Genomic DNA, 57,671 nt, shown 5'->3' on the forward strand with positions numbered 1-57,671 from the left:
ACCAACCCAATGCCATTATTTTCAGTGTAGATAACGTCACTCAGCTAGAACAAGGCAGCGCACAACACATTATTGACAGTATTCAGACCGAGCTAAAAAGCCATCAACAACAATTGCATCAGCAACATGCGCAGCAACTGGATGAACTCTATGCCAGTGACCGTGTTGTGACCGATCTGCAGCAAATTTATCAGGCAGTGTTGCAAAATAATGTCGATACTTTATATGTTCAACAAGGCTACATGCAGACGGGTTGGGTCGATACCGACCAGCAACGAATTTATCTAGATCAAGCGCACGCACCTGACAGCGCACAAGCCACAGACGATGTGATCAACCATATTATTGATGCAGCACAGCAACACGCTGCCAATATCGTATTTATTCCTGCCGATTATTTACAGTCCAAAGCACCACTGACTTTAATGAGTCGCTATGCGGTCTAAAACTCAGTCCATTTGACTGTGATCTAAAAAACAGCCATGCAGATTTATCTACATGGCTGTTTCAATCAAGATTCAAACTTCTCATTCATACGCAAATCTACGCTTTTTCATGACTTTCTCATGAATAAAACGATCAATTAGAATCGAGTCGTTACCGCCAACTGTACCCGATGACTGTCGCTATGTGATCGCCCGCTATATTCATAATTCAAATTGATAAAACTATGTTGTCCAAAGTGAAGTTGTGAACCTAAGGCAGCATGATATTGACCTTGATCGGCATGCCATGCATCAAACTTCAGTTTCTCCGCTGTGCCTACATAATGGGTATCTAAATATGCTTTTTCCTGAATCGGTTGGCTGTAATACAAGCTGCCTTGCAATTGCCATGCTGGATTCAACTGGTAATTGGCTTGCAAACCTGCACCAAAATTCCAGCGCTGCATCACCAAATCATCTAAGCTGTTGACACCATCCTGCTGAGTTTGTTCGGCATGAACATAATGTTGGAACGAAGCGTCTAAATACGGTTGAATCTGCATTTTTTGACTGAGTGGATAGCTATAATCTAGACGCAAACCTGCGGCATACATTTGTCCATCAAACTGTATTTTTTGTGCTTGAGCATGACCACGCTGCGCGTCAACATCCACCTGCATGCCTTTTAACCATGCCGCGACACTTAAATCACGATTAAGCTGCTGTGCTGTCCCCATAGTTAGTGCATAGGCTTTGCTCTGACTGCTATTTTTTGAGCCTGTTTGTACGGCATCATCTAAGTTCAGTTGACTGAAATCGGCCTGCGCTGCCAAGGTCATCCCTGCCAGTTTTGTTGCCACACCAACACCTTGATGATGACTACGGCGCTCACTATTTAAGCCGACATAATCCATATCATAACTTTGGTAATCACCCGAAAACCAAAGCTGTTTGGGTTGTGCGGTTGCCAAACGCTGTGCAAACTGACGTTCTTGCTTGCTGCTTTCTTCTGCGACATTTAAAACGGTATTGGCATAAAAACTTGGATCAAGTTGATGAAACAGTTGATTCAATGCCTGCGTAGAAACTGTACTTTCAGCAGCATTGCTATAACGTATAGTTTGAGCAAAATTGTTAAATAAGCGATTGGCAAAAACTTTTTCAGCATCTTCCAGCGTTTCTAACTGTTGTTTCTGATCAAGACTTGCTAAAACTACATCTAAATTACGGGCAACCTGAGTACGTCCTTCAAGTTCAGCAGCAAGAGCCGCCACCGTTTCAGTCGATTTACGCTTTGCCGTAATCACCACATCGGTATTGATTGTATCTGCCGCACGTACAGGCTCGCCCGTTGCATTCAGTTCAGGACGATAACTAACTTGTGTCAACTCAAATAATGGATTGCTTGAGCGATAAGCATCGAACTCACGCTGTACGCCTTGTTGCGCACGTAATACGGTAGTTTGTGAACCTTGTGCAGTAATAAGTGGCTGATCAAGTGGCACTTCATCAAACAGGTTCAAAGTCCCTGCCAAATTGGCGGTTCCCGTTACCGTCAGCAAATTGCCAAAACGTGCTTTAAAACCCGCATGTTGCTGCTGATCTGCAGCAATCTGCATCGAATAGTTGCCTGTGATGGTTAAATTGCCTTCGTTTCAAGAAATGCACTGTCTGTTTCGACTTCTAAAATGTTTTGTGAAGGTTCAGGTTCTTGAATCGCACTGCCCATCTCGATGTCAGAGGTATCTTGTGGTGCTTCAATATCTTGAATTGCACTATCGACCAAAACGGTGTCGGTTAAAGCAGGCTCTACTGCAGGTGGAGCTACCACATCGACAGGTTGCTCTGCTTCTGACGGAGGTGATTCAAGTGTAGGTATCGTATTAGGCTGATTGACATCATTATTTTCTAAAACGGTAGCATCATTGCTGTCTAAAAGTGAATCTTCAGTTGGTGATGTATTGCCATGATCTGTACTGCCACCACTCAAACCACCGCCATTGGATGATGCATCGCCATGATCTAGCTCTAAATTCACAGGAGGTTGATCGGTAATGGGTGCAGATGGTGCGACAGGTTGCTCTACTCCGCTGCCAATGCCTTCATTTGTAGTCGGTTGATCTTCTTGGCTGACATTTTCTGCCCCCAACACATCAGTGACTTGAACCGTGCTTGACTGAGAGCCTGAACCCGATGAACAGCCTGAGATACTCATGGTCAATAAACACGCCACACTCAGTGGCTTTAAAGAAAAGTTTTGCTTTTTATCTAAAATCATACCGTACTCAATCAAAATGATGATAACGCAAGATTTATTGATGATTGATCACGTAAAAAATTAAGCAGATTTTGCTCAGTCTAAATGGCATATTTTTTTAAGATAAAGACAATCAGTTAAGTCCCCCAAAATTATTTTTCTTAACTTGACTACTTTAATGCGACAGCTTAATCAGCTTTTTCAGCCTTATAAAACATAAACACTGCCATATAACATTCAAACCAAGCAAAACCCCAAATCTGCTTAATTTTATCCCCAAATGTTCTGCAATCGAACTCAATAAACTGATCGCATTATAGGCTAATTTTTCCATATATTAAAAAATATTTAAAATAATTTTGTTAAAAATCAATAACTAAACAATAGACTAAACTCACACTCTAAAAATTATTTCTTATACAACACACAGAGCTTTGTTAGATTTTGCACAAGCACACAACTTGCCCTATAAATGCAGAAAAGTTGAAAAGTCCCTTAAAAAATGTGTAGCAGATAACGCAACTCGTGGATCGTTTCGCCATTTTTTAACTCAAACTGTGAAGCAGGTTGGATTGATGCAAAATTGATGAAAAATTAAAAATAAAGTTGAACGTCATGGCTAAAAACACAAAAGGCATATTTCAACTTGCATGAATTGCAAATGAAATATGCCTATATGGATCACATGACTATTTTATCGTGTTTAAATTATAGTGTTCTAAAAGTGCTGAGGCTAATTTTTGCCTATTAGCCTTTTTTCACCAAATAATGAAATTCTTTATTGCCCTGCTCATCTAAGCGTTCTTCTTGCAATAACAACTCATGCCCCAAATGCATGCAAAATTTTGGAATATCCCAAGACGTCGAATTGTCAGTTGCAAACACTTCAACCACATCGCCAGACTTAGATTTGCGAATGGCTTGATGCAGCATCATCACAGGTTCAGGGCAACGCAAACCGCGGGTATTCAGTTGAATACTAGGTGTGACAGGAAGTTCAGACATGCACAGACTCGATATTAAAACATCGGGCTAGTTTAGCATAAAGCGCAGCCTTGTTTTATGTGTTCCCGCTACGCACAGCAACACATCTCGTGACGTAATTGCCGTCATTTTCTCCCAAGATTAGCAATAGACAACTGTATTTTCTAAGGTATGATTAAGCTAAGTTTTTTAGATATAAAGAGTCTTTAGGAAAGATCATGCACGAGGAATCAGGCCCATCGTGGGGTATGCGTGGCCTAAGAAAATGGTTAGGCACTGCACCAGAAACCCGCGATGAATTGCTAAAATTAGTACAAGATTCACGTCGTTTTTTAGAACCCGATACGGTGGCAATGCTCGAAGGTGTTCTGGATTTACCTGCCACCAAAATCCGTGAAGTCATGACCCCACGTACCGCCATGATTAGCTTACAAGAAGATGATGAGCTACTCGACATTTTGCATGTACTGGTCGAATCGGCACATTCACGTTTTCCTGTGTTCTCATCTGACCAACCCGACAACGTGGTGGGGATTTTATTGGCAAAAGATTTATTGCCTTTACTGACCGAACAAAGAACCAAAGTCGATATTCGCGCCTTAATGCGTCAGCCGTTATTTGTGCCTGAAAGTGCTCGTTCAGACCAAGTATTGCGTATGCTCAAAAACACCCAAACCCATATTGCAGTGGTGATTGATGAGTATGGCACCACTTCGGGCTTGGTTACTTTAGAAGATATTTTAGAAGAAATTGTCGGTGAAATTGAAGATGAACACGACAATATTGACGAAGAAGCAGAATACATCATCCCCGATCACGACCCAAAAACGGCAAATACTTGGTTAGTACAAGCACTTACACCAATCGAACATTTTAATAATGTTTTAGATGCAGATTTTTCTGACGATGAAGTAGAAACTGTGGGCGGTTTATTGCTTCAGGAAATTGGTTTGGTGAGTGATTTGCAAGGACAAGTGATTGTGATTGGCAACTGGGAGTTTACCATTCTTGAAGCAGATGCCCGCACTATTCATCTGATTCGAGCCGTACGTCAATGAGGACTTTTTTTTCCAAGCTGTCTAATCCTGCAGAACATCAACAACTGCCCTTAATTTATCCATTAATCATTGCCCTATTGGCAGGTGCAGTGTTTAGTTTGGCACTTGCTCCCTATCATTACTGGTGGATTGCCTTACTTTCACCTGCTTTGCTGTATGCGACTTTAAGCAAACGCACCCCGAAACAGGCCTTTTTGATTGGTTGGTCTTACGGGATTGGGTTGTGGTTTGTCGGAGCATTTTGGCTCTATACATCCATTCACGTCTATGGCGACACCAATGCCTTTTTAAGCGTGCTGATGATTGTCATTATGGCGCTGTTGATGGGTTTGTTTACTGCCGTACAAACGTGGTTATATCGTCGGTTTTTCCCTGAAACACCACTGACTTTTGCACCGCTATGGGTATTTTTTGAATGGGCGAAAACTTGGGTCTTTACAGGTTTTCCATGGCTGTTTGCAGGTTATGCCTTCACCGAACGCTTTTTGGATAGCTATGCACCGTTGTTTGGTATTTTCGGGGTGTCTTTTGTGGTCATCTTGCTGGCCTGTGCGTTGGTTGAAGTCCTTAAAAAGCGTATCTTCTGGCTGATTCCATCGGCAATTTTACTTTTGGGTGCATGGGGTGCAGCACAACTCAGTTTTGTAACTGCAAAATCTGAAAAGCCACTCTCGGTTTCTCTGATTCAAGGCAACATTCCTCAAGACTTAAAGTGGCTCACCGAATACCAAATTAAGACCTTGGAAATTTATACCCGCTTGACCCGAACTGAATGGGGACGCGACATTATTGTTTGGCCTGAATCATCCATTCCAATGTTCCAGACCGATATTGAACCGTTTTTGGATGCCATGAAAACACAGGCTGAAAAAACGGGCAGTTCGTGGGTGACAGGTATTCCGTATTGGGACTTGCCTGAATCACAAGTGCAGCAACATCCAATGTATTACAACAGCATTATGGCAACGGGAGATGCGGCTGAAGGCTTGTATAAAAAGCAGCGTCTGGTGCCTTTTGGTGAATATATTCCGCTTTCAGGCTTACTGAGTTGGGTACTACCTGCGATGCAAAATGACCCATCCATGAGTGGTTTTTCACGTGGAGCGTCTGAGCAAAAACCGCTTGCAATTAAACAGCATCATTTGGGGGCAGCCATTTGTTATGAGGTGGCTTATCCGAACCTGACCCGCCGCAATGCTAGCCAAAGTGACTTTTTGGTAACAGTATCCAATGATGCTTGGTTTACGGGTACTGCAGGGCCATTGCAACATTTACAAATGGTACAAATGCGCGCCAAAGAAAATGGACGCTGGTTTGTTCGTGCCACCAATACAGGTGTGACCGCATTTATTGACCATCATGGGCATATTGTCAAACAAGCGCCAATGGATCAGGAATTTGTGCTGCGTGGTGATCTGCCTGCCATGCAAGGTCAAACACTGTATACCCAACTCAGCGATTGGCCTGTGCTGATTTTCTCATTGCTGTTGTTAATTATGGGGTGGATTTATCGACCACGTCAGGTGGATGTGTCGTTTAAATCACGTCGTTAATAGTACTGTTCAATAGTGCTTAGAAATGACCACTCTTAAAAAAACCGAGCATTAACTGCTCGGTTTTTTATGGAAATTGACTGAGTTAATCACTAAATCACGATATACAGACTCAGCCCATCTTCCATTTCCATTAAGGCTGATAATAAATATCGGCATCAGTGCCTTCACCGCCCTGCTGACCATCTGCACCAAAAGAATACAAGTCAAACGGACGACCTTCTGAACCCGGAATCACATATTGAATGTCATTATCCCAACTGTCTTTCGGATAGCCCCCTTTCACATAACCGCCTGGTAACCAGTTTTTAGCCGAAGCAGGCTGATTCACCAAGGCATCTAAACCACCATCTTGCATAGAGGGATATTTTTGATTATCAAGTTTGTATTGATCGAGTGCACCTGCCACACCTTTTAAGGTAATTACCGTGGTATCGACTTTGGCTTTTTCACCACGTCCCATTACATTCGGTACGATTAAAGCCGCCAACACACCTAAAATTACAATCACCACCATGACTTCAATCAGGGTAAAACCTGACTGTTTGCTCGATTGCTTCTGTTTCATTCAATCTCTCTCATTTATTGATATCAATTCGACATTTATTTTCGGTTCAGTCTGAAGAACCATGCTTTAAATTGATTTAAATCATATTGTTCATATTCACAATTGGCAGCATGACCGCAATCACAATCACCAATACAATACTCGCCATCAGTACCAACATCAACGGTTCTAATAGTGCCAAAAGAGTGGAAATAAGCGTAGTCACTTCACGGTCTTGCATGTCTGAAGCACGTGACAGCATACGGTCTAACTCGCCCGAAGCTTCACCACTTTTGATCATTTGTACCATCATCGGTGGGAAATAACCACTACGCTCCAATTGCGTCGCCAAGTTGCCACCTTCGGTGACTTTTTCTGCCGCCAAATTGACCGCATCTCGAATGACCCAGTTGTTACTGACCGCAGCACCAATTTTTAGCGCATCTACCAAAGGCACACCCGACTGAGTCAAAATAGACAAGGTACTGGCAAAACGCGCAGCATTAATCCCACGTGATAATTTTGCAAATAACGGCAACTTTAAGGTTAAACGGTCAAAGGCATAATGCCCTGCGGTGGTGCGTAAAAAACGCGCCAACAACAATACTCCGACCACAGAAACCACCAGTAAAAACGGCCATGCAACACGAATAAAGTCACTGGCTTTCATTAATGCCACGGTGATCCACGGCAAGGCATCTTTGCTCTGATCAAAGGTTTTAACAATATCGGGTACGACATAAGTCATTAAACCCATCACAATCGCAAAAGACATCAGCATTAAAATGATGGGATAAATCATCGCCCCTTGAATTTTTTTCTGCATGGCAAAGCGGTTTTCGGTGTAATCTGCCAATTGTTCCAGAATTAAATCCAAATGCCCCGAACGCTCGCCTGCGGCAATGGTGGCAATATATAAGTCTGGAAAACGCCCCGATTGTTGTAAAGCATTGGCCAGTGAATAACCTTCCAAAACTTTGGAACGCACCGACATCAGCAAATTTTGCACATGGGCTTTTTCACTTTGTTTACCCACAGCGCGAACGGCTTCTTCCAAAGGAATCGCAGCAGCCACCAAAACCGATAACTGACGGGTCAGCAAAGCCAAATCATAGGCGGTGATTTTTTTCTGAAACCATTGTTTGCCACTGTGTTTATCTTTTTGTTCAACGGTATCGACACTGACAGGAATCCATTCTTTGTCACGTAATTGCTGACGGATTTGTCGTGCAGAATCACCCTCTAAAACACCTTTTTGCTGCTTCCCTGAAGCGTCAATGGCAGTAAATTGATATGCTGGCATTGTAATGCTCTAATTTTCCAAAATTTCTTGCAACGCAGTTGCGTCTGACCACTAAAATCATTCATATTCTTAGATATAAATTCTGTGCTCACTCTAACACATGCCAAAGTCGAGCACGAAGCCATTTTTCACAGGACGATACGACTTTTTCTATGCCAGATTCCACTTTAGACCCACAGCCTGTTTATCGTATTCGAGTGGCTGTACCCGTATATCTTTACGACTGCTTCGATTATATGCTCAGTGCAGCACAATATCAGCAAGCAGAAGTGGGCGCGCGGGTCTTGGTTTCTTTTGGTCGGCAAAACTTGGTCGGAATTATTGTCGAAAAACTGGCACTCGACACCCCAATTGATCCACGTTTTAAACTCAAAGCCATTAGCGAACTGTTAGATGAGCAAGCGATTTTAGACCCTAAAGTTTTAACTTTGTTGACATGGTCGGCACAATATTATCAATTCCCGATTGGTGAAGTGATGCAAAGTGCCTTACCTAGCTTATTGCGCCAAGCCAAACCCTATAATTTATTGGCACGTACTTGGAAATTGTTGGATGCACATGCCGAAGCTAAAATTACACGCTCAGAAAAACAACAAGAAGCCTATAAAATTTTAAAGCTGCATCCTTCGGGAACTTCTGAAAATATTTTAAATTTGGCAGGCATTGAAACAGCAACCCTAAAAGCCTTGGCGAATAAAGAAATTTGCGCATGTGTTTTGGAAGCCCAAGATTTTAGCCCAATGCCAGTGACTTTGGCGCAAATGCCTTTAACCCCTAATCCAGATCAGAAAAAAGCCATCGACAGCGTACTTAAAGTACGGCAGCAATATAAGGCATTTTTACTGGATGGTTTAACGGGTAGCGGTAAAACTGAAGTGTACTTACACATCATGCATGAGGTACTAAAACAGGGCAAACAAGTGTTGGTGTTAGTACCTGAAATTGGTCTAACGCCACAAACCATTAGCCGTTTCCAATCGCGTTTTCACTGCCACATCGCCCTCTTACATTCAGGTTTAAATGATTCCAAGCGTTTGCAGGCGTGGCAAGCCGCACAAACGGGCAAAGCCTCGATTATTTTAGGTACACGTTCTGCGATTTATACCCCATTGCCAAATTTAGGCTTGATTATTTTAGATGAAGAACACGACCTGTCTTTTAAACAGCAGGAAGGTTTTCGCTACCATGCCCGTGATGTTGCGCTCTATCGTGCCCATCTGGAAAATTGCCCTGTTATTTTAGGTTCGGCAACTCCAAGCATTGACAGCTATGCACTAGTCGATCAAGGCAAAATGCAATGTCTGGAATTAAATCAACGCGCGGGCACGGCACTCATGCCCAAAATCCACCTAATTGATTTAAAAATTGCCAAAAAACAGCACGGTATTAGCCAACAATTGATTGATGAAATCAAAAAACGCTTGGCTAAAAAAGAACAAGTTTTGGTGTTTTTAAACCGACGCGGCTATGCACCCGTATTGATTTGTGAGAGCTGTGCATGGCAAGCCAAATGCCCGAATTGTGATGCCAACTTTACCTTGCATCATCAACCTTATACACATTTGCATTGCCACCACTGCGGTACGATTCATCGTAAACCTGAGCAATGCCCTGCCTGCAACCATGCAGAACTCAAACCAATTGGCATGGGCACTGCCAAAGTCGAAGACAGTTTAAACGAGCTGTTTCCCAATGTAGATGTGATTCGGGTAGATCGTGACTCAACCAGTCGTGTTGGCAGTTGGCAAAAAATTTATGACCGTATTCAACGCAGCGAACCACTGATTTTATTGGGCACGCAAATGCTGGCCAAAGGGCATCATTTTCCGTATGTGACATTGGTGGCAATTTTAGATATTGATTCAGGCTTACTTAGTGTGGATATTCGCGCACCTGAACGCACGGCTCAACTGATTGTGCAAGTGGCGGGACGTGCAGGGCGTGGTGAGCATAAAGGTGATGTTTATTTGCAAAGTGTGCGTCCTGATCATCCACTTCTCACCACATTGGTCGAGGGAGATTACCGCAAGTTCGCCAAACAAAGTTTAAAAGAACGCAAAGCTGCACAATTACCGCCTTATCGTTACAGTGCTTTGATTCGCTGTGAATCTAAAAGTCAGGAATTAAACCAGCAATTTTTACAACAACATGCACAATGGCTTAGAGAACATTCAGAACAATTAATTGAAATTTGGGGGCCGATTCCTGCGCCAATGGAACGTAAAGCAGGACGTTTCCATGCACACATGGTGTTGTTGTCTAAAGATCGGGCACGCTTACATTTTTATATCAGGAACTGGTGGCAAAATATGTTGCATGAAAAGCCATCCAGCATGAAACTAAGTTTAGATATAGATCCGCAAGAATTTAGCTAATACTGTAAATTGAAACTTAGCTGTATCAGCACTTATTTCAATAATCCACCGCTTTAAACTTTGGATGACCACATGTCCTTATTGTTACAAATAACCATTTTTCTAGGCGCTTCATTGGTTTTGGTTCCCTTACTAAAACGCTTTGGTATTGCGACCGTATTGGGCTATTTGTTTACAGGCATTTTGCTAGGGCCTAGCGTATTCAATATTGCCAGCGACCCCGATGATATTCAGGAACTGGCAGAATATGGTGTGGTGTTCCTGATGTTTATTATTGGCTTAGAACTGCGTCCACAACGGCTGTGGGAAATGCGCAAGCCCATTTTTGTTTTGGGTAGTTTACAGGTCGGCATCACGGGTATTCTACTTGCAATCTTGGCTTTTTTTGCCTTACAGCAAGGCATTGCCTCAAGTGTGGTGATAGGTTTTGCACTGGCACTTTCCTCTACAGCCTTTGTGCTACAAATGTTGCAAGAAAAGCAGCAACTCAACAGCAGTTATGGACAACAATCCTTTTCCATTCTGCTGTTTCAAGATATTGCCGCCATTCCTTTAATTGCCATCATTCCCATGTTAGCAGGTGCAGAATCGACTCATCATGGCATTGCTTATTTTGCTGCAATCATGGCGACCTTTAGCGGTTTGTTCTTATTTAGCCGTTATCTCATGCGTCCATTTTTTCGTTTTGTGGCTAAAAGTGGCGCACATGAACTGATCACTGCTGTCGGTTTATTCATTGTACTTGGCGTGGTCAGCATTATGGATGTGCTGGGCATTAGCACCACCTTAGGTGCATTTTTAACAGGCGTATTGTTGGCAGATTCCGAATTTAGACATGAGTTAGAAGCCAGTATTGCCCCATTCAAAGGCTTATTGCTAGGCTTATTTTTTATGACCGTCGGGATGAGCACCGAACTGGCAATCTTAATGAATACCCCTTGGCTGATTGTAGGCGGTGCATTGCTGCTCCTGCTCATCAAACTGATTAGCCTCACGGCCATTGCCCGTTATTTCCAATATTCTTGGCGCAATAGTTTGTTATTGGCGACTTGCTTGGCACAAGGCGGTGAGTTTGCCTTTGTGGTGCTCAGTGTCGCACAAAGTGAAAGTGTGCTCAGCCAGGCCATGCTGCAACCACTGACCTTAATTGTGACTTTGTCGATGGTGTTGACCCCAATTTTATATTGGTTGATGAGCAGTCAAATTATTCCTCGCTTAGAACGTGAAAAATCGCCTGAATATGACGAAATTCCCGATACACATCACCCCATGATTATTGCGGGTTTTGGTCGTTTTGGACAAATTATTGCCCGTGTGGCGTACTTGCAGCATCTGCACTTTACTGCCATCGACAGCAATATGGATAAAATTGATTTTGTGCGGAATTACGGCGGTAAAGTCTATTATGGCGATGCCACTCAACCTGAAATTTTACGTGCCGCAGGCATCGAGCATGCCAAAATCTTTATTCTAGCCATTGATGATATTGAAGACTCAATGAACGTGGCACGGCATATTCGCCTGAATTATCCAGCGCTAAAATTACTGGTACGCGCTCGTGATCGTCATCATGTGCACTTATTGCGCGATTTAGGCGTTACCTATATTTGGCGTGAAACGTATTTATCCTCTTTAGGCATGGCCTATCAGGCTTTGCGCGATTTGGGCATTAATGAAAAAGATGCCTATAAAAGCATTGAGTTGTTCCGTGATTATGATGAACAACTCTTGGCACAACAGCAGCACATTTATACCGATGAACAAAAAGTATATGAAACCCATCGTAACGCTTTGGCAGAACTGGAACACCTGTTTGAAAGTGATGCACAAAACCGTGAAATGCCCTTGGGTGTCGATTTAAAACGCGGCTTGCATAGCAGTCATATTGATGTAACACGTGATGCAGCAAACTGACTTGTGTTTTACAATATTGCCACCATTAAAACAGGGTTATGGAGAATTTTATGTCTGATTTACGCCAACGCTTTTTTATTGAAGATAGCCCTGTTCGTGGTGAAGTAGTTCATCTCGAAGAAGCTTTGCAAACCATTTTGAAACAACGTGATTATGTGCCTGCGGTACAAGTGTTGTTGGGAGAAATGCTTTGCGCCACTGCCCTACTGGCCAGTACCCTAAAAATTAAAGGGCGTATTAGCTTACAAATTCAGGCATCTGGCACATTTAAATGGGCCATGGCGGAATGTAACCACTTGGGTGAAGTGCGTGCGTTGGCAGACTACGAACAAGACCCGCGCTTTTTAAGCGCTGAAGACAGCAGTACCGTCCTGAAAAGTTTGGTCAGTCCTGTACTGTTTATTAATATCGAGCCTGAATTTGGTGAGCGTTATCAAGGTATTGTGCCTTTGGACAAAGCCAATTTAGCTGAATGTTTAATGCAGTATTACGACTTATCGGCACAAATTCCAACTCGTATTGTGTTGGCAAGCAATGCCGAACGTGCGGGCGGTTTGCTGATTCAATTGTTGCCGCGTAACAGTGAAGAAGAACAACAACGGGTCGATGAAGATTTATGGCCGCGTGTGACCATGCTGACTGAAACCTTAAAAGCGGAAGAATTGACTGATTTAGACGTCAATGAAATTTTGTACCGTTTATACAATGAAGAACAAGTGCGTTTGCCTGAAGTGGAAGCCTTACGTTTTGGTTGCACTTGCTCCAAAGAACGCTGTGCCAATGCCTTAATGCAAATTGGTGTTGCTGCGGTACGTGAAACTTTGGAACATCAGAACCCTATTACTATGGATTGTCAATTCTGCAGCACACAATATAGCTTTAGTGCCGAAGAAGCCTTAGGTTTATTTGGAGAACATCTCAGTTAAATGGCATGGTGAATACCATGATTAATATGTGATGCAATGCTGAAAATTCATAAAAAATGAGCAGTACATTCTGCTCATTTTTTATTTACGTGATGACCATCGTCAAAACCTATTATTTTATTACTTTTCATGTGATTAATTTCACAAAACTTTCATGCAATTACTAGAAAATACCGCGTAAATTGGGTATAAATAATCCCATATTTTTTTTATGCCTTTATATATTTTAGGCTGCTTCTTCTCTGGGATATTGATTTTATGAACACCCTGTTCTTTTCTCGTTTAGCATTCATCAGCGCGATTTGCTGTTCAAGTTTAGCTTATGCAGCCAATGCAGACCCACTTTTGGGCAAATGGAAAACATTAGACTACCGCACAGGTTTTTCATTGTCTGACGTAGTCATGAGTAAAGATAAACAAGGTGCGTATGCCGCTACGATTATAGAACTACGTGCGGTTCCTGGCGCACCGCGTTTGGAAAATTGCACACTCTGTACGGGTAAAAATAAAGATAAGCCACTGTTAGGTTTTGTGCCATTAAGTCACTTAAAAGCTACGCCAAGCAATCAAATTGAATTTTATGAAGGTGACTATTTAGACCCGCGCACAGGTAAACAATATAAAACTCGTGCACGTTTAAGCAGCAATGGCAAACATTTAACCCTTTATAATGTAGACCTTGCCACCAATGCCAGCCGCAAAATGACGTGGGTGAAATACTGATTTTATTCCTCACCAATGCGATAAAAGCTGTGTTCTGCACACTTTTATCGGAATGATTAGATTTAAATTACCAACTCCATAACACTTATATCTTTTCCTGCCTGACATCTCACACTGCTCAATTTGCTTGTTTATTACATTCTTGCTATAAAACCCGAAATAGAATTTTTACTCTATTTTTTAAAATAACAATTTTGGGGATGCTGTTCATGAAAATAAATTTCAGAGGGATTTTTGCGGGTTTCGTTTTAACAACCCTCTCAAGTGTTGGCTTTGCAGAAAGCGATCTACTGGTCGGTAAATGGAAAACCATTGATGATCGCACAGGTTATTCACGTGCCGATGTCGAAATTCGCAAAAAGCCAGATGGCACTTATGAAGGCATTATCGTGGAAACCCGTAATATTCCGGGTGCAGAAAAAATGGTGATTTGTAGCAATTGTCCAGGTAACTTAAAGAACAAGCCTTTTATTGGCTTGCCATTTATTTGGGGCTTTAAACAAGATACCAAAAACCCACGTGAATTTAACCAAGGCCATGTTTTAGACCCTATTGGCGGTAAAGTTTATAAAGGCAAAGCACGTTTAAGCGCTAACGGTAAGCGCCTTACCTTACGTGGCTATGTGGGTGTTTCGGTGATTGGTCGCAGCGTGACTTGGGTAAAATACTAATTTTAAAAGCTAAAACATTGATTTACAGGGTTCTTTTTAAGAACCCTTTTTATTGCCAAATTTTGAAACAATCGTTTTAAACACTGTGTTACCGTTCAATCCAAAATATTAAAATAAAGAATGAAATTGAACAAAAAATAGACTAATATCTATAGAACATCTATACACACAAGCCAAATTGGCACATCAATATAACAGGCGTGAGCACAGCAAAGGATTGGCTGAATTTCACCAAAGGAATACAAATAAAAGATTCTATTACAGAGTACACAGGCTAAATTCAAGAGAATCGCTTATTGGATATCCACCAATTATTGATGTAAAGCAATCCCTCATTTCAGACGAGCCAACTCGTTTGAATTCGATCAGAAGGAGTATGCCATGACCACCATTTTATATCGTGAAATCACTTCAGACGGACAGCACACAGAAATTATTGAAGAATTTACCCAGTTAGATTTAAAAAAATTTGCCGAAGCGTGTGGGCAAAGCCCTGAATGGGTCTTACAACTTTTAGAATATGACATCCTGCCTTCCCGCCCTGCCGAACGTATCCACCAATTTTTTGGTGAAGATGTCAGCCGTGCACGCCAAGCCTATCGGTTGCAACGTGATTTTGATGCCAGTTTTTCAGCTGTCGCCATGATGCTTGACCTGATTGATGAAGTACAAAAATTACGTAAAGAAGTTAAACATCTGAATTTTCAACATAGTTAATCCTCACGCTCTAGCTGTGTGATTCATCACCTTGCTAGAGCGTTTTTCTTTCTATGCCCGTAAATTTTTTTGATGAGAATGATCTACACAATGAAAACTAAAGACTGCAACAAGAAGATTAAAAATATGTTTCCTGAGTTTCGTGATTTAATTCAGGGATTACGCGACAGCAATCCACATTTTTCAAAAATTTTTGAAGATCACGAACAGCTAGACCGTGAAATCAGCCAGTTAGAGCTTGATCCTGTGCATCAAATTAATGATGACATTGAAGCGCTGAAACGCAAAAAATTAAGACTAAAAGATGAAATGTATCACTTGCTGCGTAATGCACAAAATGATCAATTGGCTTAAAAATACATACAAGTCTGAACTGCAAATCCTCATACGATCAAATGCAGGACACAGCAAGAAAAGACAAAAAGCAAAACAAGATGGCGTATTCAAGTCTGAAAACAGCATTCAAAAAACTGCCATCTTGAGCTAAGTGTCTGCCTATCTGGTTCAATCTGTGGATAAGCTTATCAGTCCTATGGATAACTTTTGAGGTCTGTGGACAACTTTTAAATCAATACATTATCTTGTGAATCCGCATTGGATGCAGGACTCAATCCATCACCACATCCGTAAGTTTATCTTCTAGATCATTTAAGTTTAGTCAGTTTTTCAACTTCTTTAATGGTGCCTTTCACGGTTTGCTTAATGGGTTCATAGTCTAAAAACCAAAATAAATTCATGGGTTGGTCATTATGTTGCTGTGCCAACATATCAATCACACTTTTTTCACCCAGACCGACAAGGTGCCTACGATAAAAATAATACAGCAACAACAAAGTAGTCATCACCATTACCCCAAGCATGATCCAAAAGGCCTGTGCGTGTTTCAGCCCCGGCATAAACTCAAAGTTCATACCATACACCCCTGTAAATAAAGTCAAAGGTGCAAAAACTGCGGTAATGATGGCTAAAATCCGCATGTTTTCATTGGTCTGGTTGGCAATAGCAGAAAAATGCAGATCAATTGCGGTTTGCACTGCAGAGCGTAAGCGAATGGTATGCTTTTGAATTCGTTCAATGTGACTGGTCAAATCATCCAAACGTACCAAAATAATATCCTGCCGTTCACTACGTTTTTTGCCACGTAAATGTGGGTAGTTATCGACAATTTCATCACGCAATTCCTGCAAGGCTTCTATTTGCTCTTCACATAAATTTTCAACTTGCTGAAACGCCATATTTTCTTGCAGCAATTGATGCCAACGGGTAAAACGACGATGTCCCTGCAACAACTCTTGTTGCCAATATTCCACACGGCGGGTTAGCGGCATGCGAATATCCAAGTAATCATCCGCTACCAAATTCAGTAAACGCAACGTTAAATCTAATGGTGTTGCTGCCAGTTTGCGTGCTTTATTCTGTTCTTCAATCGGGCGTTGTACCGCTGCTTCCACACGTGACAAATAGCTTTCCATGACTTTATTGCCCTGTTCCCGCACACTAATCAAAATCTGCGGTGTCATAATAAAGCTCATCGGCGTAGTGGCCAGTCCAAAAATCCGTTCATGTTTCTCCCCGACTTGTTGCCCTGTTGCAATACGGTCTTCGGGTGTGATCAGTTTACGGAAAATCAATAAGTCATAATCATCTAAAGTATCAAACGCACATGGATGCTCTATATTTAAAATATCGCGCACATGATATTCATTGAGCGATAATTGACTGTACTGAAAAATCTCTTGTTGCCACTGTTCTGCACGGTTAAGCACATCATCACGGGTGCAATCAATCCAGATAAATTCAGGCTCAAGCCCTTCAATTGGCTGTTTTTGCACATAAATATTGGTTTTATGATTGGTATGCAGATAAAAATAATAACTTTGCATAGAACGGGCACTCTATTTCAGTTTTCTTGTACGGTTTTTTGAGATTTTAAGATGTACTCAGTTTAAGCATGGATCAGGCTTCTTTTCAAATACATGCTGTAATTTATGCCGCTTTTCATACAACAAAGATGGTTTGTACGATGCAACAAAATTTTTAGCATAAAAAAACCCGCATTCAGATTGAATACGGGTTTTTTGACCATTTCAGATCATCAACACAGCATTACGCTTGTTCGATATCTTTCATAGTTAATTTGATACGACCACGGTTGTCTACATCAGCAACCTGTACTTTCACTTCCTGACCTTCTTTCAACACGTCTGCAACGTTGGCAATACGCTCATTTGAAATTTGAGAAATGTGAAGTAAACCGTCAGTACCCGGAAGGATATTTACGAACGCACCGAATTCAACAATACGGATTACTTTACCTGTGTAAATTGTACCCGGCTCGATTTCAGCAGTTAAAGCCTGAATTTTTGCAACAGCAGCTTGTGCAGCAGCTTTGGTTTCACCAAATACGCGCACTGTACCGTTGTCTTCAATATCAATTGCCGCTTTAGTTTCTTCAGTAATTTGGCGGATGGTAGCACCACCTTTACCAATCACGTCACGAATCTTGTCTGGGTTGATGTTAATCACTTGGAAAGTTGGTGCATGCATTGAAATTTCTGGACGCGCACGTGAAATCACTTGGTTCATTGCATTTAAGATATGCATACGACCTGCATAAGCTTGGTTTAATGCAACTTCCATGATTTCTTCAGTGATGCCTTCAATCTTGATGTCCATTTGCAATGCAGTAATACCGTTGGCAGAACCCGCAACTTTAAAGTCCATGTCGCCAAGGTGGTCTTCATCACCCAAAATGTCAGAAAGTACAGCGAAACGCTCGCCTTCTTTCACTAAGCCCATTGCGATACCCGCAACTGGTGCTTTCAATGGAACACCTGCATCCATAAGTGATAACGATGCACCACAAACAGACGCCATAGAAGATGAACCGTTCGATTCAGTGATGTCCGATACGATACGAATCACATACGGGAAGCGATCTGCTGCAGGAAGAACTGCTTGCACACCACGACGTGCCAAACGACCATGACCAATTTCACGACGTTTAGGGCCAGATTCACGACCTGTTTCACCTACTGAATATGCAGGGAAGTTGTAGTGCAACATGAAGTTGTCAGTTTTAGTACCCGATAAGGTATCAACCATTAAGGCATCACGTGTATTACCTAAAGTGGTGGTAACCAAAGCCTGAGTTTCACCACGGGTAAACAATGCAGAACCGTGCGCACGGTCTAGAACGCCAACCTGTACGTCAAGCGCACGAACGGTTTTGGTGTCACGACCATCAATACGTGGTTTACCAGACAAGATGTTGTCACGTACGGTACGGTATTTAAGATCTTCAAAGAGTTCGTTCAAGTCATCTGCAATGCCAGTTTCGTCATTTTCAGGAACGAATTGCGCAACTGCTTCTGCTTGAAGTGCATCTAATGCAGCATAACGGTCTTGTTTGATCGCAATGGTGTACGCTTCAGAAATTTTTGCTTCAAACGCTTCTTTTAGTTTTGCACGAAGGTCTTCGTTTTTCTCTGGAGCAGTCCAAGTTGACTCAGTTGCACCTGCAGCCGCAGCAAATTCTTTGATCGCTTGAATCGCGATTTGCATTTCGTCATGACCGTAAAGCACTGCGCCTAACATTTGGTCTTCTGAAAGTTCTTTTGCTTCAGATTCAACCATCAATACAGCAGATTCTGTACCTGCAACCACAAGGTCAAGGTCAGATTGCGCCATTTGTTCAAAGTTCGGGTTAAGCACGTATTCGCCGTTGATTAAACCCACACGCGCCGCACCAATTGGGCCACGGAACGGTGTACCTGCAATTGCAAGTGCAGCAGACGTACCTAACATTGCAGCAATGTCAGCTTCCATGGTTTTGTCAGAAGATACAACAGTCGCAGTAACTTGAATTTCGTTGTAGTAACCTTCTGGGAACAACGGACGAATTGGACGGTCAATTAAACGTGAAATTAAAGTTTCTGCTTCAGAAGCACGGCCTTCACGCTTACCATAACCACCTGGGATACGACCTGCAGCATATTGTTTTTCTTGATAGTTAACAGTCAGTGGGAAGAAATCTTGACCCGCTTTTGCTGTTGGTTGAGCAACCACTGCAACCAATACAGTCACGCCACCCATAGTAATCATTACCGTGTTGGCTTGACGCGCTACACGACCAGTTTCAAGTACAACTTGGTGCTGACCAAATTGGAATTCTTTACGAATAATATTAAACATCGACATGTTTTATTTTTTCCTAGTTCTTGTGAACAATTATTCTCGTGGAGACCCCTAAGGTTTGGCATTCACAATACAATTGTTTAGGTAAATGACAAAGCTTAGAAGCCGACCTCACTCGAATGAAACACGATTTTTAAACACAAAGAAGGAGCGAATCATTCGCCCCTTCCACTGATCTAGCCAAGGCTAGATATACTTTAGTTTTCAGTAATACAGCATTCAACATGCAATAGTCCGAAAATAAAAGCTTAAATCGAATTAACGACGTAAACCTAAAGCAGCAATCAATGCGCTGTAACGAGTCACATCTTTGCCTTTAAGGTAGTCAAGTAACTTACGACGTTGGTTAACCATACGGATTAGACCGCGACGGCTATGGTGGTCGTGTTTGTGCTCTTTGAAGTGACCTTGTAAGTCATTGATTTGAGCAGTTAAAAGTGCTACTTGAACTTCTGGTGAACCAGTGTCGTTTTCAGCACGAGCAAATTTAGCAATGATCTCTGCGCGATCTGCGTTTGTTAAAGCCATTCGATTTCTCCGAGATGCTTAATAAAAAGATTTGATACCGATCAATTGATTACTCAATTGACTGCCGTGCATCACTACAGCAAGGGCATTATTTTAAGGCAAAAACGTGCCGATTGCAAAACAGAACGACAAACAAGCGCTTTTAATTTTGAGATGTCCCAATAAAAGTATGATTTATGCTGAGGGTGTACACATCATGTTAGGTATAAAGTACCTACGGAAAATAAATATACAATTGTATATGATTGATAATATGTAATATTTTGCCAACCACTTTTCATCTACTGGAATATTTTGCCGTTAAAATAAAACAGCCCGAGCATAGCTCGGGCTGTTTTTGCGCTGTAGTTTCTTGTCTTATTATTCTTATTGTTTTGTTTATTGTGGTTATTTGCGCGTTTTCGCGTCTTATTCTCTGAACATTCCTGTTCTTGCTTTCACGTCCTTGTGTGGTAGATTTTGCCACAATAGTAAAGTGAAAGAAGTCGTATTTCTCGTATCTATTTGTAAGCTTTTTCTTACAACAGGTAAGCATTGTCAGCATTTTGCAAATCACCCAAACTTACAGGCATAAAAAAGCCCTGTAGTCTCTCCCAAAACTACAAGGCTTAGCGGCTGTAAGTTTCCTCTTCTCACTCACGTCCTGTCAGTTCGCTGTCATTCGACATTTATCGTTATTATTCTGCGATTATGCTCAACTATCCCTATTGAGCTTTTTATGTGAAGTCATCTTCTCAAAAAGATCTTGAAATCTCTATGCGCAAATTTCTCGAATCAATGTAAGCCATTTCGTACAAAGCCGCCACTTATTCAGTTTTTCTTAACAATCTAAAACGTCATTAATTCTGGCTAATAAACCACTGCTGCGACGGGTACGAATCATCAAAGCTTGCTGCAAAGCTTGCGCATCAACCAACAAACTTACGACTTTTTTAGCACGGGTAATGGCAGTGTAGATCAGCTCCTTACTCAGCAAGTTTTTTGCCGCAGCATCCAACACCACAGCTGTATGAGTAAATTCAGAACCTTGCGATTTATGAATAGTAAGTACAAATGCGGTTTCAATATTTTTAGGTAAGCGTGTTGCAGGCACCCACTTATTTAAACTTGGAAAATATACTTCAAACTGGCGCTGATCATTCTGCTCTCGCATAAAACAGATGCCAATATCACCATTCGACAACCCCAGTTGATAATCGTTATAGGTCATCATGACGGGGCGTCCTGCATACCAATCGCCATGTTTGGTTTGTTTTAACTGTTGCAACAAGCGTTTTTCAATCTGCAAATTCAGTTGTTGTAAACCCAAATGACCATGACGAATTGCGGTTAAAATACGGTAATCATCAAATACATTCACCACATTCTCAACATGCGCTTGAAATGCTGTACTTGATTGTTCCAAGCCCAAAGTATGTGCTTTTAATACCGCTACATAAGCCTGATAACCATACATCAGCTGATCATAATAATGCGCTAAATTTTCCGCTGAAATTTGCCCATTTTGCTGAGGTAAATATTGCAGTTGTAGGGCATCTATTTCGACTTGCTTAAATTGAATTGGCTTTAATTTACCTGCTGCCACGACTTGCTGTTCAAATTCAGCCAAAACCTGTGCAGGAGAATGTTCTTGCTGAATAAACTTCGCCATTGCGCCAATTTTTGCACCTTCAGCAAAACGACGTGTGGTCACTAAATTGACACGGTTATTTGCGAGTTCAGGCACTTGCTGTAAATCGGCCAATACTGTACCGACATCGACTGAAGCCAATTGATTGGCATCGCCCAACAGAATTAAACGTGCCTGCGCAGGAATGGCAGCCAATAACATCTGTGACAGGCTTAAATCCAGCATCGACGCTTCATCGACCACAATCACGTCATAAGGTAGAGGTTGTTTAGCGTGAAAACGTGGCTTGCCTGTATTGCCTAAGCCCAATAAACGATGCAAAGTCACGGGTCGTAATTGACGTAAAGCATCGACATTAAACATTTGTAAAGCTTGACTATTCAAGGCATTTTGCAAAGCTTCATCCATCCGCTGTGCCGCTTTGCCTGTTGGTGCAGCCATCGCAATCCGAATATTTGGCAAAGCTTGATTAAGCACCGCAACAATATGCGCCAAAGTATAGGTTTTTCCTGTACCTGGCCCACCAGTGATAATACTTAAACTTTGAGTTGCCGCAGTCTGTAACGCTTTTTGCTGCTGTGGATCTTGCAATAAATTAAGCTGTTCGGCTTGTAATTCAAAGGACAAAGGCGGCTGCGCCTGAATCCGTAAAATATCGCTAGCAACCTGATGTTCCAGTTTCCAGTAGCGATACAAATACAAACGCTGCCCATCAAATACAAACGGTGCAATTTGTGGATCAGGATTTAAAGCGCTACGCTGCAAGTTCATGTGCAAATGTTGCAATGCCGCCACTTGTTCTGCGGTTGCAGGAATACAGCTATCCCCTTGCTGAATAGCATCGAGTACCTGTTGCATCAAAATTTGCGCTGAAGCATCAAAAGTGACATTGCTAAATGGCGGCTGACATAGGTAATCCATCCACGCCTGCATTGGCGTTTGAGCTGAATTTAAGTGAATATGCTTGTTTTCCACACAGTTATCCTCAAAGTTATCCACAGGATAAGCAATTGTTTTATTAAGTCGATAAGCTGACTTAGCGTTATTTTTTAAGTTCAAAGTAACCCAATATTTGATCTAGTTGCAGAATAAATTCCGCATCTGGCCGCCAATGACAAACCCCTTGCCCTGCTTGCCCCTGCATACCACGCAAATACAAATAACTGGCTCCACCCAAATGTTGCCGAATATCATAATCTTGCAAACGACTGCCCAAATAACGGTGCAACGCCACCAAATACAAGGCCGCTTGTAACCAATAACTCGATTGGGTCATGTTGTGTTCAAGGTTGGTTTTTTCATAATCGCGCTGATCGGCACCCAAATAATTACTCTTATAGTCGGCAATGTGATAACACTGCCCATCAAAATAAACCAAGTCAATTGAGCCTGTCAGATAACGCGCAGTAGCGGCTTCATTTAAATCTTGAATAGGATGTCCCGCATCTTCAAACAATTGCTGAATTGCTTGAATAAATAAGCGCTGATCTGCCAACGCCAAATAGAATGGAAACTCTGATAAATAATGTGCAGTAGATAAGGCGGAAAGCTGGAAAGTATCGTGCAAAGGAGTATTCAACACATCCTTCAGCCACTCGGTCATGTGCGCAAAAATATCTGCTTCCTGCACAGTCGCGCTGCCTTTGGCAGTGTCGAGTTTTGCAATCAAATCTACCAATAACACATCTGAATTAAACTCTTTGTCGTTATGAAAACGGCGTTTGACTTCTTCAAAAATGTCGTTATAACTGGCTTTAAAGTCGATGTATTCAAAGAGTTTATGTAAAAAACTCCCCGCTTGAGTACCACGCTGAAAATTAGCTTTGATCCATGCAATCGGTTGAGCCACCTGTACAATTTCCTGTTCCGCTTCGACAGGTTCCTGATTGATTTCATCGGCAGCGGCAGCCTGCTCCTCGCTTGCCAATGCCAAAGTATCGCTACGCATGGCGGCAGGTAAATGTTGTGCCAAGCCACTAAAACTGGTTTTGGTCCGTGGATAAAAACGACGCTGCGGAAAATCTGCGGCTTCAATCTTAATTTCTTGCACTTGTTCGAGTTGTAATGCTGCCGCCAATTGTGTCAGAGGTGCTTCATCACAGCTCCACGCTGCTGCAATTTCTGCTGAACTTGGCGCTTGTAAACGCCAAACATTTAAACCAGCAGATTTTGGTGCAGCCTCTTTTTTACCTTCTTTTGCAGGCGTAGGCTGTTTTAGCATCGCATAGACCCGATAACTGGCGCGGGTGAGTGCCACATACCAAAGCCGATTCAACTCTGCCAAACGGCGCTCACTGTGCTGCTGCATTGCTGTGGCATCTATGTCTTTATGTTTAATGGCAATGATACGTTGCTCAATGCCTTGCTCTTCCTGCGTTGCAAACACCAAAGCAGACTTGTCAGATATAGGTGGCTGATCTGCCGACATCAAAAAGACCACTTTAAACTCCAAGCCTTTGGACTGGTGAATGGTCATCAATTTCACGCCTGCCGCATTAGAAAGTTTTCGTTCAATTTCCCAATCGCGTTTGGCAGGTGATTCAACTTGCTGTAAATACCAGTAATACAGCATGTAAGCCCCTTGATGGCGTTCACTTTGACGACTCAGCAATTCGGTTAAATGGCGTAAATTCACCACATGCCGTTCATTGTCAAAACTGCGTTTTGCCACCAAATTTTCCCAAATTTTAAATAAGTTCAGGCAGTAATTCCATGCGGTTAAAAAGCCTTTATTGACCCACATTTCCCGAATGCAGTCGAAGTCATAAATAAACTGACCTAACCCCTGTTGCTCAAGTTCAATCAACTGTTGCAGGTTATAACCCAATAAACGTGTCAGTAAGGCACGCTTGACCTTGGCTTCATCATAAGGATGTAAAATTGCAGTTAAAATTGCCGCCACATCTTTGGCTAAAAAGCCTGTAAAAACACTGCGCTGACTACTTCTATTGACCTGAATTCCAATCCGTTCAAGCTCGTATTGGGCTTGATCAAGCTTTTGATGACTGGTCGATAAAATGGCAATATCATCGGCTTGTAAAGCGACTTTGCCTGAAGAGTGATCAAAATATAAATCGCCTGCAATGCCTTGATTTAATAACTCGCGAATTTTTCGTGCAATTTGAATGGACTCATCCTGATCATGTTCCACCGTTACCCAACGCAGCGGTGCGGGATTGGCCTGTTGCCGATCCATTAAGGCAGGATGAGGACGTGAACCTGCAATGACAGGATCATAAATCACTTTTTCACCAAAAGCGGGTTGGCGTTTAAATAACTCATCCACCACACTGACCAGCTCTTTCACTGAACGATGATTTTGTCTGAGCGAGTAAATGCGACCTTGCTTTTTCAGCACGTCGTCACGGGCATTGTTGTAGGTCAGCATATCGCCACCGCGGAAACCATAAATTGCCTGTTTAGGATCGCCCACCATAATCATGCAACCGCGCGCATACCACTTTGGATTGCGCCAAATTTGCGCCAGCATGTCATCTTGGTCTTGGTTGGTGTCCTGAAATTCATCCACCAAAATCAGTGGATAACGCGTATGCACAAACTGTGCAAAACGCTGCCCGCGTTCTCCCTGCAAAGCTTCGGCTAAACTGCGAATTTGTTGGGCAAAAGTGGTTTCCCCTTTTTGCTGTAAAAGTTGCGGTAAACGCTGTTTGACGTGTTGTACCAAATAGAATTTTAAATTGGTCTCCACCAATTCAATTTGATGCTCAAAATTAAGTTTGGCATCCACCACTGCTTTGATTTTTCGGATCACAGGATGATCAAAAAAAGCATCTTGCACCTCTTGCGTACATGGTGCTTTCGCTTTGTTAAAAATTGATTTTCTGAGCTTACCGTCTTGGTTCAAATATAGTGCAAAGACCGCATTAAACAATGCGGCAAGATGTGAATTAAAATAATGTTCTAAAGGGCTGTGCTTAATTTTTTCAATCAGTTTTGGCAAAGTCACTGTAAATAGTGGCTGCAACCCCTTCTTATCACTCCCCGCGACATAATCGGAAAAATTAAAGCTATATTCACCATCATAATATTCTTTTAATTCTTCAATTTGCGTCATGGTGATACTGGCTAAATTCTGCAACGCCTCTGCTAAATCCTGAACCTCCAACTGTGCCTGATCTATGCCTTGAATCTCTGCCGATGCAAAATTTAAACTGGTATTGACCAAACCCTCATAATCGGCTGCCGATTTCAACCGCCCACATAACAGCATATAGTCCACAACATGCTGAGGCTGTGCCTGAATCCATTCACGCAGCACATCATGCACCAATTGTTCGGTATAGACCGATGCTTGGTCAGTAATATTGGCGCGCTCAATTTTGCCACTTTCAAAGGAAAATTCACGCAATAATTTTTGGCTAAAGCTATCTAATGTTCCTACAAATAGCTCATCCAGTTGCGCACTCACCAACTTCAAACGTGAACTGGCATAGTCCAGTTTTAAACGATATTTCTGCAAAATATGTTTGAGTAAAGGATCTTGTAGTTGTGCAATTTTCTCTGCAAGGGCGCGTTGATCTAAAGACTGATTTAAACACTGGTCGATATATTGTTGGGTTTCAAGCAAGCGTGCACGAATACGACTTTTTAGCTCGGCTGCGGCGGCACGGGTAAATGTGGTCGCAATCACTTGATTAGGCAAATAATCTTTCAGGAAAATCCGCACCATCAAACTAGATAAAGTATAGGTTTTTCCTGTACCTGCCGATGCTTCAATCCAATGCAAGCCTTTAAATTGCATCTCTTGAATTGGGTCATAACAAATTGGGAATAGGCTAGATGAGTTCACGCAGATTCCCCTTGTTTTTGAAGATTTTTCGCAGATTCATAATTTTCAATGATGGGCTGATACAGTCGATGGCTATATTGCTGAAATGCCTCAATCAACAACGGTTCAGTTTCACTGTCTTGAAAAATAAATGACCAGTCTGGGTGATTTTTCTCACTTTCATCAATAAAGCTCCTCCTAGCACCGTCATGCCAATGTTTTACGAAGCTTTCCATATTCAAAACTTGATCGGACTGAGCTTCATCCCACTGAATTTCAAATTCTTTTTTATCTTTCATTTTTAAAACCAAAGCCGCAGGCAATAACACAGGATATTGCTGTGCGTGTTTCCAGAACTCAAACCACTGGGCTAAATACTCGTGTGCTTGCTGTGCATGGATATTGGCAAAATGAATCACCGCATCTTTACACACCACAATCCGCTCTAAATCTTGCTGTTCTGTGTTCTGATAAGCCACCCAGAACAGATATTCCAACCATACTTCGGCATATTTTTTTGGTCTGGCACTCGCTGCCACCACGCTACACCAAAGCTTTGTCGGCTGTTCAGGCACTTGAATACGGATATGCAGATGCGGATTCATTTTCCAAAGCTGTTGCGTTGTTGTGGTTGCCTCGTCTGCAAATTGCTGGAGTGTGTCACGTAAATATTGCTGTTCTTGCAGTCCCGTTTGAAACGTGGCATTTAAGGTTTTACCCACAGGCAAGGTATCTTGCAACAAGCTTTCTGCATCTTGCTCGCCATGTTGCAGTAAAAAATCACGCACACTATATTTTTCCAAGCCATTTAAAATCAGCGGCTCGTGGTTCATTGCAGCAGTGTCGGATTGTAAATTTTCGACTCCAATCGCTTTTAAATAGGCACGTGCAGGGAAACATACATCTCGAATCCATTGCATACTGTCGAGTACCACCACGTCTTGTGGCAATAATGGATATTCACCAAACCATGCTTCGCGTGGTGTGGTTTCTTGCTGCATTTGTTTGGCAACCCGATACCATTGATCTTTAAAGCGAACTTCACGGCTTTCGGCAAAACGCAGTTGATCAAAAGGTTGCAAACTATGTAAGTGATAAAGAGATTTCAATTGTGCGGGAATCTCGACACCATTCAAATTTAAGCGTGAATCGCTAGCTTCATCGGGATGTTTCACAATCAACTCCAAATGCTGCACAAATTCCTGCACCACCACGGATGGATCGCGCACCTCGCCATCACTGACATCAAAACCGTTATAAAATAACCAAACACTGTCTTGCGCCAACAATAAACTATCTAAAAATGCCCCTTGATCATCCTCAATGCGTGAACGATCTCCCAGTTGTGGTTTTAATAATTGCATCAAATCAAAAGCCAATTGCTGGTCACGACTTGGGAACACGCCATTGTCCAAATTCAGCATCACAATCAGCTTATACGGCAGTGGACGAATTGCACCAATTTGGCTAAAGGTAATGGCGCCCGATGGACTGGCTTGTTCGAGTTGGGTTTCGAGCTGGGCTGAAATTTCTTGCAGAATATAATCCAGCGGTAAGCTTAAATGACGCAAATCTTGACCCGACTGCACATCAAAATAACTGGCTAAGGTCAGCATACGGTCATGTTTTTGCACCAAACTAAACACCGATGCCAACACATCTACCCCTGCATCCTGAAACTCACTCAGGTCTTGCATCAGTTGTTTAAGCCAATATTCCACCGTTTTGGCTTGCCCCAATTCATGCTGAATTAGCCAATCACGGCGCTGTGCAAAATCCTGATAAATTTGAACCAGTTTAAAAATCAATTCAAAATCGCTACTTTGCACATCGGCATAACTTAAAGTGTGCTGAACCACGCAATGCTCTGGCACTGCAACGCCCAAAGCCAAACGATCTAAAGCAAACTTTAAGCTGAACCGATAATCTTGATCATCTGCACTCAGGCTGCGTTTTAAATGCTCGGCATCTAAACCACGTTTAAAACCTGCATTGGCCAACAACTCATTCATGCGCTCAATATTGTTTAAATTCAAGGCATAACGCTGTTGTGTGGCAGCCAAACTCAACCAGTCGCCAAACTCCTCAAAGCTAAAACGTCCTTGTACTAGCGCTATACGCCCAACCACCGCACGCCAAGCATTATGAATGTCTAAAGAGCTGATGCCTGCAATTTGAATAGGCAAATACACACTATCTTGACTGAGTTGATGCCCTAAAGCGGCTTGATTCTGCTGTGATTTTTGTTGTCCTTTCTGATAGAGATCACGTTCACTTGGCGGTGCAGCAAATACGCTGCGAATTAAAGATTCTTGTTCTTTGAGTTTCGGACTCAACACCAAAATATCACTGGCTTGGCGGCTGTCATCTTGTCCTAGCCATGCAATTAAACGATCTTTAAGTACCTCAAGCTGACGTAAACTTGAATGACACACATGAATTTGCAATGACTCATCGGCAGGGTCTAAGTCATACGCCTGCGCGACTGGCTCAACCAAATTCAATACATCCGATTGAATTTTGCCAAGTAAATGTTGCGGCTCTTCTTCAGGGAAAAGATCATACCACTCGCCTTCATCACCACTTGACAACGCCGCCAATAAAGAAAAGTGATCGCGTGCCTGCTTACCAAAGCGTGTCAGCAAGGGATGATGTGACTCGCGCATATCGGCATTAAATTCACCATTATATTTTTTGATATACGCAGCAATATCATCATCGCTTACAGTTTTATTTTGACTTTCCATCTCACGAATAAAACGACTTTTGATTCGCGCATCCATGTTTAATTTCCACTTAGGATCGACCATGTCTGCCCAATATTCTTGCGATGGGTTGTAATGCAGAATAAAAATATCCATATACTGCGCCAAACGGCGGATAAACAGCAACTGACTTGGCGGCAAATCCAATAAGGTAAAAATCACCAACTGTTTGGGTAATTTGTTAATACACGAATTTGGATTTTCAGGCTCGCCCAAAGCTTGCCAAAATTGCAGATCAATCTCCTGCATTTTTTCAAAATCTGCATGAAAAATATGCAACCACAACCAACTTTGCCATTGCTCTAATTCTTCGGCTTGCTCTTGAGTAAATGCGGCTATTTCCAATGCCGCTTGTTTTTCTTCTTCGCTCTCAAAGTTTTTAGGGATATAAATTTGCTGCTTTAAGTTCAGGCGTTTCTGTTGTCCCCAAACCGCTAACCAATTGCTTTGACATTGGCAGACACCCTCGCAGCCTTTTTGGCAAAAACCACGATAAACCATGTAATTGCTAAATAAACGTGAAACTTTATCTGCCACCCAATACAGCATGTTTTGCTTTTTGAGCTGCTTTTCTAAACCCTGTGACAATTGCTCTGCGCTGTCATAAATTCGCTGAATCAAACGATGTAAAGCATGCTCGGCAGGAAGTGGGTTTTGTTCGTGTTGTATCCACGGTTGTAAGTCATAAAACACACGCCATTGCATCACAATACGCGGAATATTTGCCTGACGCACCCGATCTTTATCGTCTAAAACTGCCTGATAAGCGGCCCATTGAAAGGCACGAATACGATGATGAAATTCAGTATTGGCACTAATGCCTTTTTGCTCGGCTATTTTTTCCGTCAGCCACTTTTCTACTGCCACTGAAGGCACAATAAAATGCTGGGTTTGTAGCACCTGAAGCGGATTCGATGTCGGTTGACGTATGGTTTTCAGCATTTCATTGACTAAAACTTCTATACGTTGGCTTTGTATGACATGAATCGCCATAAGGTATCCTTTAATTTATTTTGAATAAGAATGTATTAAATGTACTAGAAGGCCGTTGATCTATCATTTGCCTCAAGCACAACAAAAGAATAAAGATTATTGGCTATACACTTACAACGGTGTATGCCACTTTACAAGCATACTTTTATTGCCTACTTTATTCAAAAAGTGCTTTGAATAAAGTGGTTTAATTTACCAAACAGCATACGATTATCCGCCATTTTAAGGTTGTACTTATGATAAAAAGAGAGACAATTCCAGACAGTATTGATCCAAGCCTAGACTTGGAAATGATTCGTGCAGAATGCCTAGAACTGGTCAAAAAACGTGCCTATTTTTCTGCAGGTGCAGCCGTCATTCCTGTGCCGTTCTTAGACGTTGTCATTGATGTGGGCATCTTGTCGCAACTGATTCCAGAAATTAATGCACGTTTTGGCTTATCTCCTGAGCAAGTCAGCGTGTATGATCCTGAAACCCGAAAAGTCCACTGGAGCGAATTGCGTAAACGCGGTGTGGAATTTTCAGGCTTAGTCGTGGCGCGTACTGCAGTAAAAAAATCCCTGAATAATGTCGCAGCCAAGTACATCACCAAACAAGTCACCAAGTTTATTCCATTGGGTGGACAAATGGTGGCAGCAGGTTTGGGTTATTTTATTATGAAAAAAATTGCCGAAACGCATGTTGAAGAAAGCTATAAACTGGCAAAAAGCATTCAGCTTAAACAAGCCAAAGTTGTGAATGCTTAATTTTTAAACTAAACAGGCTCAAATTCAGCTAACTTAACACGCAGTCTTTGCATCCTCGAGGCAGATTATTCTGCCTTGAGTTGTTTCAAGATGGTTCTTAAAATTTCCAAACGTGCTGCATTTTTGTCATTACTCGGAATGATGTGCCACGGTGCATATTCGGTACTGGTACGTTGCAGCATATCTGCCGCTGCCACCAAATAATCATCCCAACGGCTACGGTTGCGCCAGTCTTCATCTGTAATTTTAAAACGCTTATGTGCGGTTTCCTGACGTGCTTTAAAACGCAGCTCCTGCTCATCTTTACTAATGGCTAACCAAAATTTGATGACGACAGTTTGATGATCATTTAAGTCTTTTTCAAAACGGTTGATTTCGTCATAAGAACGCTGCCATTCCAGTGGGCTAATCAAACCTTCTACACGTTCTACCAATACCCGCCCATACCAAGAACGGTCAAAAATATTGATTTTTTCTTCAGGCAGAATTTTCGTCCAAAAACGCCACAAATAAGGACGACTGATTTCAAAGGCTTCAGGTGCACTAATGGTGTAAATTTCGTATTCACGCGGATCCAGTTTTTTTACAATCCGTTTAATCGCGCCGCCTTTGCCTGCTGCGTCCATTCCTTCAAAAACAATGCTGACATTACGGTTATCTAAACGCAGTGCATCTGCCACTTTTTTCGTGAGTTTCTTTAACTCTGCTTTATAGTCATCCTCATTGACCGATTCAGATACAGGATTAAGCAAAACTTCTGGAATTTCTGCAGCTTGCCAAGTGATGCCCGAACTGGTCGGATGCACAGGACAATGCTCTAAAGCACGTAAAATATGCTGTGCAAATTGTTGATCGCGGATGGTTTCATCTTCGCAATCAATCATAATCCAGTCATCGGTAAAGCGTTGGCGCAGCTTTTGCAAGCTGTCATATTGCTTTTTATTGCGCCAATCCAAGCCGTGCAATTTATGCCAATGCACTTCGCTCGGTTCCATATCATCTAGTCGTTTTTGTAGTGATTTCCACGATAAATCGAACCAGATTTTAATGACATCCACATGGTTATTTTTTAAGTCTTCTTCATAGGCACGCATTTTTTCGACATAGTTATCAAACATGGTGTCATCAATTCGTTTAGACACATGCATGGCTGTGCTTAATAAGTCACTATACCAATTGCCAAACATCACCATAATTTGACCTTCGGCAGGAATAAAACGTGCATAAGGCTGCCAAAGTGTCTGTTTGGGATTAAACGGGTGCGGCGCATCGGCTTTTACCCTTAAATAACGCGGATCGACCCATTCTCTTAATTGTTTAACCGATTCACCCTTACCCGCCAATTCAATGCCGCTCACTAAAATCAGCAAACTTTTGGCATTTTTTTCACCTTTGGTGTTTTTTAAAGCATATTGGGCTTCAATTAGCTCGACTGAAAGTTGTTCTTCTTCCATGAGTTTAAATTCAGTATGTGCTTGTGACATCATCTACCCTATTGTTGTGTTATTTAAGCTCTGCTGATCATTCATCTATATTTACGATATTAGAATGAGCGACAGACTTTGATCAGTATACGAATATCGACCCATTTTTTAACAACTTTTCGCTTATTTTTGTAGATTAATCTCACACACTGACCTTTGCCGTTTGGAATTCTGTGTAATTTGTCATAGCGACGAGATCAAACTCACATTAAGATTTGCCCATTCAACTCAATAATGAGACACCCTATGTCTAAACTTGCTGCTTTAGATGAGCTGTTAGAACTGTATTATCAATTTAAATATCATAAAAATCCTATGCTTTTTCAACGCTTACAAGATGTTCAAGCATGGCAAAAACAGCGTATGCAACGCACCCATGCCACACAGTTTGCCGAAAAGCACAATGTCTTGATGGCCGAATATTTTTTAAACCGCTTATATGGCGGTCCAGATTTTGACGCTTTGGCAGGTCAAATTGCTCGCCTACTGAAATATGCACACAAAGCTGAAAAAATCATCCCTGAAAATGCAATAAAAACAGGGACTTCTGGGGTAAGTCTGGCGATTTTGGCAGTGCAGTTAGATGAACAAGTCGCGATACAATTGCTACAGGACTATTCTGAAAATATGCCTTTAAATGATGAGATGATGCGTCTGACTTATTTAAAGCTCGATCAGGGCGAAGCACGCTTAAAACAATTAAATATGTTGGATGAACTGGGTAAAAACCTAGATAAATATATGCGCTCTTTTGTGGTCTATACCGCTTTTAAAATGTGTAAAGGCGCGGCGCAAAAATACAGTTTTCAAATTATGTATGAGTTTATGCAAGATGGCTTTTTAGCCATGAAACCATTAAAGTCCGCAGAGAAATTTGTGAAGCAATTTACTACCACAGAACGGGAAATTATTGCCAAAGTACATGCAGGTGATTTACATCCATTTTCATAATCCCAATGTGTGAAATAACCAACACTTATTCAGCACACTTACGCTATCTTTGGTTTTTTCTGTATATTATTCATAACAATTGCATGATGATTACTGTACAAGTGCTTAGAATCTGTCATCATGCATACACTGCAGCCTTAAGCCTTTTTATCCTGAGGAGTGACTCCAATGTCGAATGAAAATCAAACGCCTACCGCTACTCCCGAGTCGGCACAACCAACAGACAAAGTGAGTCCATTCTTAACCGAACCTCTACCGCAAGGCGCTCCACAAGGTCAGCAACAATCTTTAGAACAAAAATTAACGGATACACCTGTTACGGGTTCAGTGCCAAAATATAATTTGCCGCGCGGTGCCAACACAGGCAATGTCGGTGCAACCACACACTTCGGCTACCAAACCGTCAGCAGTGAAGATAAAGCCCAGAAAGTCGCAGAAGTCTTCCACTCGGTTGCAAGCAAATACGACATTATGAACGACTTAATGTCATTTGGTATTCACCGCTTATGGAAACGCTTTGCGATTAATATGTCAGGTGTACGTCGTGGTCAGCGCGTACTGGACATTGCAGGCGGTACGGGTGACTTAGCCAAAGTCTTTAGCCGTGAAGTTGGCCCTACAGGTCATGTGGTACTGTCAGATATTAACGAATCTATGCTGAATGTTGGCCGTGACCGTCTAATTGATGCAGGCTGTACCAATGTCGATTTCGTGTTGGCGAATGCCGAAACTTTAGAACCATTTGAAGACAACAGCTTTGACTTACTGACTATTTCATTTGGTTTACGTAACGTGACCGATAAAGATGCAGCTTTGGCAGCGATGTACCGCGTACTCAAGCCGGGTGGTCGTTTATTGATTTTAGAATTTTCAAAACCAGTATTTGAACCGTTCTCAAAACTCTACGATTTATATTCATTCACAGCATTGCCATTGATGGGTAAAATTGTCGCAAACGACTCAGAAAGCTACAAATACTTGGCTGAATCTATTCGTATGCACCCAGATCAACGCACTTTAAAAGGCATGATGGAACAGGCAGGCTTCCAAAACTGTGATTACCACAACCTGACTGGTGGTATTGTTGCCGTTCACCGTGGTTTTAAACTCTAAGGCGTACCGCAATGTGGTCAATTCTCGCCCTTGGTGCAGTTGAGAAACTGATTCATCATGTTATTGATTTGGATGCGATTACTCGCATCCAGCTCAACCAACTACACGGCAAAATGTTGCGTGTGGTGCTCGATTCGCCACAGCTTTCTGTAGATGTCTTTTTTGATGACAACAAAGTTCGTTTAGAACCTACTGCAACAGGTCACAGCGAGCAGCCTTCTATTTTTGAGCAACGCCCGTTTGATCAAGCGCAAAATATCAGCCCCGCAACGACCACTTTGCATGTTAAAAATGTGGTGCAATTGCTCAAACTGTTGCTATCCGATGAAGTGGGCAATATTCCCCTACAAGGTGACTATCATCTTTTACAAGATATTCAGCGCATTATGCAGCAGGCTGAACTAGACTTGGCCGCACATTTAAGCCCTTGGATTGGTCCTGCTTTGGCTCATGAAGTTGGCAAAATTCAGCTTGCACCCAAGCATTTAAAACGCAGTCTACACAGCCATTTGTTCTTTGCTGAAGATGCCCTAAAAGAAGACAGTGGTCTATTTGCCCCACGCTGGCAAATGGATGACTTACAACAAGACACGCGCATTTTTCAACAAAATTTAGACCGCGCCGAAGCCAAAATTCAACAGCTACAAGCGCAGCTTGATGCACAGCCAGATACCGCTTCTGACACCTTAAACTCCACTCAACCCTAGGGAATAAGTCTTTATGATTCCGCACGTTTCACGTTTACTCGAACTTTGGCGCATTGCCGCGCACTATAGACTCGACACGTTGTTTCCTGCGGAAGAACTACCAGAAAAGGCACGTCATGCGCTCAGTTTTATTCGCATGCACCCTGCGGCTTGGTCAAGTAAAGAACGTAAAAACCCGCTGAAGCTCAAAGAAGCTTTAGAAGAAATGGGACCATTGGCAATTAAACTTGGGCAATTGCTGTCTACGCGTCGTGACCTGATTCCGCCTGAAGTTTTACAGCAATTGGTGTTGCTACAAGACCGTGTCAAACCATTCGGTTCTGACGTGGCACAAATGCGAATTCAGCAATCGCTCAAGGCAGACATCAACACCCTGTTTGCCCGTTTTGATGAGCAACCTTTAGCAGCAGCCTCCATTGCGCAAGTCCATACCGCTGCCTTGCATGATGGTCGTGAAGTCGTCGTTAAAGTCACCCGTCCCGATATTCGCCAGCAAATTCTACAAGATTTTGAAATTCTGGAATGGCTCGGTGCAGCACTGGAAAAACGTCTGGAAGCGGCACGCGCTCTACATTTATCTGAAATTATTCAGGACTATCGTCAAATTATTCTCAACGAACTGGATTTGACCTTAGAAGCGGATAACACCCGCCGCATGCGTCACTACTTTACAGGCTCAAGCATGATGTACGTGCCTGAAGTCTATATGGACAGTAAAGATGTGATGGTGGCAGAGCGCATTACAGGTGTGCCAATTTCCGACACGGCAACCTTTGATCGTTTGGGGATGAATCGTGCCGATTTGGCAGAAAAAGGCCTCACGATTTTCTTTACCCAAGTGTTCCGTGACAACTTTTTCCATGCCGATATGCATCCTGGCAACGTCTTTGTGGAAACCATCAATCCGAATAATCCGCGTTTTATTGCGCTAGATTGTGCGATTATGGGCGAGCTGTCCAAGCATGACCAAATGACCGTAGCACGTATGTTGCTGGCGGTGATGAACAGCAACTTTATGCAGCTGATTCAAGTGGTACACCAAGCTGGCTGGATTCCACCGGGCACAGATCAAGATGCTCTCGCCCGTGAAATGCGCCGTACTGTCGGGCCAATGGTGTCTAAACCGATGCACGAATTGGACTTTGCAGGCATTCTGATTCAGGTCATGGATATTGCACGTCGTTTCCATTTGGAAATTCCACCGCAATTGATGCTACTCCTGAAAACATTGGTGCATGTTGAAGGCTTGGGCACAGACTTATATCCAGAACTGGATATCTGGAAACTGGCAAAACCAATTTTAACGGATTGGATTAAAGCCAATATGAATCCAGTCAAAAATGTCAAAGAAATTGGGCAGCAAATTCCCGACCTGTTACTGGGTGCGCAAGACTTACCAAGTTTAATGATTGACAGTTTAAATGGTTTAAAAAACCAATCGGCTTGGCATTCCAAACAATTGCATGAATTACAAAGCATGCGTCTACAAATGGAACATCAGCAAAAACGCAGCTGGATTTTTGGCAGCATTATGGCCATTTTCCTCTCCATTGCGATTATTGCACCGTGGTATGTCTCTATTGTTTTAATCGCGTTGGCAAGTTTCTTGGCGATTTGGCGTATAGCTAAATAAAGCCACATTGCTTGATAACAAACTGATTAGACGATAAAAAAATTAGAAAGCCTGTTTTAAAGCAGGCTTTTTTATCACGCTGATTTTCTCTAACTCATCCTAAAAACTACCGCATGACTCATCAGTCACCAAATGATGCCTCTCGCCATTGTTGCAAAAATCACCACGCCTACAATTAATGCACATTTGTAGCGTTATAGATCAAGCATGACTCAGCTTTTGCATAAACGTGCCCCTGCACTCAGTATTCGCGCAGGACATCTGGCACGCCAACTGATTGAACAAGAAGGCTTACATGCCCAACACGTCGATATTATTCCAGGTGCAGCAGGCGGCCCCAAAGGTATTGGCATTCAAGGCTTAGACCAAGCTATTTTTGGCGAGTTTTTTGCCCAAGCCCCAAAGCGTCGTACTGTGGTCGGTTCTTCAATTGGCAGTTGGCGCTTTGCCAGTATTTTGGCGTGGGGCGCAAAACAAGGCACTGAACGCCTGTCCGATTTATATACCAACTTGTATTTTCATAAAAAAATGTCGCGCCAAGAAGTCGCTGAGATTTGTCAAAATATGCTGTTTGAACTGATTCAGGGACAGCAACAACAACTGATTCAGCATCCTGACTATCACCTCACGGTCATTTCCGTCAAAGCTCAACATATTTTCCAAAGTGACCAAGCCTTGCCTTTGCTAGCATCTGTGGCTGGAATTATTGGTAGCAATGCCATTGCGCGCAAACATAACCGCTTATTTATGCAACGCGTCATCAGCCAACCTGCGCAAGGTCAGCAGTTTATGGTAGAGGATGATTTTGTCACCCATTACCAAGCCCTGAATGAGCAGAATGTCGCACCGTGGCTGCTCGCCTCAGCGTCTATTCCCGGGGTGATGTCTGCTATTCGTGACATTCCTGATGCGCCCGTGGGCAGTTATCGGGATGGTGGCTTAATTGACTACCATCTAGATTTACCTTACCAAAGTCAGGGCATTGTGCTGTACCCACACTTTACCGACAGCATTACCCCTGGCTGGTTTGATAAAATGTTGAAGCATCGTAAAGCCAATCCTGAAAATCAGGCCCGGACACTCTTGCTATCACCTTCGGCAGAATATTTAAGCAGCTTGCCTTTAGGCCGTTTGCCCGATCGTAAAGACTTCACCTTAAAAGGTTTAGATCAGGCACAGCGCATTCGCTTATGGAAACAATCGGTGGCAGAAAGTCAGCGTTTGGGCGATGAATTTCTGGAAATGGTGGAAAAACAAAACTTCCCTCAATTTATGCAAACGCTTTGACAGTACAAATCTGGCAAGATAATTTAGGTAAATTGTCTTGAATCACGTACACTATAGGGACGATGCAAAATCGTGCGCTCAGAAAATAGCGTCCATACAATTTAAATTAATTTTGGTGAACAACTCATGAATAACTTGCAATGGCTCGATGAAGTAAAATTTAACGAACAAGGATTAGTGCCTGCCATTGCACAGCATCATCAAACAGGACGTGTGTTGATGGTGGCGTGGATGAACCGTGAAGCCTTGGCACTGACTGCCGAAAAAAATCAGGCGGTGTATTTTTCACGTTCACGCAATAAATTGTGGCACAAGGGTGAAGAATCTGGACACTTTCAAACTGTGCACGAGATTCGTCTGGACTGCGATGCCGATGTGATTATCCTGCAAATTGAACAACATGGTGGAATTGCTTGCCACACAGGGCGTGAATCTTGTTTCTATCGCAAACTCACCGCCAATGGTTGGGAAATTGTAGATGCACAGCTGAAAGACCCGAATCAAATTTATGGTGAACAAGCCGCCAATGCTCACACCTTAGCCATGAGCCAATCAAAGGCACAAGCTGAACAGGTTGAAGTTTTGGCTTATTTAGGGCAAATGATGAGCGAGCGCAAAACCGCTAATCCTGACTCATCTTATGTAGCCAAGCTATACCATAAAGGCTTGAATAAAATTTTGGAAAAAGTCGGTGAAGAAACCGTGGAAGCAATTATTGCCGCCAAAGATTTCAACACCGAAGCCAATGCCAACAACAAAAATGACCTGATTTATGAAGTGGCCGATTTATGGTTCCACAGCATTGTCATGTTGGGTTATTTCGATATTGAACCGCAAGTGGTACTGAATGAATTGGCTCGTCGTCAAGGTTTATCAGGCTTGGTTGAAAAAGCCAACCGTAGCCATTAACGCGAAAAGCCAACCCTGATCTGTGTCTGTAATCACCAAGCCTCGCCCGACCTATGAGCAAGCCACTGCTATAGATAATGCACGTCTGGGCAAATCTTTTAAAGTGATTGCCTATGCAGGTACAGGTAAAACCACGACCTTACAAATGATCAGTGATGCCATGCCAGAACGGCGTGGCATGTACTTGGCATTTAACAAAGCCATTGCCGCAGAAGCACAAAGTAAATTTCATCGTCAGGTCGATTGTCGTACATTTCACTCGCTTGCATATCGCAGCGTTCCACGTGGAGTCACCGACAAATTACGCCTACCCCGTTTAAGTCCAAGTTTTATTGCCAAAGAGTATCGTTTAGAACCGATTACCCTTAGACGTATGATGGGCGGACGCTATGAAAAATATGTGTTGATGCCAAGTCGTTTAGCCAGTTTGGTGGCCAATGCCGTGAGTCATTTCTGCTCGACCAGTTCGCAATACCCTGCCCCACGACATTTACAAGCACCCAGTTGGTTGCATCCAGATGACATCGACACCTTACAAAAGCATCTTTATCCTGCGGTAGAACGACGCTGGTTGGAGTCAATTGACCCGAATCATCAGGCAGGCATTGGACACGATATTTATCTGAAACTTTGGGCCTTGTCTGAACCCAACATTCCTGCCGATTATGTGCTGTTTGACGAAGCTCAAGATGCCGACCCGCTCATGCTGGGCATTTTACTCAAGCAACGTAATACTCAAGTGATTTATGTGGGCGATGCGCATCAGCAAATCTATGCTTGGCGTGGTGCAATCAATGCCATGCAGCAATTACCTTTGCCTGAATCACGACTGACCACATCGTTCCGTTTTGGTGAAGAAATTGCCCTGACCGCCAATGCCATTTTAGGTGGGCTGAATGAAACCGTGCCACTCTTGGGCAATCCAGAATTACATTCCAAAGTGGTCAACAAACCGCATACCAAAATGCGTGATGCGATTTTATGCCGTACCAACGCCCGTGCCATGGAACTGCTACTGGCAGGTTTAGTGCATGGCGATAAAGTCAGTCTGCAAGCCGACCATGTGCGCTTAAACCGTTTTGTGGATGCTGCCGCGATGCTCAAACAAGGCAAACGTGTGACCGACGTTCCGGAACTGGCATGGTTTAACTCTTGGCATGATGTACATGAATATTGTGAAACCAACGATGGCAGCGACATTAAACCTTTGGTCAAACTGGTGGATGATCATGGTACTAATCCACTCAAACGGGCGTTGGCAAAAATCACCCCAATTGACCAAGCCGACTATATTATTTCGACAGCGCATAAAGCCAAAGGTTTAGAATGGAATCGGGTACATATTGAAGACGACTACCAATTTAAACTGAACGACAAAGAGCATAAAATTAGCGATGAAGAATTAAGATTACTGTATGTGGCATGCACACGTGCTAAAGTCAGTTTAAATATTCATCATATTTACGATTTGGTACAACAACTGAAAATAAAAATGCCGACATCGTTACGCAAAGCGGTGGGGTAATTGCAGCAGGTGCGCTATGAAAATTACATCGGTTCATTTCAGACACATCACCCATTTTGCAGACCTAAAACTCGAACTCAATTATCACGATCTTCCCATCACCCTTATTTTAGGAGACCAAAGTGCGGGGAAGACTTCGCTATTACGCTTTAGTTATCAGGCACTAACCTGGTTTGCTGCACGTTATAAAGATTTACGCACTGCGGGCTTGGTCATGCAAGATCAAGATATTATGCAAACGCGCTTACAAGCAAAAATTGATGTGTGTGTGGAGATTCCAGCAGAAATAGGCAGTTTGGCAGAATCAAGCAACACGCAAATTGAAAGCACCCAACATTGTGACTGGCAATTATATAAAACCCTGAATAGTAGCGGCGTAGGAGTAAGCAAAGCAGAAACCGCCAAGCTTGAAAAAATGGTGCAGCTCTATCAACACGCCATTAAACATGACCCGATGCAAGGTCTACCGCTGATTGCCTACTACCCTGCAGAACGCTTCGTGAATGAAGTTAATTTACTCAATAAAAATAATCCGCTGATTTTACAACCTGGACATGCCTACGAAATTGCTGCGATTCCATTCACGACATTTACTCGTTTTTTTGAATGGTTGCGGGAAATTTCCGATATTGAAAATGCCCAAAGTGCGCAGCTTTTACACAAGCTATATCAGCAACAACAAAGCGAACTCGCACAAACCCTGAATCAGTCCTTATTGCATGCCTATACCCAAATGCATGCACCGAGTTTACAAGCACTGAAAGATGCCTTACAAATCGTGCTGCCTGAAATTGAAGACCTATATCTACAACATCTGCCTAAATTACAACTCATGGTGCGCTGTCAGGGCAAAGATATGCTGTATCAGCAATTGTCGAACAGTCAGCGCAACTGGATTGCTCTGGTAGGCGATATTGTACGTCGCCTCTGTTTGCTAAACCCAAACAGTTTGTATCCGTGTCGCGAGGGAGATGGTATTTTGTTGATTGACCAGATTGATCATCAGCTCGATCAACAACAGGCCGCACAAATACTGACCCGTTTACATCAAGCTTTTCCGCGCTTACAAATTATTGCCACAGGCAACCGCAGCGAACTTTTGGAACAAGCGGAACGCTTTCAATGTTTAAAACTGGAACATCAACAGCTGCATCCCATCGCATGGCAAAGTTTACAACCGCAGTTTGCAGAAATTTATGCTGATGTGCTAGAAACCACTCACACGACAGAAGACGTCAGCCTACAAGAACAAAACCCAACACAATTAGGCACGGCTGAAATTTTGCAGCAGATTCAAAACCATTTAACTGCCGAACAAAAACAGGAATTGCTGCAACGCTTACAGCAATTGGATAGTGAGCCAACACCTGATCAATTGCCTGAATCTTAATTGCCGAAGTCTTTCAAGGCATACTTGGCCAAAAAGCAAGGAAATACTTTATCCCGCATATAACAGACGGTATATAATGACTTTGCTGTATGCAAAAAAAATTGATGTTGTTTTATTCATGTAATAAAATCAGATTAATTTTGAACTTTTATAGTAAAATCCGATTTTGCTGTAGTTTTTAAAGTTGCGCAATACAACTTTTTTTATACCTTGAATAGTGTCTATTGACCTTTCAAACACGGTGAATGCTGTAAAAATGCAGCAGATGCAGATCAACTTCATCCATAGTTCAACTAGGTTGTAGATTGACGCATCTAAATATTTTTAACACAGCTTTAACCAAACCAAGCACAACCTTATTCGCTGCATCGTCAGCGAAAGATCAGCATATTTTTTGCTGCTTGAGCCGCCTAGCCATGTAAAATTATTTTTGCATGATCTTGTTTTGAGTTTAAGTTGCGACAATACGCTCATCAAAACAATAGACTACGTGTTTACTGACACGACTGATTGGCTTTCAAGATTGAATCTTTTGGATGGTGTGTTGCTGTCCTGTAATCCTTGGAAGATAAGATTCATCCTTTAGGTTTTCAACCTATTCACGACAATGGATATGAGTGTGCTACCGATTATTATATTGTTACCGTTAGTACTGGGCACAACCCTTGTCTCGTGGCTGAAACAATTTTCACGCGGGGTAACGGCTTTAGGGGCGATTGGCGTCAGTCTGAGCAGTCTTATTCTGCTCCTGACTCAAGCAAAAGCAGTCTTTAATGGCGAAACGATCATTCAAACATGGTCTTGGCTGCCACAGTTGGGGATTGATTTAAGCTTTCGTCTAGATGCGCTTGGTTTATTATTCTCCTTGCTGATCACGGGGATCGGCACACTCATTTTTATTTATGCCTATTATTATTTAAGTCCACAAAACTCGCTCAGTAAACTCTATGTTCTCCTCATGCTGTTTATGGCTGCCATGTTGGGAATTTCGCTCTCCAATAACCTGATTTTGTTGCTGACTTTTTGGGAACTGACCAGTATTTCCTCTTTCTTATTGGTGGGTTATTGGAGCAATTACGAGGCAGCACAACGCGGCTCACGTATGGCACTGACCATTACAGGCATGGGCGGACTCGCCATGCTCGGTGGTTTTGTGTTATTGGCGCAAATCACAGGCACCTATCAAATTGACCAAATCTTAATGATGACTGAACAAATTCAAAGTCATCATTTATTTGTACCAACTTTATTGCTGATTTTATTGGGTGCATTTACCAAAAGTGCGCAATTTCCGTTTCACTTCTGGCTACCCAATGCCATGGCTGCACCCACGCCTGTTTCTGCCTATCTACATTCGGCAACGATGGTCAAAGCAGGGATTTTCTTGCTGGCGCGCTTATTGCCAATTTTTGCAGGCGCAGCGTTATATCACAACCTAGTCACCTTTATTGGTCTATTTACCCTGTGTATGGCAGCATTCTTTGCCATTTTCAAAGAAGATTTAAAAGGCTTATTGGCGTATTCCACCATCAGTCATTTAGGTCTGATCATGTGCTTACTCGGCATTGGTTCACCGTTAGCAGTAGCTGCTGCAATTTTCCACATCATCAACCACGCCACCTTTAAAGCGGCCCTGTTTATGATTGCAGGAATTATCGACCACGAATCAGGCACACGTGATTTACGCAAACTTAGTGGCTTATGGCAACTATTACCCTTTACCGCCACCCTCACTATGATTACCGCGGCCTCTATGGCTGGCGTACCGTTGACCAACGGCTTTTTGTCCAAAGAAATGTTCTTCACTGAACTGGTAGCAAACTTATCTGGCCCTGTACTGTTGGTTTCTGCAATTGTTGCGACACTGGCGGGTATTTTTGCAGTGGCCTATTCAATACGTTTGGTACACGGCGTTTTCTTTGATGGTCCAATTGGTAAAGATGTCCCAAACAAAGAAGCTCACGAACCTCCGTTTGGCATGCGTGCACCCGCAACTTTATTGGCTGTTTTATGTATTTTAGTCGGCTTGATGCCTGCCTTATTGGTCGAGCATATTGTCAATAGCACGACTCGTGCCAGTACCCAACTGTCGCAGTTTGAAGGCACACATCTGGCAATTTGGCATGGCTTTAATCTTCCCCTGCTGATGAGTGTTATTGCACTGCTTGGCGGGATCATTTTCTATTTCTCGCTCGCCAAAGGTGGAAAAATCCGTGAAATTGACCTCGACCCACATTTAGGTCAATTCCAAGGCAAACTGCTGTTTGAATTATTCTTAAAACATTTGCTACAAGTTTCACGCAAAATCAAACGTAAAACCGAAAATGGTTCACTGCAAAGCTATTTGGTGTGGATCATTGCTTTTACGGTATTCATGGTCGCGCTACCATTATTCAATCAGGGATTAACAACTGGCACACGTGAACTCACACATGCGCCTATGATTGCCATTGTTTTATGGTTATTGCTGTTCTCTGCCTGCTGGATGATGCTGTGGTTCCACCATGAGCGCATCAAAGCTGTCTTAATCAGCGGTGCAGTTGGCTTGGTCGTCACCATGATGTTTGTCGGACTGTCTGCTCCCGACTTGGCACAAACTCAAATCACGGTTGATGTCGTCACCACTGTTTTATTGCTGATGAGTCTATCGCTGCTCCCACAATTGACCCCGTATGAATCTAGCCGTTCACGTCGTTGGCGAGATGCCTTCATTGCGATTGGTGGCGGCATTGGTATCGGCTGGATTGCGTGGCTGGTTATGACTCGCGACCACAATTCAATTTCATGGTTCTTTAATCAGCAATCCATTCCACTCGGTGGCGGAACCAACGTGGTCAACGTCATTTTGGTGGACTTCCGTGGTTTCGATACCTTTGGTGAAATTACCGTCTTGGGCATTGCTGCGATTGGTACGCTGTGTTTAATGGATGGTATGCGTGCGCACGGCACTATCATGACCCAAGGTTTAACCTATCGCTTTAATCCTTCACCGTTGATGCTGCGGATTACCGCCTCATGGATTTTACCTATCGCCCTTGTGGTCAGCCTGTATATTTTCTTGCGCGGTCATAACTTACCAGGCGGTGGCTTTATTGCGGGCTTAATTACCGCAATGGCGTTGATCATCCAATACATTGCGCTTGGTCAAGACCACACCGAACAAATGCTCAAAGCTAAATCTGGACGTTTATACGAAATCTGGATTGGCGTGGGTTTAAGTATTGCAGGTCTGACAGGACTTGCCGCATGGTTCTGGGGACGTCCATTCCTCACCAGCGCACATATTTATGTCAATCCTCCGATTATTGGTGAAATGCACCTCGCTTCGGCTGCCTTATTTGATGTAGGCGTGTATGTCACGGTGGTTGGTGCGGTAATGTTGATGATTTCTGTCTTGGGCGACTCACGTCACTCAGGCATGTCTGGCCCACTTCCAAAGGAGTAATGCAATGATTAGTATTGAGTTTTTAATTGCGTCTGCCATTGGAATGTTAGTCGCGACAGGAATCTATTTAATTTTACGTGCCCGTACCTTTCCTGTGGTTTTGGGCTTGGCGATGATTGGTTATGCCGTCAATATTTTCTTATTCAGCATGGGGCGTATTCAGCTCAATGCACCTGCAATTTTGACTGAAGCTTCAAAAGTCACCGACCCATTACCACAAGCCTTGGTATTAACCGCAATTGTGATTGGTTTTGCCACCACCGCATTTATTGTGCAATTGGCGCTGCGTAGCCGTTATGAAACAGGGACAGACCACGTCGATGCCAAAGAAGAACATCCACTGCTTGACCCACGTGAGGATGAGCCATAATGACTGATTTCCTCCAATTTTGGCTACAGCATTCACCTATTTTTAGCATCCTGATTCCAACCTTTACCGCATTTATTTTAGTGCTATTAGGCAATCCGGGCTTTGGTTCACTCTCACATGACTGGCGTCAGCCATGGCGTCGTGGCATTAGCTATCTTTCTGCCACACTCGGTTTAGTCACTGCAATTAGCTATTTAATTCAAGTCAGCAGTGGGCAAATTATTATTTATAATTTGAGCGAATGGGCCGCCCCGTTTGGCATTATTTTAGTGCTAGATCAACTGTCTGCCCTCATGTTGGTACTGACTTATTCACTTGCCTTGCCATTACTGTGGTTTTCCAGCAAAAAATGGGATGAACGTGGTCGCTATTTTCATACCATGGTGCATTTCCTACTCATGGGACTTTGCGGTGCATTCCTCACAGGCGACTTATTTAACCTGTTCGTATTTTTTGAAATCTTGTTGCTCGCCTCGTATGTGTTGTTATTGCACGGTCAAGGCAAAGCACGTTTTCAACTCGGGATTCATTACGTCACCATCAACCTGTTGGCCTCTGCCCTGTTCCTAATTGGTTTGGGGATGATTTACGGCAGTGTCGGCAGTTTAAACATGACCGATGTGGCACGTCTTATTCCGCTACTCGATGCTGATGCACATAAAATTGCGGTGGCAGGTGGCTTACTGCTATTTGTGGTATTTGGTATTAAAGCCGCTATGCTTCCTGTCGGTTTCTGGCTTCCTAAAACCTATGCCGTGGCGACAACCCCTGTGGCAGCCTTATTCACCATCATGACCAAAGTGGGTGTGTATGCCATTTTGCGGGTTAATGGAACCATATTTGATGATGCACTGAGCCATAAAATCCTACAAGACTGGTTGCTGCCGATTGGTCTAATTACCTCACTGTATGGGGTCATTGGCGCAATTGGTGCAGAGCGCTTACGTCGTTTTGTCGGTTTTATGGTGCTGTCTTCGATTGGTACGATCCTGATCGCCATTTCGATGCTGAACACACAGGCATGGTCAGCCGCACTGTATTACTTAGTACACAGTACCTTAATTGCAGCGGCTTTCTATTTGCTGTGTGGCTGGATTACCTCACAACGTGGCGCATTTAAAGATCACTTCAATATTGCCCCGCAAATGAAGCAACACAAAGTACTGGCAATCACATACTTCATGATCGCCTTAATGATGGCAGGTTTGCCACCGTTTAGTGGCTTTTTGGGCAAGGTCTTTATTTTGCAAGCCACCGCCAATATGGCACATCAAGGCTGGATTATTGGCATTATTCTCTTGGTCAGCTTGCTGAGTATTATTGCATTCACCCGTGTCGGCTTTATTTTATTTTGGCGCGCGACCAAACCTGAAGATGATGCGCAAACTGAAGCCTATTATGAATATCAGGCACTACCTGCGATTGCACCGCCCCGTAATGACCGTGTCATTTATTTTCTCCTAACGGGTTTAGTGCTGTACGTGGTATTTGCCAATCCAATTCAACAATATATGCTGAATACTGCACAGCAGATTCAACATAATGCGGCCTATGAAGCACTGATTCTGAAAAAAGACCGTGCTGCAAATGTGATTAGCGTACAACCTTATGATCCATTGTACTTACCTGAAACCAAGTACGGTGGCGAAGCAATTGACACCAATGCACATTTAATTCCCTATGTGATTGATCCAAACACCTTGGAAGGCGAGCATATTTCTGACTATAAACAACGTCAGATTCAACAGCAAAATCGTGAGGAAGCACAGCAACCTAGCGATACTCAACTCAAACCTGCGGAGCCCTAAACATGCAAAAAACGAGACCAAAAACTTCGTTTTGGGATAACCTGCTGCCACACCCGTTTGTATCTGTCTTGGTGGCACTGAGTTGGCTGATGTTGGCGCATAGTGTTTCTGCAGGGAATCTGTTGATGGCACTGGTCTTGGCGCTCTTGATTCCCAAACTGATCCAGCCCTTTATTGCGCGTACACCAGACATCAACTGGACTGCAGCCATTCGCTTATTCTTCGTGGTGGTCTGGGATATTATGATTTGTAATATTCGTGTCGCAAAACTGGTACTTGGCCCAACAGACCGTATGCAGCCAAAATGGTTCCGTGTCCCTCTCGAAACACAACACGAACAGGTCAACAGTATTTTGGCGATGATCATTACCACCACACCAGGCACGGTTACAGCAGGTATTGACCAAGACCGTGGCGATATTTTGGTGCATGCCTTAAACACTGCAGATGAAAGTGTAGATATTCAAGACATCAAAAATCGTTATGAAAAACCGCTGATTGAAATTTTTGGTGCACAGTCAGGAGAAAAGCAATGATGATTCTGCCTTATGCACTTGGAATCTGCATGGTTGCGATTACGCTGTCCATGTTTATGTGCCTATATCGCCTGATTATTGGCCCTTCAATTGTAGACCGCCTGTTGGCCTTGGATACCTTGTTTTTAAATGCGACCTGCTTGGTGGTGGTTCTGGGTATCTATTGGACCAGTACCTCATTATTTGAAGGTGCGTTATTGGTAGCGATGCTAGGCTTTGTGTCTACTGCAGCACTGGCGCGTTACTTCACCAGTGGTCATGTGATTGATTAAGGAGAATGAACATGCAATTACTCATGGAAATTTTAGTGTCATTCTTTTTAATTATTGGCGCATTTTTCATGTTGGTGGGCGGCATTGGCATGGTTCGCCTACCCGACTTATTTATGCGACTGCATGCCCCTACAAAATCCAGCACTTTAGGACTAGGCAGTTTCTTAATTGCAGCCATTATTTATGCGGCATTTGAAGGACGATTTGGCTTTGCAGAAGTATTAATCACCCTATTTGCGTTTATTACCGCGCCTGTTTCTGCCAATTTAATGGCACAGGCAGCACTGCATTTACGTTTACGTTCGATGAGTGGCAATGTGCCTGAAACCTTAGACCGTCCATTACCGTGGCAACGCCAACGTCGTAATTTACGTCGTTATGAAAAAAAGTCCCATGATGATTTGGTCTAGAATATTAGTCAGGCATTAAAGAAAAGCATCGTATCGGATATAACCTTGCTTACATTGCAAAAGCTCAAACATGATAGACAAAAAAATGCCACCCGAAGGTGGCATTTTTTATCATCACTGATTTATTCTTCATCTTGCTTAGGTGCTGCAGGAGGTAAATCTTTTACCGCTTCTGCAATCAAACCAAACATATAGTTACCATAGGCATTGGTTTTATCGTAGTGAAAACGCAAACGCGGGGTAATACGTGTCTTAATACGACGGCTTAACTCATGGCGCAAGAAGCCTGATGCTTTATTCAACACATCCAAGGTTTCTTTATTTGCCGTTTCGCTTTGCTCATCGCCTAATTCACGTCCCATGACGGTCACGTACACTTCCGCATATCCTAAGTCTGGGCTCACCTTCACTGCAGAGATGGTCACAAGACCACCTAAGCGTGGATCTTTCAGCTCTTGGCGAATCAGTTCTGACAGCTCACGCTGTACTGTATCCGCCATACGCTTCAGACGTTGACTACCCGCCATTAAAGACTCCGTTTAATCAATTGAACATCGTACACTTCAATCTTATCAAGTGGTTTGATGTCTTTATAGCCTTTTACTGCAAGACCACATTCCATACCTGCGCGAACTTCTTCCACCACGTCTTTATAACGACGAAGTGACTCAAGCTCACCTTGGAATACCACCACATCATCACGTAATACGCGAATTGGTTTGTTACGGTGAAGTACGCCTTCAAGTACCATACAACCTGCAGCTGCACCGAACTTACTTGAGTGGAACACTTCACGCACTTCTGCAACACCCAAAATAGTTTCACGGTGTTCAGGTGCAAGCTTACCGCTCATCGCATCTTTCACATCATCAATTAATTGATAGATGATGCTGTAGTAACGAATGTCAATACCATCGGCATCGGCTTTTTGACGCGCAGTATTGTCAGCACGTACGTTAAAGCCCAGTAATACAGCTTCTGAAGATTCTGCAAGCGTAACGTCAGACTCAGTGATCGCACCTACGCCTGAACCAATCACACGTACACGTACTTCATCGGTAGACAACTCGCCCAATGCAACAATCAAGGCTTCCAAAGTACCTCGTACATCGGTCTTCAATACCACATTGACAAATGGAACGTCTTTTTTGCCCATTGATGCCATGATGTTTTCAAGACGCATTGCGCTTTGACGCTCAAGACGTTTTTGACGCTCACGATCCATACGCGCATCGGCAACTTCACGTGCTTTCTTCTCGTCATTTACAACAAGAACTTCGTCACCTGCCATTGGCGCTTCAGGTAAACCTAAAATTTCAACTGGAATTGAAGGACCTGCAGATTTAATACGCTTACCGTTTTCATCAGTCATGGCACGTACGCGACCATAAGATGAACCTGCAAGTACCAAGTCACCTACATTCAAAGTACCGTTTTGTACCAGAATTGACGTCACTGCACCGCGACCTTTATCTACACGCGCTTCAATCACCACACCTTGCGCTGCACCTTCTTCAGATGCTTTCAATTCCATCATTTCTGCTTGAATTGAAATTAAGTCAAGAAGTTCATCAATACCTTGACCTGAATGCGCCGAAACCATTGCAACAGGTACGTCACCGCCCCATTGTTCAGGTACGATTTCTTTGGTGGTCAATTCATTCAATACGCGGTCTGGATCAGCCGATTCTTTGTCCATTTTGTTAATGGCAACAATAATTGGCGTACCCGCTGCACGCGCATGGTCAATGGCTTCTGCAGTTTGTGGCATCACACCATCATCTGCCGCAACGACCAATACCACGATATCTGTCGCTTTCGCACCACGTGAACGCATTGCAGTAAACGCTGCGTGTCCCGGTGTATCTAAGAAGGTGATAATGCCTTTATCGGTTTGTACGTGGTATGCACCAATGTGCTGGGTAATACCACCCGCTTCGCCTGCAGCCACTTTGGCACGACGAATACGGTCAAGTAATGATGTCTTACCATGGTCAACGTGACCCATGATGGTCACCACTGGTGGACGTGTCGTTTGAACACCACGTGCCTCTTCAGCAGCTTCAAGTAAGTTATCTTCAGCTTGCGTATCAGATACTAGAACTGGGTTGTGGCCCATTTCCTCAACTACAAGTGCTGCAACTTCTTGCTCAATCGCTTGGTTTTGCGTAACTAACTCACCCATTTTCATGAGTGATTTAATAACTTCGCGTACTTTAACTGCCATTTTTGCAGCCAAGTCCGCAACCACAATCGTTGCACCAATTTCAACATCATAAACTTGTTTTTTAACTGGTTTTTCAAAGCCGTGCTTGTTGGCTTGGCTCGTTTTCAAACCGCGTTTATGTGAGTTTTGGCTGAAAGACTGTTCTTCCTGACCACGACGACCACCTTTTTTCGGTGAACGTGTATTGGTGGTGCTGGTACCACGCTTGATTTCACGGTCTTCTTTGGCAAATGAATCTTCATAAGCCTGACCCACAAGACCAGCCGCCAATGGAGAATCATCTACCACGCGAATAGTAGCTGTTGCATCTTCATTTGAGTATTTAGATGCCATCTGACGCATTTGCTCAAGCGTACGTTGCTGCGCTTCTTCAGCCGCTTTACGACGTGCTGCTTCTTCAGTCGCTTTCAACTGAGCTGCTTGCGCTTCACGTGCTTTCTTTTGCTCAGGCGTTTCAGTGACCTTCACTGCTTGCTTCACAATTGGCTTGTTGGTTGACTTACGTTTCACCACAACCGCAGCTTTCGCAACTTCTTGCTTGGCTGTTTCTTGCTTCGCTGCTGCACGCATTGCATCTAAAGCTTGTTTCGCTTTTGCGGCACCTGCTTGAGGCGCGTCTGCTTTCGCTTTGCTCTTTTCTGCCACGTCACGTGCTTGCTGTTCTGCTTGCGCTTTTTCAGCTGCTTCCGCCTGTGCTTTTGCCAGTGCTTCCGCTTTAATCTGTTCAGGATCTGGCTTTACAAATGTATGCTTCTTGCGAACTTCTACATTAATCGTTTTCGCTTTGCCCGAAGTACTTGCCACTTTAGCGGTACTGGTGGTTTTACGTTTCAACGTGATTTGTCCTGCTTTACCCTCTTGACCGTGAACCTTTTTTAAATGGTTCACTAGGGTACTTTGTTGTTCCGTGGAAATAATATCGTCAGCGTTACGCTGTGGTAAACCTGCGTCACGAACCTGTTCCAGGAGTTTCTCAACTGGACGACCTACACTGAGCGCTAACTCTTTAATCGACTTGTCCGTCATATATTACCTCCTAGTTAAACCATGATTCGCGCGCTTTCATAATCAATTGACCCGCTTTTTCTGTACCTAAACCTTCTATATCTTCGATATCGTCAGTCGCTTGGTCAGCTAAATCATCAACTGTAATGACACCACGAGCGGCAAGCGCATAAGCGATCTCTTGTGTCATGCCTTCCATTGCTAGAAGTTCTTCACTCGGATCTTGGATATTTTCTTGCTGTTGCAATGCTTCTGCCAAAGCCACTTCTTTGGCACGGCCTTGTAACATTTCAACAAGTTCTTCATCTAAATCAATTTCGTCAAATGTTTCCGCAGGAACATACGCAATTTCTTCTAATGAAGTGAAGCCCATTTCTACCAATGCCATCGCCAAATCTTCAGCAATGTCTAGACGTGAAACAAACAAGTCCAAGTATTGTTGCGCTTCATTTTGCTGACGTGCGTGATACTCTTCTTCAAGCATCATGTTCAGCTTGTAACCTGTGAGTTCAGAGGCTAAACGTACGTTTTGACCTTGTGAACCAATTGCACGTGCCAACTGATCGCTGGTTGCGAAAATAATGTCGGCAGTACGTTCTTCTTCATCAATCACAATACCCGATACATCGGCTGGCTCTAAAGCACTGGCGATATATTGTGCTGGATCATCAGACCACACCACAACATCAATACGCTCACCATTTAACTCTTGCTGTACCGCTTGGATACGTGTACCACGCATACCAATACATGCACCTACAGGGTCAATACGATGGTCGTTGGTTTTTACTGCAATTTTTGCACGTACACCCGGCTGACGCGCTGCTGCTTTAATTTCGATGATTTCTTCAGAAATTTCTGGAATTTCTTTTTTCATCAATGCAATCAGCATTTCAGGCTTGGCACGTGACAACAACAATTGTGCACCACGACCTTCACGGTTCACGCTGTACAAAATTGCATTCACACGCTGCTTAGGACGCAAAATTTCTTTGGCGATCATTTCTTCACGCGCCAAATATGCTTCTGCATTGTCGCCCAAATCAATAATAAAGCCATCTTTGGTTTGCTTTTTCACTTCACCGTAAATCAGCTCGCCTACTTTAGCTTCATAAGCATCTGCAACCAACGCGCGTTCTGCTTCACGAATTTTTTGCACAATCACTTGCTTGGCAATTTGCGCAGCAATACGACCGAAGTCAATTGACTCAACTTCAAGTTCGCGAATATCGCCAATTGACCATTGTGCAGGGTCTAGATCAGAAATCGCATCTTGGCATGCAGGCATTTCATGATCTTCATCTGCCACAACTTCCCATTGACGGAAAGTGCGGTAGTCACCTGTTTTACGATCAATTTCCACACGCAAACGTGCTTCTTCTGAGTTTGTGCCTTCGTAGAATTTCTTTTTCGTCGCAGCAACAAGAGCCTGTTCAAGCGCCTCAAAAATTGCCTCACGACTTACACCTTTTTCGTTACTAACCGTTTCAACGACGGTAAGAATTTCACGTGCCATAAGTCACCTATTCGTTCAGATTCTTATTAATTTGATTAATCTTGGTAGATCAGGTTTGCTTTATCAATATTGTGACTGTCAATCTCCAATACTTGCTGCTTTTCAACTTCAACCTGAATGGTTTCATTTTCTAGATCTACCGCAACCAATTTCGCTTGAAATTTACGACGGTTATCTACAGCACTGATCAAACGTAACGCGACAGTTTGCCCAATATAAGCAGGCAACTGCTCAAGTTGAAAAAACGGACGATCCCAACCAGGAGAGGACACTTCAAGTGCATATTCACCTGAAATTGGATCATGCACATCCAACATTGCGCCGACTTGCTGAGTCACACGCACGCAGTCTTGCACACCAATACCACGGCCTTGCTCTAACTCACCATCTTCATTTAAGACAGGTTCAGCATTTTCATCGACCGCTTTGTCGATATAAATACGCAATAAAGAACGCTTACCTTGTGGAATAAATTCGATTCCCCAAAGATCCACATCACATGCTTGCACTGCTGGCGCAATTAAGTCCTGAAGTGCTTGAGTTTTATTTGATAGCTTCATTTACTCTCGTCATTCTGCTGCGGTTCAATGGTCTTATTTGACCACTACACATTCATACAAACTATAGTAGTAGTGAAACATGACACTTTGACTTTAGGCCGCGCACGGCTTGTATCGACACTACACGATAGCCAATAAAAAAGGGCGTAATCGCCCCTATTCTTACACAGCAAAACCAATGTCCACTGTGCAAAAAGGCCCACCTTGTTGTGAGCCTCTTAAGAAATTTGGTAATGGAAACTGGGTCTGAACCAAGTATCTTCGCTAGTAATTTAAAGTCATGCTTGAGTAGCGACTTATCAATAAACAGCGTTACCATACTTTCAAAAATGGTAGCGGGAGCTGGATTTGAACCAACGACCTTCGGGTTATGAGCCCGACGAGCTACCAGACTGCTCCATCCCGCATCAACGTGCAAAAATTATATACAAAAATGAATAAGTTTTCAATCAAACTTAGCATGTTTGCCTGACTAAGTTGCACCTTAATCAGTTAAGTCTAACAAGCTTAAGGCTTATTACACTCTTAAATCTTGGTAGCGGGAGCTGGATTTGAACCAACGACCTTCGGGTTATGAGCCCGACGAGCTACCAGACTGCTCCATCCCGCAACAACATGTAAATACTTATCTCAACCTAAAATAATTTAAGTTGCCTACGCTTAATTCACGATAAGCTTAGGATTGATTGGTAGCGGGAGCTGGATTTGAACCAACGACCTTCGGGTTATGAGCCCGACGAGCTACCAGACTGCTCCATCCCGCATCAACAGATTTGCTGCTTAACACCAACTTATGTTTTCTGGATTATAAGTTGGTGCGGAAGGGGGGACTTGAACCCCCACGCCCGAAAGCACTACCACCTCAAGGTAGCGTGTCTACCAATTCCACCACCACCGCAGCTGTGACGCATTCTAGTCGCATCATGCGAAAAAAGAAAGTGCTAAATAAAATTATTCAGCGCTTTTAGGCGCAGTTGGTGAAGTTTCAGGCGATACTGGCTGTGCAGGTGCAGTCGTTTGTACAGTCTGCAAACTATATGCACCTGTGGTTTGTTTCTTGGCAAACACCGCTAAAGTTAAACTGGTTGCAAAAAACAATGCTGTTAAAATTGCCGTTAAACGGGTTAAAAAGTTACCTGAGCCTGACGCACCAAATACGGTTGCCGCACCACCGCCACCAAAAGAAGCGCCTGCATCTGCACCTTTACCATGCTGAACCAAAATTAGTCCAATCATTAAAATGGCTAAGATAATATGTACTACCAGCACAAATGTTTGCATGCTGAACTCCTCATTATTGTGTATTTGCAAAGGCTTGCGCAATTTGATGGAACGATGCCGCATTTAAGGATGCACCACCGACCAAAGCACCATTAATGTCTGGGCAGGCTGCTAACTCTACGGCATTTTCTGGTTTTACACTACCACCATATAAAATCGGTAGAGTCACCGCATAAGCGGTGATTTGGCTTAAACCTTCACGGATTTTTGCATGCATGGTTTGCGCATCTTCAGGTGATGCGGTCTTGCCTGTACCAATTGCCCAAATAGGTTCATACGCAATCACTATCTGTTGCCATTGCTCAGCGTCAACCACAGCAGCAATATCACAAATTTGTTGCAAAACAACTTGCTCTGCCTGACCGCTTTCACGTTGTTGCAGACTTTCACCCACACAATAAATAACTGTCAAACCTGCCTGCAAGGCATTTTTAACTTTTTCATTCAAAATGCTTGGTGTGTCTGCAAAAAGTTCACGACGTTCTGAATGCCCAACCAATACATAATCAATTTGACTGTCTTTTAGCAATTCTGCACTGACTTCGCCTGTATATGCACCCAAACCCGCAATACGGGAAAGGTCTTGTGCAACGGTATAGACAGGACGTACTGCTTCGCTCAATGCAGCTTGAATTTGAGTTAAAGCCAAAGTGACAGGTGCAATCCCCAAATGACACTTTTCAGCCTCTACAGGGCTGTCTTGTAATAATGTTTTAAATTCAGAAATAAGTTGCTGAGCATCGGCATGTATCGGATTCATCTTCCAATTGCCAACCACCCAAGGCTTAATCGTCGTAGCCGACATAGAATAACCTGCAAAAACAATTCATTTAATCGCGCACATTCTACACGCAAATCACATTTCTGCTGAGTTTTTTGTACAAGCTTTGCATCAAACTGCTGCATGAAGTATCTTTTCATGGCAGGACTTACAATTTTTTTAGCAGATTAATGTAACTGGTTCATGCTTTTAGGCGATACTTAGGTGGTGACAGCACTTTCAGATATGGTATTTTTGTGCAACAAAAGTATAATTTTAAGATACTAATTATAAACAATCTTGATTTTGAGGACGTTGGGGAATGTCAGTACAACAAGCTACACCTAGATTTACAGGTTTTATTCGACGTTTGGTCGAAGATGGGCTCGTTTCTGCTGAAAATATGCAAACTGCCATTAAAGCCGCACAAAAAGATAATGTTGATATTGTTCCCTATCTCATTCAAAACCTAAATATCGCGCCTTTAATCATTGCTGAAAAAATTTCTAATGAGTTTGGCGAACCTATTTTTGATTTAAGCGTGTATGACTCTGCGCTCATCGTGCGTGAAGGCATTGATGAAAAACTGTTCAGCAAATATTGCATATTGCCTATTTTTAAACGCAATCATCTGCTTTATGTTGCAACCAGTAACCCGACCAATATCGAAGCAATGGATGCCATTCGTTTCAACAGTAAAATGAATATTGAAGCCATTGTGGTCGAACACGATAAATTGGTAAAACTGATTGAACAAAACTTTGCGAGTGAGTCTGCTTTTGAATTTGAAGATGATGACTTCGATCTCAACTTTGAAGAGGGTAACAGCGAACCAGAACAAGCTGCAGAAGATGAACCGCAGGGTGATGAATCCCCAATTGTTAAATACATCAACAAATTACTGATTGATGCAATTCGCATGGGTGCTTCGGACTTACACTTTGAACCGTATGAAAAAACCTATCGAGTGCGTTACCGTGTCGATGGTGTATTACGTCAAATTGCCACCCCACCCTTACAGTTAGCTAACCGCTTGGCATCACGTTTAAAAGTGATGTCCCAAATGGACATTTCTGAAAAGCGTGTCCCGCAAGATGGTCGTATTAAATTAAAACTATCTAAAAATAAATCCATCGACTTCCGTGTGAACTCGTTGCCAACCTTGTTCGGTGAAAAAATCGTACTGCGTATTCTTGACCCATCTAGCGCGATGCTTGGGATTGACGCTTTGGGCTATGAACCAGAACAAAAAGAATTGTTCATGGAAGCCTTAGAAAAACCGCAAGGCATGTTACTGATTACAGGTCCAACGGGTTCGGGTAAAACGGTATCGCTATATACAGGCTTAAATATCTTAAACAGAGAAGATACCAACATTTCC

44 protein-coding genes and 4 tRNA genes (2 of these 48 running past the window's edge) are annotated in these 57,671 nt (G+C 42.9%); 26 read left to right on the forward strand and 22 right to left on the reverse strand.

What is annotated here, in order from left to right; all coding sequences use genetic code 11:
* Positions 1-446, forward strand: partial view of a hypothetical protein gene (locus tag FTT70_RS03930; RefSeq protein ID WP_180005823.1) — the 3' end only. It extends 688 nt beyond the left edge of the window; 446 of the gene's 1,134 nt are visible here — the last part of the coding sequence; its start codon lies off the left edge, out of view; it ends in the stop codon at positions 444-446.
* A gap of 137 nt (positions 447-583) precedes the next feature.
* Here FTT70_RS03930 and FTT70_RS03935 read toward each other — a convergent pair whose 3' ends face one another.
* From FTT70_RS03935 to tusA, 3 genes are all read right to left on the reverse strand, one after another.
* Positions 584-2,044, reverse strand: coding sequence for an autotransporter outer membrane beta-barrel domain-containing protein (locus FTT70_RS03935; protein WP_154321098.1), 1,461 nt, complete (start codon positions 2,042-2,044; stop codon positions 584-586).
* 20 nt (positions 2,045-2,064) lie between these two features.
* Positions 2,065-2,703, reverse strand: a complete 639-nt coding sequence (locus FTT70_RS03940) for a hypothetical protein (RefSeq protein ID WP_180168309.1) — start codon at positions 2,701-2,703, stop codon at positions 2,065-2,067.
* 726 nt (positions 2,704-3,429) lie between these two features.
* Entirely contained in the window at positions 3,430-3,687 is a 258-nt protein-coding gene (gene tusA / locus FTT70_RS03945; protein ID WP_004975955.1) for a sulfurtransferase TusA, read from the reverse strand.
* Between the two features lie 197 nt (positions 3,688-3,884).
* Here tusA and FTT70_RS03950 point away from each other — a divergent pair, with 197 nt between their 5' ends.
* Together FTT70_RS03950 and lnt are read left to right on the forward strand one after the other, a co-directional pair.
* The gene (locus tag FTT70_RS03950) at positions 3,885-4,724 is read left to right on the forward strand and encodes a CBS domain-containing protein (protein WP_004975954.1); all 840 of its coding nucleotides are present in this window, start codon (positions 3,885-3,887) and stop codon (positions 4,722-4,724) included.
* Positions 4,721-6,277 (forward strand): apolipoprotein N-acyltransferase, encoded by a 1,557-nt coding sequence (gene lnt, locus FTT70_RS03955; RefSeq protein WP_004975952.1) that lies wholly within the window; start codon positions 4,721-4,723, stop codon positions 6,275-6,277. The genes FTT70_RS03950 and lnt overlap by 4 nt, the downstream gene beginning before the upstream one ends.
* Before the next feature lie 133 nt (positions 6,278-6,410).
* On the opposite strand, the gene gspG is transcribed toward lnt, so the two are convergent.
* Together gspG and gspF are read right to left on the reverse strand one after the other, a co-directional pair.
* On the reverse strand, positions 6,411-6,845 hold the full coding sequence (gene gspG, locus FTT70_RS03960) for a type II secretion system major pseudopilin GspG (protein WP_019836048.1): 435 nt from the start codon (positions 6,843-6,845) through the stop codon (positions 6,411-6,413).
* Between the two features lie 76 nt (positions 6,846-6,921).
* Entirely contained in the window at positions 6,922-8,127 is a 1,206-nt protein-coding gene (gspF, locus tag FTT70_RS03965; RefSeq protein WP_179988488.1) for a type II secretion system inner membrane protein GspF, read from the reverse strand.
* A 152-nt stretch (positions 8,128-8,279) separates the two neighbouring features.
* Between gspF and FTT70_RS03970 the strand changes: the two genes are divergently transcribed.
* From FTT70_RS03970 to FTT70_RS04000, 7 genes are all read left to right on the forward strand, one after another.
* A complete protein-coding gene (locus FTT70_RS03970) occupies positions 8,280-10,502 on the forward strand; it encodes a primosomal protein N' (RefSeq protein ID WP_004975947.1) in 2,223 nt (740 codons plus the stop codon).
* A gap of 72 nt (positions 10,503-10,574) precedes the next feature.
* Entirely contained in the window at positions 10,575-12,416 is a 1,842-nt protein-coding gene (locus FTT70_RS03975; RefSeq protein WP_154321101.1) for a monovalent cation:proton antiporter-2 (CPA2) family protein, read from the forward strand.
* 50 nt (positions 12,417-12,466) lie between these two features.
* The gene (gene hslO / locus FTT70_RS03980; protein WP_004975941.1) at positions 12,467-13,342 is read left to right on the forward strand and encodes an Hsp33 family molecular chaperone HslO; all 876 of its coding nucleotides are present in this window, start codon (positions 12,467-12,469) and stop codon (positions 13,340-13,342) included.
* Positions 13,343-13,600: 258 nt separating this feature from the next.
* A complete protein-coding gene (locus FTT70_RS03985) occupies positions 13,601-14,065 on the forward strand; it encodes a DUF2147 domain-containing protein (protein ID WP_004975938.1) in 465 nt (154 codons plus the stop codon).
* A 209-nt stretch (positions 14,066-14,274) separates the two neighbouring features.
* Positions 14,275-14,736: a DUF2147 domain-containing protein gene (locus FTT70_RS03990; RefSeq protein WP_096901331.1), complete on the forward strand. Its 462-nt coding sequence runs from the start codon at positions 14,275-14,277 to the stop codon at positions 14,734-14,736.
* Between the two features lie 381 nt (positions 14,737-15,117).
* The gene (locus FTT70_RS03995) at positions 15,118-15,453 is read left to right on the forward strand and encodes a chaperone modulator CbpM (protein WP_004975930.1); all 336 of its coding nucleotides are present in this window, start codon (positions 15,118-15,120) and stop codon (positions 15,451-15,453) included.
* Positions 15,454-15,543: 90 nt separating this feature from the next.
* A complete protein-coding gene (locus FTT70_RS04000; protein ID WP_026438326.1) occupies positions 15,544-15,807 on the forward strand; it encodes a YdcH family protein in 264 nt (87 codons plus the stop codon).
* 290 nt (positions 15,808-16,097) lie between these two features.
* Here FTT70_RS04000 and FTT70_RS04005 read toward each other — a convergent pair whose 3' ends face one another.
* From FTT70_RS04005 to FTT70_RS04030, 6 genes are all read right to left on the reverse strand, one after another.
* Positions 16,098-17,336, reverse strand: a complete 1,239-nt coding sequence (locus tag FTT70_RS04005; protein ID WP_179989710.1) for a magnesium transporter CorA family protein — start codon at positions 17,334-17,336, stop codon at positions 16,098-16,100.
* A gap of 223 nt (positions 17,337-17,559) precedes the next feature.
* Positions 17,560-19,647 (reverse strand): polyribonucleotide nucleotidyltransferase, encoded by a 2,088-nt coding sequence (gene pnp, locus FTT70_RS04010; RefSeq protein WP_171257431.1) that lies wholly within the window; start codon positions 19,645-19,647, stop codon positions 17,560-17,562.
* Positions 19,648-19,908: 261 nt separating this feature from the next.
* The gene (gene rpsO / locus FTT70_RS04015; RefSeq protein ID WP_004975922.1) at positions 19,909-20,178 is read right to left on the reverse strand and encodes a 30S ribosomal protein S15; all 270 of its coding nucleotides are present in this window, start codon (positions 20,176-20,178) and stop codon (positions 19,909-19,911) included.
* An 820-nt stretch (positions 20,179-20,998) separates the two neighbouring features.
* Positions 20,999-22,741, reverse strand: a complete 1,743-nt coding sequence (recD, locus tag FTT70_RS04020; RefSeq protein WP_218952764.1) for an exodeoxyribonuclease V subunit alpha — start codon at positions 22,739-22,741, stop codon at positions 20,999-21,001.
* 109 nt (positions 22,742-22,850) lie between these two features.
* On the reverse strand, positions 22,851-26,570 hold the full coding sequence (locus FTT70_RS04025) for a UvrD-helicase domain-containing protein (RefSeq protein ID WP_180168330.1): 3,720 nt from the start codon (positions 26,568-26,570) through the stop codon (positions 22,851-22,853).
* A 44-nt stretch (positions 26,571-26,614) separates the two neighbouring features.
* On the reverse strand, positions 26,615-30,355 hold the full coding sequence (locus FTT70_RS04030; protein ID WP_180168311.1) for an exodeoxyribonuclease V subunit gamma: 3,741 nt from the start codon (positions 30,353-30,355) through the stop codon (positions 26,615-26,617).
* Positions 30,356-30,591: 236 nt separating this feature from the next.
* Between FTT70_RS04030 and FTT70_RS04035 the strand changes: the two genes are divergently transcribed.
* Entirely contained in the window at positions 30,592-31,101 is a 510-nt protein-coding gene (locus tag FTT70_RS04035; RefSeq protein ID WP_004975913.1) for a hypothetical protein, read from the forward strand.
* Positions 31,102-31,166: 65 nt separating this feature from the next.
* Here the strand turns inward: FTT70_RS04035 and FTT70_RS04040 are convergent, their stop codons facing one another.
* Complete coding sequence (locus FTT70_RS04040; RefSeq protein WP_180168312.1) at positions 31,167-32,585, reverse strand: phosphate--AMP phosphotransferase; 1,419 nt, start codon at positions 32,583-32,585, stop codon at positions 31,167-31,169.
* A 246-nt stretch (positions 32,586-32,831) separates the two neighbouring features.
* Between FTT70_RS04040 and FTT70_RS04045 the strand changes: the two genes are divergently transcribed.
* From FTT70_RS04045 to FTT70_RS04110, 14 genes are all read left to right on the forward strand, one after another.
* Positions 32,832-33,536 (forward strand): hypothetical protein, encoded by a 705-nt coding sequence (locus FTT70_RS04045; protein WP_180168313.1) that lies wholly within the window; start codon positions 32,832-32,834, stop codon positions 33,534-33,536.
* 168 nt (positions 33,537-33,704) lie between these two features.
* Positions 33,705-34,649 carry a bifunctional demethylmenaquinone methyltransferase/2-methoxy-6-polyprenyl-1,4-benzoquinol methylase UbiE gene (gene ubiE, locus FTT70_RS04050; protein ID WP_004975907.1) on the forward strand — a complete coding sequence of 315 codons (945 nt, stop codon included), beginning with the start codon at positions 33,705-33,707 and terminating at the stop codon, positions 34,647-34,649.
* Between the two features lie 11 nt (positions 34,650-34,660).
* Positions 34,661-35,356 (forward strand): SCP2 domain-containing protein, encoded by a 696-nt coding sequence (locus FTT70_RS04055; protein WP_004975904.1) that lies wholly within the window; start codon positions 34,661-34,663, stop codon positions 35,354-35,356.
* A 13-nt stretch (positions 35,357-35,369) separates the two neighbouring features.
* A complete protein-coding gene (locus tag FTT70_RS04060) occupies positions 35,370-36,989 on the forward strand; it encodes an AarF/ABC1/UbiB kinase family protein (RefSeq protein ID WP_096901336.1) in 1,620 nt (539 codons plus the stop codon).
* A gap of 207 nt (positions 36,990-37,196) precedes the next feature.
* Positions 37,197-38,276 (forward strand): patatin-like phospholipase family protein, encoded by a 1,080-nt coding sequence (locus FTT70_RS04065; protein WP_131261096.1) that lies wholly within the window; start codon positions 37,197-37,199, stop codon positions 38,274-38,276.
* Positions 38,277-38,402: 126 nt separating this feature from the next.
* A complete protein-coding gene (hisIE, locus tag FTT70_RS04070; protein ID WP_004975893.1) occupies positions 38,403-39,185 on the forward strand; it encodes a bifunctional phosphoribosyl-AMP cyclohydrolase/phosphoribosyl-ATP diphosphatase HisIE in 783 nt (260 codons plus the stop codon).
* Between the two features lie 22 nt (positions 39,186-39,207).
* The gene (locus FTT70_RS04075) at positions 39,208-40,710 is read left to right on the forward strand and encodes a UvrD-helicase domain-containing protein (RefSeq protein WP_004975892.1); all 1,503 of its coding nucleotides are present in this window, start codon (positions 39,208-39,210) and stop codon (positions 40,708-40,710) included.
* Positions 40,711-40,726: 16 nt separating this feature from the next.
* Entirely contained in the window at positions 40,727-42,100 is a 1,374-nt protein-coding gene (locus tag FTT70_RS04080) for an AAA family ATPase (protein ID WP_131261097.1), read from the forward strand.
* Between the two features lie 607 nt (positions 42,101-42,707).
* Positions 42,708-45,545 (forward strand): monovalent cation/H+ antiporter subunit A, encoded by a 2,838-nt coding sequence (locus FTT70_RS04085; protein ID WP_096901338.1) that lies wholly within the window; start codon positions 42,708-42,710, stop codon positions 45,543-45,545.
* 4 nt (positions 45,546-45,549) lie between these two features.
* The gene (locus FTT70_RS04090; RefSeq protein WP_004975886.1) at positions 45,550-45,915 is read left to right on the forward strand and encodes a Na+/H+ antiporter subunit C; all 366 of its coding nucleotides are present in this window, start codon (positions 45,550-45,552) and stop codon (positions 45,913-45,915) included.
* The gene (locus tag FTT70_RS04095) at positions 45,915-47,723 is read left to right on the forward strand and encodes a monovalent cation/H+ antiporter subunit D (RefSeq protein ID WP_180168314.1); all 1,809 of its coding nucleotides are present in this window, start codon (positions 45,915-45,917) and stop codon (positions 47,721-47,723) included. The genes FTT70_RS04090 and FTT70_RS04095 overlap by 1 nt, the downstream gene beginning before the upstream one ends.
* 2 nt (positions 47,724-47,725) lie before the next feature.
* A complete protein-coding gene (locus FTT70_RS04100) occupies positions 47,726-48,259 on the forward strand; it encodes a Na+/H+ antiporter subunit E (RefSeq protein WP_004975882.1) in 534 nt (177 codons plus the stop codon).
* Positions 48,256-48,531 (forward strand): monovalent cation/H+ antiporter subunit F, encoded by a 276-nt coding sequence (locus FTT70_RS04105; protein ID WP_004975880.1) that lies wholly within the window; start codon positions 48,256-48,258, stop codon positions 48,529-48,531. Before FTT70_RS04100 ends, FTT70_RS04105 begins: the two co-directional genes overlap by 4 nt.
* Before the next feature lie 11 nt (positions 48,532-48,542).
* Positions 48,543-48,941, forward strand: a complete 399-nt coding sequence (locus tag FTT70_RS04110; protein ID WP_004975877.1) for a Na+/H+ antiporter subunit G — start codon at positions 48,543-48,545, stop codon at positions 48,939-48,941.
* A 122-nt stretch (positions 48,942-49,063) separates the two neighbouring features.
* Here FTT70_RS04110 and FTT70_RS04115 read toward each other — a convergent pair whose 3' ends face one another.
* The 10 genes from FTT70_RS04115 to tpiA form a co-directional block, all read right to left on the reverse strand.
* Complete coding sequence (locus FTT70_RS04115; protein WP_004975876.1) at positions 49,064-49,468, reverse strand: ribosome-binding factor A; 405 nt, start codon at positions 49,466-49,468, stop codon at positions 49,064-49,066.
* Positions 49,468-52,194, reverse strand: a complete 2,727-nt coding sequence (gene infB / locus FTT70_RS04120) for a translation initiation factor IF-2 (protein ID WP_178866000.1) — start codon at positions 52,192-52,194, stop codon at positions 49,468-49,470. The genes FTT70_RS04115 and infB overlap by 1 nt, the downstream gene beginning before the upstream one ends.
* A gap of 10 nt (positions 52,195-52,204) precedes the next feature.
* Positions 52,205-53,689 (reverse strand): transcription termination factor NusA, encoded by a 1,485-nt coding sequence (gene nusA, locus FTT70_RS04125; protein ID WP_180168315.1) that lies wholly within the window; start codon positions 53,687-53,689, stop codon positions 52,205-52,207.
* Between the two features lie 35 nt (positions 53,690-53,724).
* Entirely contained in the window at positions 53,725-54,249 is a 525-nt protein-coding gene (gene rimP / locus FTT70_RS04130; protein ID WP_168460415.1) for a ribosome maturation factor RimP, read from the reverse strand.
* 330 nt (positions 54,250-54,579) lie between these two features.
* A tRNA-Met gene (locus FTT70_RS04135) sits at positions 54,580-54,656 on the reverse strand.
* Between the two features lie 126 nt (positions 54,657-54,782).
* A tRNA-Met gene (locus FTT70_RS04140) sits at positions 54,783-54,859 on the reverse strand.
* A gap of 77 nt (positions 54,860-54,936) precedes the next feature.
* Positions 54,937-55,013, reverse strand: a tRNA-Met gene (locus tag FTT70_RS04145).
* Positions 55,014-55,062: 49 nt separating this feature from the next.
* Positions 55,063-55,147, reverse strand: a tRNA-Leu gene (locus FTT70_RS04150).
* A gap of 53 nt (positions 55,148-55,200) precedes the next feature.
* Positions 55,201-55,530 (reverse strand): preprotein translocase subunit SecG, encoded by a 330-nt coding sequence (gene secG, locus FTT70_RS04155; protein ID WP_004975868.1) that lies wholly within the window; start codon positions 55,528-55,530, stop codon positions 55,201-55,203.
* A gap of 13 nt (positions 55,531-55,543) precedes the next feature.
* The gene (gene tpiA, locus FTT70_RS04160) at positions 55,544-56,335 is read right to left on the reverse strand and encodes a triose-phosphate isomerase (RefSeq protein WP_019836081.1); all 792 of its coding nucleotides are present in this window, start codon (positions 56,333-56,335) and stop codon (positions 55,544-55,546) included.
* A 277-nt stretch (positions 56,336-56,612) separates the two neighbouring features.
* Between tpiA and pilB the strand changes: the two genes are divergently transcribed.
* Positions 56,613-57,671, forward strand: partial view of a type IV-A pilus assembly ATPase PilB gene (gene pilB, locus FTT70_RS04165; RefSeq protein WP_178318340.1) — the 5' portion only. Its footprint extends 654 nt past the window's final position; 1,059 of the gene's 1,713 nt are visible here — the first part of the coding sequence; its start codon is at positions 56,613-56,615; the stop codon falls past the right edge of the window.

Source organism: Acinetobacter sp. YH01003 (genome assembly GCF_013420525.1).
Classification (GTDB): domain Bacteria; phylum Pseudomonadota; class Gammaproteobacteria; order Pseudomonadales; family Moraxellaceae; genus Acinetobacter; species Acinetobacter towneri.

Bases quoted from the DNA above. Each gene is read 5' to 3' on its own strand.
- FTT70_RS03935 (WP_154321098.1), bottom strand. From the start codon at position 2,044: ATGCAGATTGCTGCAGATCAGCAGCAACATGCGGGTTTTAAAGCACGT.
- FTT70_RS03940 (WP_180168309.1), bottom strand. From the start codon at position 2,703: ATGATTTTAGATAAAAAGCAAAACTTTTCTTTAAAGCCACTGAGTGTG.
- tusA (WP_004975955.1), bottom strand. From the start codon at position 3,687: ATGTCTGAACTTCCTGTCACACCTAGTATTCAACTGAATACCCGCGGT.
- FTT70_RS03950 (WP_004975954.1), top strand. From the start codon at position 3,885: ATGCACGAGGAATCAGGCCCATCGTGGGGTATGCGTGGCCTAAGAAAA.
- lnt (WP_004975952.1), top strand. From the start codon at position 4,721: ATGAGGACTTTTTTTTCCAAGCTGTCTAATCCTGCAGAACATCAACAA.
- gspG (WP_019836048.1), bottom strand. From the start codon at position 6,845: ATGAAACAGAAGCAATCGAGCAAACAGTCAGGTTTTACCCTGATTGAA.
- gspF (WP_179988488.1), bottom strand. From the start codon at position 8,127: ATGCCAGCATATCAATTTACTGCCATTGACGCTTCAGGGAAGCAGCAA.
- FTT70_RS03970 (WP_004975947.1), top strand. From the start codon at position 8,280: ATGCCAGATTCCACTTTAGACCCACAGCCTGTTTATCGTATTCGAGTG.
- FTT70_RS03975 (WP_154321101.1), top strand. From the start codon at position 10,575: ATGTCCTTATTGTTACAAATAACCATTTTTCTAGGCGCTTCATTGGTT.
- hslO (WP_004975941.1), top strand. From the start codon at position 12,467: ATGTCTGATTTACGCCAACGCTTTTTTATTGAAGATAGCCCTGTTCGT.
- FTT70_RS03985 (WP_004975938.1), top strand. From the start codon at position 13,601: ATGAACACCCTGTTCTTTTCTCGTTTAGCATTCATCAGCGCGATTTGC.
- FTT70_RS03990 (WP_096901331.1), top strand. From the start codon at position 14,275: ATGAAAATAAATTTCAGAGGGATTTTTGCGGGTTTCGTTTTAACAACC.
- FTT70_RS03995 (WP_004975930.1), top strand. From the start codon at position 15,118: ATGACCACCATTTTATATCGTGAAATCACTTCAGACGGACAGCACACA.
- FTT70_RS04000 (WP_026438326.1), top strand. From the start codon at position 15,544: ATGAAAACTAAAGACTGCAACAAGAAGATTAAAAATATGTTTCCTGAG.
- FTT70_RS04005 (WP_179989710.1), bottom strand. From the start codon at position 17,336: ATGCAAAGTTATTATTTTTATCTGCATACCAATCATAAAACCAATATT.
- pnp (WP_171257431.1), bottom strand. From the start codon at position 19,647: ATGTTTAATATTATTCGTAAAGAATTCCAATTTGGTCAGCACCAAGTT.
- rpsO (WP_004975922.1), bottom strand. From the start codon at position 20,178: ATGGCTTTAACAAACGCAGATCGCGCAGAGATCATTGCTAAATTTGCT.
- recD (WP_218952764.1), bottom strand. From the start codon at position 22,741: ATGCAGGCGTGGATGGATTACCTATGTCAGCCGCCATTTAGCAATGTC.
- FTT70_RS04025 (WP_180168330.1), bottom strand. From the start codon at position 26,570: ATGCAATTTAAAGGCTTGCATTGGATTGAAGCATCGGCAGGTACAGGA.
- FTT70_RS04030 (WP_180168311.1), bottom strand. From the start codon at position 30,355: ATGGCGATTCATGTCATACAAAGCCAACGTATAGAAGTTTTAGTCAAT.
- FTT70_RS04035 (WP_004975913.1), top strand. From the start codon at position 30,592: ATGATAAAAAGAGAGACAATTCCAGACAGTATTGATCCAAGCCTAGAC.
- FTT70_RS04040 (WP_180168312.1), bottom strand. From the start codon at position 32,585: ATGTCACAAGCACATACTGAATTTAAACTCATGGAAGAAGAACAACTT.
- FTT70_RS04045 (WP_180168313.1), top strand. From the start codon at position 32,832: ATGTCTAAACTTGCTGCTTTAGATGAGCTGTTAGAACTGTATTATCAA.
- ubiE (WP_004975907.1), top strand. From the start codon at position 33,705: ATGTCGAATGAAAATCAAACGCCTACCGCTACTCCCGAGTCGGCACAA.
- FTT70_RS04055 (WP_004975904.1), top strand. From the start codon at position 34,661: ATGTGGTCAATTCTCGCCCTTGGTGCAGTTGAGAAACTGATTCATCAT.
- FTT70_RS04060 (WP_096901336.1), top strand. From the start codon at position 35,370: ATGATTCCGCACGTTTCACGTTTACTCGAACTTTGGCGCATTGCCGCG.
- FTT70_RS04065 (WP_131261096.1), top strand. From the start codon at position 37,197: ATGACTCAGCTTTTGCATAAACGTGCCCCTGCACTCAGTATTCGCGCA.
- hisIE (WP_004975893.1), top strand. From the start codon at position 38,403: ATGAATAACTTGCAATGGCTCGATGAAGTAAAATTTAACGAACAAGGA.
- FTT70_RS04080 (WP_131261097.1), top strand. From the start codon at position 40,727: ATGAAAATTACATCGGTTCATTTCAGACACATCACCCATTTTGCAGAC.
- FTT70_RS04085 (WP_096901338.1), top strand. From the start codon at position 42,708: ATGGATATGAGTGTGCTACCGATTATTATATTGTTACCGTTAGTACTG.
- FTT70_RS04090 (WP_004975886.1), top strand. From the start codon at position 45,550: ATGATTAGTATTGAGTTTTTAATTGCGTCTGCCATTGGAATGTTAGTC.
- FTT70_RS04095 (WP_180168314.1), top strand. From the start codon at position 45,915: ATGACTGATTTCCTCCAATTTTGGCTACAGCATTCACCTATTTTTAGC.
- FTT70_RS04100 (WP_004975882.1), top strand. From the start codon at position 47,726: ATGCAAAAAACGAGACCAAAAACTTCGTTTTGGGATAACCTGCTGCCA.
- FTT70_RS04105 (WP_004975880.1), top strand. From the start codon at position 48,256: ATGATGATTCTGCCTTATGCACTTGGAATCTGCATGGTTGCGATTACG.
- FTT70_RS04110 (WP_004975877.1), top strand. From the start codon at position 48,543: ATGCAATTACTCATGGAAATTTTAGTGTCATTCTTTTTAATTATTGGC.
- FTT70_RS04115 (WP_004975876.1), bottom strand. From the start codon at position 49,468: ATGGCGGGTAGTCAACGTCTGAAGCGTATGGCGGATACAGTACAGCGT.
- infB (WP_178866000.1), bottom strand. From the start codon at position 52,194: ATGACGGACAAGTCGATTAAAGAGTTAGCGCTCAGTGTAGGTCGTCCA.
- nusA (WP_180168315.1), bottom strand. From the start codon at position 53,689: ATGGCACGTGAAATTCTTACCGTCGTTGAAACGGTTAGTAACGAAAAA.
- rimP (WP_168460415.1), bottom strand. From the start codon at position 54,249: ATGAAGCTATCAAATAAAACTCAAGCACTTCAGGACTTAATTGCGCCA.
- secG (WP_004975868.1), bottom strand. From the start codon at position 55,530: ATGCAAACATTTGTGCTGGTAGTACATATTATCTTAGCCATTTTAATG.
- tpiA (WP_019836081.1), bottom strand. From the start codon at position 56,335: ATGTCGGCTACGACGATTAAGCCTTGGGTGGTTGGCAATTGGAAGATG.